We start from the raw sequence: 57,671 nt of genomic DNA, 5'->3' as shown, positions 1-57,671 counted from the left end.
TGCAAGAGGGCAAGATCCTGAGCGAGCTCGATCATCCCGGGATCGTCCAGGTCGTGGCCTACGGCGCCCTCGACTCGAGTTACACCGCCGCGCTCGGCCGCAAGTTCGACGAAGGCACGCCCTTCATCGCCATGGAGTGGCTCGAAGGCGAGGACCTGCTCACGCGCCAGCTCCGCGCCGCGCTCACGATGCGCCAGGCCCTCGACATCGCGCGTCAGGTCGCCTTCGCGCTCGCCGCCGCCCACGACGCCGGCGTCGTCCACCGCGACATCAAGCCCTCGAACATCTTCGTCCTTTCGAGCCGCTTCCCCGATCCCGACTCGCCCCCCGTCTCCACGCGCACGACGCGCAGGACCCGCGACGACGGCGAGCCCGTCCCCGAGCAGCTCACCTCGAAGCTCGTCGATTTCGGCGTCGCGACCTCGCGCGACATGCGCCTGACCGGCAACGACATCTTCGTCGGCACCCCCGCGTACATGGCCCCCGAGCAGGCCCGCGGCGACGCCATCGCAGACGCGCGCAGCGACATCTACTCGCTCGGCGCGACGCTCTTCGAGCTGCTCACGGGAAGGCCCCCGCACATCGGCTCGAACTCGATCGCCACGATCGCGCTGCTCGCCACGACGCCCGCGCCCCGCTTGAGCGAGCTGCTCCTCGACGTCCCCGAGGCCCTCGAAGAGCTCGTCGCGCGCATGCTCATGTCCGAGCGCGAGCATCGCCCGACGTCGTCGCGCGAGGTCGCGCTCGAGCTCGACGCGCTCTGCCGTGATCCATCCGTCCCCGAGGTCGCGCGCGCGCTCGCCACCTCGACCGAGCCGCCGCCCATGAACACGCGGCTCGTCACGACGCTCGTCGCGCTGCAGGTCGGCTCGCGCAAGGAGCAACGCCTGCAGCTCCTCGAACGTCTGCGCGAGCGCGGCGCCGACGCCTTGCCCCTCGGCACCGACTCGATCGTCGCGCACCTCGGCATGCGCCAGTCGCACGGCGACGAGGCCACGAACGCCCTCGATCTCGGCCGCTGGCTCGCCGAGCTCGGCGCGTGCGTGGGCGTCTCCACGGGCCGCACGCGGCTCGATCGCGTCAAATCTGCGGGCGACGTCGTTGATCGCGCGAGCGCGCTCGCGCGAAAAGCAGGCGAGGCGAACCTGCTCTGCGACGGCACCACGAAGGACCTCGACAAGGGCTTCTTCCAGTTCGACTCGGTCCCGGGCGGCCATTTCAAGGTCGGCGCGCGCGCCAAGCCCGAGGGTCGCAAAACCGAACAGTTCATCGGCCGCGAAGCCGAACTCATCAACGCGCTCGCGCAGTACGAGCGCTGCGTCGACGATGGCACGCCGATCATCGTCACGATCTCGGGCCCGCCTGGCATCGGCAAGAGCCGCCTCGGTCGCGAGTTCGTCAACCGCATCACGACACGCGACGAACCCCCGCTGCTCGTCCGCGTGCGATGTGAGTCCTTCGGCCGCGCCCAGGCCCTCGGCGTCGCCACCGACGCGCTCCGCGCCATGCTCGGTCTTCCGAAAGGCGCGAGCCTCGAACAGGTCGAGCAGGCCCTGCGCGTGCGCAAGCTCCGGAGCGGCGACAGCACCTTGCTCTCGCGCCTGCTCGCGAACCAGCCCTTCGACGAAGGCCTCGATCCGCGCGGCGCCCGCGACTCGCTCTACCTCTCGATGACCGAGCTCGCCCTCGGCGCCGCCTCCAGCGGCACCTGCGTCCTGCTCTTCGAGGACGCGCAGTGGTCCGACCCCGAGAGCATCTCCTGGATCGAGCACCTGCTCGGCCGCGCCACGAACCTGCCCCTGTTCGTGATGATGGTCATGCGACCAGGCTTCTGGCGTGATCAAGGCCAACGCTTCGTCGGCCGGGATCACGTGCGGATCGATCTGCGCCCGATGTCGAAGAAGGCCACACGCGAGATCGCCCGCGCCATCATCGGCGAGGGCGCGGACGAGGCCGTGCTGAACCGCGTCGCGGAGCAAGCCGCGGGCTCGCCGCTCTTCGCCGAGGAGCTCGCGCGTGTCATCGCCGCGGGCAAGGACGTCACCACGGCCGCCACGATCGAGGCCGCGATCCAGGTCAGCCTCGACGCGCTCGACGACGCGACGCGCGAAGCTGTCGTGCGCATGAGCGTCCTCGGCCTGAGCGTGTGGGACTCGGGCATCAGCGCCGTCGGCGTAGCCGACGCGGACGGCGCCTTGAAAAAACTCATCGCCGCCGAGCTGCTCGTCGAGCACGGCGCGAGCCGCTTCGCCGGCACGCGCGAGTTCCTCTTCAAGCACGCCCTCGTCCGCGACGTCGCCTACGCCTCGGCGAACGAGGAGCTCCGCAAGCAGATCCACGCCGCCGCAGCCGCGTGGCTCGCCAACATGGGCGAGGACGCCGCGACCGTCGCGCAGCACTTCGATCTCGGCGCGCAGCAAGAGAAAGCCGCCGTCTACTGGGAGACCGCCGCGCGGCGCGCCCTCGCTACGAACTCGCTCGGCGAGGCCGTGAAGATGGCCGAACGATCGCTCATGTTCGCGACGGACAAACCAACCGCATTCGGCCGCGCGGTGCTGCTCGACGAGGCCCACAGCCGCCTCGACGCGAAGTCCTCCGAGCGCAAGGAGGCCATCGACGCGATGGCCGAAAACGTGTTCGACGAGGAGAGCGAGATCCGCTCCCTCGGCGCGCGCGTCCGGTACGACTACGTGCTCGGCGCCGGCTTCGACGTCGAAGCGCGTCTCATCCAGTGCCGCGATCGCGCGGCGACGCTCGGCCTCGTCGAGGAAGAGGCGCGCTGCTCGGCATCGCTCGCAAACCTCTACGCCTATGCAGGCCAGCTCGACCTCGCCGAGCGCGAGACGCGCGTCCTGCTCGACCTCACCGAGCGCCGATCGATCGACTGGGCCGCCGTCGACGCCTGGCAAGCCCTCGCCGTCGTGCGGCAGACGCAAGGTCAGCTCGGCGCAGCGCTCGACGCCCGGCGCAACGCGGCCCGCGCCGCGAAGAGCGCAGGCCTGCAAGAGCGCGAGGCCATGCTCATCACGAACGTCGGCTTCGCCCTGACCACCATCGGCGCGCGCCACGAGGCCCTGCACCAGCTCGAAGCGGGCCTCGCGAAGGCCTCGGCGATCGGCAGCCCTGGCACGGTGCGCAACGCGCAGATGAACCTGCTCTGCTGGGCCGCGACGTTCGGCCCCGACAGCCGCCTCGACGGGGCCCTCACCGAGCCCCGCACGAGCGCCGACGAAGCGACCGTCGCCTGGTTCCACAAGGATCGCGTGACGCTCGGCACGCTCTTTTACCGCGGCTGCGAGCTCCTGCGCACGGACGGCGCGGGCAACATCCCGCGCGCGCGCTCGCTGCTCAAGACGGCGACCGAGGCCTACCGCGCCTCGCAGAACCGCGACGTCCTGCCCGTCGCGCTCGGCTTCTGGGCCGAGGCCGAGCGTCGCTTCGGCAACTCCGACCAGGCGATCGAGCTCGCCTGCGAGGCCGCGCGCCTCGTCGAATCCGGCGCGCCGAGCCTGCTCAACGAGGCCTCGATCTACCTGACGCTGCACGACGCGTACGTCGACATCGGCGACCTGAAGAGCGCCCGCGACGCGATCCAGCGCGCCGTCCCGCACCTCGAGCGCCGCCTGAAGGGCCTCGAAGGCACGCCCTACGCGCGCGCCTTCCTGGTGAACCTCCCGCACAACGCAGGCCTGCTCGCCGCCGCCGAAGCCTACGGCTGCGTGACGAAGCCCATCGAGCAGGTCCTCGCCCTCCCCCTGTCCGAAAGCTAGGGGGACTTCACGGCGTGGCGCCGGGGTTTCACCCCGGACCCGTCTGGTCAACGATGGGGCTACGCTCGGCAAGCCGAGCTACGCCCCGAACCCCGGAGTTGTCCACCCCTCGACCCGGACCAGGGCCAGCCCTGGACCCTTGGTGCACCAACCGCGATGCGGTCGATGCCAACGGGAGGGGCCTGCCAGCACCTCTCCGTGCAGCCATTGGTGCACAAAACGAAACCGCCCTCCCCTTCCGAGGAGGGCGGCTCGCTTTTGTCTGCGCCGAGAGCGGTTACTCGCCGCCGATCGCGATGCCGAGCTGCTGCCGCAGCGCGAAGTACTGATCCGACACCGAGAACAGGAGCAGCTCCTTCAGCTTCTCCTGCGGCGGCAGATCACCCGGCTGCTGCGGCTCGGCCGCGATGATCTTCTTCGCGATCTCGAGGTCGCCGCAGAGCAGGTATCCAGCGCGGTTCGCCGTGATGTCCACGCACTGCGACCACCGCTTGAGGTTCGCCTTCGCCCCGTCCGCCACGAACTTCTTCACGACCATCCGCAGACCTTCGATCTGCATCGGCTGCATGAACTGGCGGATCGTCTGCGCCGTCGCCAGCACCTGCTTGTCGATGTCCGCCGGCGAAGGCGCGTCCGGCTGGACGAGCTTGATCGCCGCGAAGAGGAGCACCGTCAGCTCGGTGACCGTCGGGAACAGCGTCTTGATGTAGTGCTCGCCGCGATACATCGCGAGGTGCTTGCCGATGATGAACGTCAGCTCCTGCGGCGAGAACCCGGTCAAGACCGTTTGACCTGCAACCGACGAGGGCGGCTCGGCCGGAACGGCGACGAGAGCCCCCGGCACGTCGCTGCGCACGTACAACGCCGGGCACGGGATCCCGAGCACCTGTGAGGCCCAGCCGAACGTACGGGCGAACGTGACGGTCGACGTGGCCGGATCCTGGCGGAACCGCGGATCGAGGACCGGCTTCTCCTTCTTCGCCTCCAGCGTCGCGATCTTCGCCTTGAGCGCCGCGGAGGCGATCATCTCGAAGATCTTGCCGATGTAGAGGTTCTCTTCCTCGTGGAAGAGGTTCCGGAGCCACTGCTCGTTGTCGAGCCGGTTCTTGACCTGCAGCATCCCCTGCGGACGGTAGTCCTCGAAGAAGCGCTGCTCGTCCTCGTCGGCCTTGCGGATGAACGCGAGCGCCGCCGCCGTGCACCACGCCGGATCATACGCCTTCTGCTCCACGTAGAGCCGGTAGAGCTCGTGGTAGGAGTCGGCGTTCGTCGCGTCGATCTTCACGAGTGACTGGTACTCGGAGATCGCTTCCTCCGTGTTCCCGAGGCCCGTGTAGAGCTGCGCCAGGATCTGGTGCTCCTGCTGGTCCTCCGGCTTGAGGCGCGCGGCGATCTTGAACGTCTCGACCGCCGCGTTCACGTCCTCGAGGCGATCGCGGTAGATGAGGCCGAGCGCGTGCCAGAGGGTGAACTCGAGGTCGATGTTCCCCTTGCCCGCCACGCGGTGCAGCATCTTCCGGTACGCGCGCTCGAGCTGCTTCCAGTCCCTCTGCGACGTAAGGATCTTGTTGATGCGCTCGAACGCGTCGAGGAACGCCGGATCGAGATCCAGCGCGTCGTTGAACAGGTCCACCGCGCGCGGGAGATCCTCGAGCTTGTCGCGGTAGATCTGCGCCATCGTGAAGAAGTAGCGCGACTTGCGACCGGGCTGCGTCTCGAGGTCCGCGATGCGCTGGAGCGTGTCCACCATCTGCTCCCACTGACTGACCTTCTGGTACAGCGTGAGCATCCGGTGCAGCAAAACGTGGTTCTGCGGCTCCAGATCGAGCGCCTCTTCGAGCGCCTCGACGGACTTCGTCGGGTTCTGATCCTTCTCCCACGTATCGGCGATCTCGCCGAGGAGCTTGAAGCGCTCGGCGCCGTCGATGATGTTGTCGAGGATCTGGCGCTTGTAGTGCGCGACCTGCTTCCAGTCCTTCAACCCGTCGTAGACGCCGACGAGCGCGTCGAGCGTCGGCCGGTGAGCCGGCTCCACGCCGAGGGCCTTCTCGAAGTTGTTGATCGCCTGCTTCGCCTGGCCCTGGTTCTGCTTGATGAGGCCAAGCTTGTAGTAGACGTTCGCGCGCGCCTCGGTCTCGGCCTCGTCCGTCGTCCCGAGGACCTTCTGGTAGTTCGTCAGCGCGCCGGCCCAGTCACCCAAGCGGAAGCAGACGTCGGCGAGGCCCTCGATGGTCTCGCGGTTCGTCATGTCGATCGCGTAGGCAGCCTGGTACGCCTTGAGCGCCTGCTCGTTCTTCCCGATCGCGACGAGCACCTTGCCGAACGTGTTCTGCAGTCGGTGCTGCTCGGACTTCTCGCGCTTGCCCGATTTCCGGACGAGCATCTCGCCGAGCGGCTCCGCCTTCGTCCACTTCTCGTTGCTCACGTACTCCGCGAGCAAGGGCATCGCCGCGTCCTCGTTGTCGCCGTCGCTCTGGAGCGCGAGCTCGTACGCCTGCACCGCGAGATCGTGCTCGCCGAGCCGATCGTCGCGCAGCCTGCCGAGCTCCACGAGGAGCTTGGCGCGCTGGCGCGGCGCCTCGGTGTTCATCTGCTCCTGATCGAGGTACCGCGCGGCGGTGTCCCAATCCTCGGAGTCGATCGCGATGACGCGCAACGCGGCCAGGGTCTGCAGGTGCGCCGGATCCAGATCGAGAGCCATCTCGAACCGATCCCGCGCCGCGATCCGATCCCCGATCTTCTCGTCGAGCTGCTTACCGATCCGGTAATACATCTCGACGCGCTGCTTGCCGTCCGGAGTCAGGTCGGCGACGCGCGTCATGTAGTCGATGGCGCGCGACGTATCCTCCTGCTTCTCGTAGAGCTTCGCGAGCGCCTCGAGCGCCGGGATGTGCTTGTCGTCGAGGTCCGTGATGTTCAGCCACGCGTCGATCGCGCGGTCGAAGTCCTGGACCTCCTCGGCGTACACCTTCGCCGTCGCCGACCAGAGATCGATCTTCTTCTGCCGATCGATCGTCGCGTTGATGTGGCGATCGTAGGTGTTGATGAGGTCGTGCCATTGCCGCAGCCGGCGGTAGCAACGCTCGAGCGAGTCGAGCGCCGCCTCGTGGTGCGGATCGATGTCCACGACCTGCTCGAGCCTCGCGGCCGCGAGATCCGGCTTGAGGAACTGCTCCTCCTGGATCTTCGCGATCTTGAGCAGCACGTCGATGCGCTCGCGCTCCGTCGTGACCACGTCGAGCTGCATCTCGAGGACGCCCACGAGATCCGGCCACTGGTGCGTCTGGTTGTAGACGCGCTCCAGGCCGCGCATCGCGAGCAGGTTGGCCGCGTCCACCTCGAGCACCTCGCGGTAGACCTGACCCGCCTTCTCGATCTGGCCGAGGTCCTTTTCGTAGAGGCCCGCGCAACGCAGCTTCGTGGCCGCGATCTGCGAGGCTTCCGTCTGCGCCTTGCCCTTGCGGGTCAGGATGTCGACCAGTTCGGGGAGCAGGCCGCGATCCGTGTAGATGCGGTCGAGCGCCTCGAGCGCCGCCAGGTGGTACGCGTCCACGTCGAGCGCGCGCTTGTAGAACGAGAGGCCCTGCTCCACGTCGCCCGCGTTCTTCTCGAGCACCTCGCCGAGCTCCGTCAGGATCTCCTTGCGATCGGTGTCCTTGACGGCGATCTCGAGGGCCCGCGTGAGCATCTGGCCCTGCTGCTGCCACTGGCCGCCCTTCTTGTGGAAGTTCGCCATCTGGCGCAGCACGTCGACGTTGTTCGGGTCGATCTGCAGCACCTTGCCGTAGTACGGCTGCGAGTACTCGGGGTGCCCGAGGTCCTCCGCGTACCACTTCGCGAGGTGCAGGCAGAGCCGGATCGTGCGGAGCGGATCCCGGTCCGGGTTCAGCGCCTGCAGCCAGCCGTTGACCGTCTGCACAAGCTCCGGCCAGCGGTTCGTCGCCTGCGCCATGCGCTCGAGGTAACGAACCGTCTCCATGTTGTCGAAGTCGAGCTCGAACGCCGTGAGCAGCGCGTCGAACGCCTGCATCCGGTCTTCGAGCTCGGTCTCGAACACGCGCGCGACCTTGCGGAGGATGTCCGTCTTCTCGTCGGTGTCCTCGCGCGAGTCGAGGCGCGCGAGGTACAGCTCGATGAGCGGCTCGGCGCGATGCGCGGCCGAGTGCAGTTCTTCGAGCGCGAGGTACGCGCGATCGTGCGTCGGCTCGATCTCGAGAACCTTCTCGTACGCCGGCGTGCCCTTGTCCTTGTCCTGGACCTGGTGCTCCCAGATGTCGGCGACCTCGAGGTACTCGCGGATCTTCTCCGCGCCGTCCTCGTACGCCGCCGCGCGGCCCATCTTGACGTCGATCACCTCGACCCAGCGCTCTTCGGCGCGGAGCAGGTTCTCGAGCGCCGCCATGGCCTCGAAGTCGCGCGGATCGACCGCGAGCAGCTTCCGCCACGCGTCGATCGCGTCGTACGCCTGGACGAGCACGTTCTGGTACGTCGTCCCGAGCTCGCGGTAGAGGGCCACCACGTTCTCGGCCGGTAGCACCGAACCTGCGCGATCCACCGTCTGGTGGAGAATGCTCACGAGCTCGTTCGGATCGTTGCGCTTCCGCCAGATGTCCGCGATCGCGTAGAGCGCCTCGACGTTCGCGTACTCGATGTCGAGCGCGCGGTTGTAGTCGTCGAGCGCGAGGTCGTCGCGCGTCAGCTTGTCGTTGTAGAGCTTCGCGCGACGGAGGAGCACGGCCACGCGTGCCTCGTCGGTCGGCTCAACGTCGAACTGCCGCTCGAGGGCCTCGCAGAGCTCCGCCCACCGCTGCTCGCGCTCGTACAGGTTCGCGAGCGCAAAGAGCGCCTCCGTGTCCTCGCCCTTGATGTCGAGGACCTGCTTCCACATGTCGATCGCGGCCGGGATGTTGTTGAGCATCTCCGGCTCGGAGAGCAGGCGCGCCATCTTCGCGCGCACGTCGCCCTCGTTCGCCGTGATCTGGAGCTCGCGCTCGTAGACGCCCATCAGCTCGGTCCACGAACCCTTGCTGCCGTACAGGCGCTCGAGTGCGTAGATCGCGGCCTCGTTGTTCGGGTCGAGTTCGTCGAAGAGCCGACGGAAGGCGCGGATCGCGTCGTCCACCTGCCCGAGCTGCTCCTCGTACACCTGGCCGAGGCGGCCGTAGAGCTCGATGTGCTCGTACGGCTCCATCGGCACCTTGACCCGCTGCTCGAGGATCCCCGCGAGGTCGGCGTACTGCTCGAGCCCCGTGTAGATCCGATCGAGCTCGGCGAGCGCCTTCGGATCGAGCGGATCGACGCCGAGAACGTAGCGGTACGTCTGCTCCGCCTTCTCGATGTCGCGCAGTTCCTCCTCGAACACGCGCGCGAGCCGCGTGCCGATGTTCGTCTGCACCGCCTTGTCGCCGTGCAGGCCGAGCACGTCGGCATACGCGTCGCCGAGGGTGTTCCAGCCGCCGTCCGTCGAACCGCCGAGCCGCTCGACCTCTTCGAGCGTCTTCTCGTCCGCCGGGTACTCCTTGAGCGCGCGGACGTACACGCCGAGCGCGCCGTCGAGCGCCACGAGCCGCTCCTCGTGGATCTCCGCCATGCGGTAGTACATGGCGAGCCGATCCGCGGGCTCCGTGAGGTGCGCGAGCTGCGCTTCGAGGACGCCCGCGAGCTTCTCCCAGTCACCGGACGACTGGTAGAGCGGCTCCAGGATCTCGCCGATCTCGAGCTGCTTCACGCCCGCCGCGAAGAGCCCTTCGAGAGCCTCCAGCGTTGCCGTGTGATCGGGCGCCGCGTTCAGGATCTCGCGGTAGACGCCGATCGCCGCCGCCAGATCGTTCAAGCGGAGCTGGTGGACCTGGCCGAGGCGGTACTTGAACTCGAGCGCGTCCTCCGGGTTCGGCGACGACTCGGCCTCACGCGCGAGCACGGGCACGAGATCGGTCCAGCGCTCGGTCATCGTGAAGAGCCGGTCGAGCGAGGAGATCGCCGTCCAGTTCTCCGCGTCGACCTCGAGCACGCGCCGGTAACGCGCCACCGCGCTGTCGACGTCCTCGAGCTGCGTCTCGAAAATCCCCGCGAGACGAAGACCGAGCTCGACGAACTGATCCGGCTGCTCACCGAGCTTGCCGAGTTCCTGATCGTAGAGCGCCGCGACGTCCTTCCACCGCGTCACGTACATCGCGAGCCGCTCGATGTTGCCGAGCGAATCCTGGTTCGCGATGTCGAACGTCACCGCCCGCGCGTACGTGTCGAAGGCCGCCTGGTGGTTGCCGAGCATCTCCTCGTGCAGGCGCGCGATGCGGTGGAGCAGCTCCACCTTGGCGTACGGATCGTCCGCCTTCGCGACCTGGACCTCGAGGACGCTGATCAGCTTGTCCCACTGCTGCGCGGTGTCGTAGATGGGCTCGAGCACGAGGGCTGCTTCGAGCGCCGCCGTCGCGCCGCTGCTCTTGATGCCTTCGAGGGCCACCAGCGTGGGCTCGTGATCGGGCATCACCTGCAGGAGATCGCGATAAAGCTCGATCGCGCGCTGCACGTCGCCGAGGTGCTTCTCGTAGAGCTCGGCGATTCGGTAGTTGTAGCTGATCTGCTCCGCCGGATCGGCCGAGATGCGCGAGAGGTGCTCGAGCACGCCGAGCAACTCGTGCCAGTTCTGGGCCTGCTGGTAGAGCACGTCGAGCCGACCGAGCGCCTGCTGATCGTCCGGATCGAGCTCGAGCACGCGCTGGTACGTGTCGATCGACGCCGGCACGTCCTTGAGCTCGCTCTCGTAGACCGCGCCCATCTGGTAGTAGATGCTCTTCTTCTCCTCGGGATCACCGACGAGATCGACCTTCTTCGTGTACACCGCGAGAAGGTCGGCCCACCGCGACAAACCGAGGTAGAGCTTGATGAGCTGATCGATCGCGCCGAGATCTTCCGGATCGAGCTCCAGGATCTTGCCGTACACCGCGATCGCCGCGTCGTGCCGCTGGAGGATCTCCTCCTCGATCGACGCTGCTTGGAAGAGCGCGCCCTTCTTCTCGCCGAGCTCGTCGAGAATGTCGGCCTTCTGCTGCAGGATCTGGGAGAGCTCCTCGAAGCGATCCGCGGCCCTGAAGAGGTTCTCCAGCGCCTCGGCCGCGCCGAGGTTGCGCGCGTCGATCGTGAGCACCTTGCGGTAGTGCTTGATCGCGCTCTCGATGTCGCCGATGTCCGACTCATAGACGCGCGCGCTCATCGTGTAGAGCTGGCTCGAAAGCTCCGGCTCCTGCTGCTGCGCCGCGAGCTCCTCCAGCACGCGCGCGAGGTCGGCGAACCGCCCCGTTGCGCGCGCCAGTCGATCCAGGCCCTGCTGCGTCGTATCGAGCGCCGGGTCGTGCCCGAGCGCGCGCGCGTACGTGTCGAAGGCCGAGTTCAGATCACCGCCGGCGTCCTCGTAGAGCGTCGCGATCTGATGGAGCAGCTCCACCTTGCGGCTCACATCGTCGCTCCGTCGGACCTGCACCTCGTGCACGCCGATGAGCTTCATGTAATCGCCCGAGGCCCTGTAGAGCGGCTCGAGGATCTCGGCGATCGCCACCTCGTGCTCGGGCAGCTTGCCGAGCCGTTCGAGCGCGCCGAGCGCCTCCGCATTCGCGGGCTCACGCTCGAGGACCTGGCGGTAGCCCTCGATCGCGGTCTCGAGCAGGTTCATCTTCGACTCGCGCAGCGCCGCGAGGCGGAGCATGAGCCGGATCTGCTGCTCGTCCTCGGTGGCGTACCGGAGCTGCTGCTCCAGGTTGTCCGCGAGGTCCTCCCACATGCTCTGCCGCGAGAAGAGCCCGTCGAGGGCGGCGAGCGCCACGTTGCTCGTCGGATCCTCGCGCAGCACCTCCTGGTAGGCCGCGATCGCGTCGCCGGGCTGCGAGAGCTTCTCCTCGTAGACCTCGGCCATCTGCGCGAAGAGCGCCTCGCGATCCGTGAACTCCGGCGCGAGCGCGATGCGACGACGGAAAACCTCGATGAGGTCCTGCCACCGCTCGGTGCGGCGATAGAGCGCGTCCATCGCGGCGAGCGCCTCGCCGTCCGCCGGATCGATCTCAAGCACGCGCTTGTAGCCGTTCGCCGCGTCCTCGATCTTGCCGAGCTTCTCCGAGATGCCCGCGAGCCGCATCCAGTACTCGCGCGCCAGTCGCTCGTCGCTCAGGCCCCCCGCGATCTCACTGAAGACCGCGAAGAGTTTGTCCCACGAACCGGCCTGCGCCGCGAGCTGCTCGAGCTCGCCGCGGGTCTCGCCGTTCGACGGATCGTCCTTCAGGGCGCGGCTCTGCGCCTCGAACGCCCGCGCGAGATCCGTCAGGTGCTCGGCCGCCGTGCGGGCGACCTTGCGCAGGAGGTTCACGCGCGTCCCGACGTCCGCCTCCGCGGCCGCCAGGATCTCGAGGGACTGGATGAGCTTCTCCCAGTCGCCGCGCGTCTCGTAGATCTCCTGCAGGATCCCGGCCGCCTCGGCGCGGAGCTCCTCGTTCTCGAGCAGCTTCTCGAGCGCAATGCGCGCGCCGTCGTTCGCCGGATCGAGGACCAGGATCTCCCGGTAATTCTCGAGCGCGCCGTGCGCATCACCGAGCTTCTCGAGCGTCGAGCCGAGCCGGTACTTGAGGTCGACCGTGATCGCGTCGCCGAGGTTCAGTTCGATGCGCCGACGAAGCACGTCGACGTAGCTCTCCCACTGCTCCTGCTCGCGGTAGAGCGTATCGAGCGCTTCGAGCGCCGGCGCGTCGGCCGGATCGTCCTGGAGCACCTCGTTGTACGTCGTGATCGCGCTCGCCGGATCCTTGATCTCGTTCACGTAGAGCTGCGCGATCGCGTAGCGAATGCTCTTCGTCTCCTCGGTGTCCTGCGCCAGCTCGAGCTTGCGCTTGTAGATCTCGAGGAGCTCCGTGAACCGACCCGTGTCGCGGTAAAGGCGCTCGAGCGCCGAGATCGCCGCCGCGTTCTCGCTGTCCGTGTCGTACACGGCGCGGAACTGCGCGAGCGCGTCGTCCACGCGCTTGACCTCGTCGACGAGCACACGACCGAGCCGGAGCCGCAGCGCGATCCCGAGATCCCGATCCAGATCCTCATCCGCGCGCGCGATCGTCTTGCCGTACGACGCGATGAGGCTGTCCCAGCTCCCCGTCGTGCGCGCGACGCGCTCCACATCCTCGACGCACTGCTCGTCGCCGGGTGCGAGCTCGAACGCGGATAGGAACCGCTCGAACGCCTTCTGCGGCTCCTTGAGCTTCGCCTCGTAGAGGCCCGCGACCTCACGGTAGAGCGCGAGCTTCGTGTCGGCGTCCTGATCGTTCGCGAGCTTGACCTCGATCGCGACCGCGAGCCCCTTCGCGTTGTTGGCCTGCGTGTAGAGCGGGATGAGCGCCTCGGCCGCTGGTAGGTACCCGGCGTCGATCGTCCACACCTTCTCGTAGGCCTTCATCGCCCGATCGGACTTGCCCTTCTGGTCGAGCCAGAGCTGGGCCGTCTTCATGAGCAGGCTGATCTTGTTCTTGTCCTCGGTCTCCTTCGCCTCCTGCGACTCGAGAACGCGGATGAACTCGTCCCACTTGCCCTGCTCTTCGTAGAACCGCTGCAGGTCCTCCCAGCGAGCGACCTTCAGGTAGAGCTTCTTCAGCGCCTCCTGGGCCTTGCGCTCGTTCGGGTTCAGCGTGAGGAGCTGCTCCCACGCTTCGATCGCAGCGTCGTCGTTGTTCAGGCGCTCGCCGTAGAGGGCGCCGAGCTTGCCGAGCAGCGCCTCCTTCGCCTTGAAGTCAGCCGTGATCTCGACCTGCTTCTGCAGCACAACGGCGAGTTTGTCCCAGTCCTTCGAGCGCTCGTGGAGGCCCGACAGCGCATTCAGCGCCTCGACGTTCTCCGGATCGTCGGCGAGGACCTCATCCCAAAGCTCGACGCAGACCTCGGGCTTCTTGACGCGCTCGGTGGCGAGCTTCGCGATCTCGAGGAACTTCTCGGCACGCGACGGCCCCGGCGGCATCATCTGCGCCTTGCGCCGGTTCAGCCCGATGAGCTTCTCCCAGTCGCGACGCTTCTCGTAGCTCTGCTGCAGGTACTCGATCGCTTGCGCGTTCTCGCCGTCGATGACGAGGATCGCCTCGAAGCACTTCACGGCCTCGGCCGCGTTCGAGAACTTGCCCGTGTAGAGCTCCGCGGCCTGCAGGTAGTACGAGATCTTGTCCGCCGCGTCGGGCACCGCCTCCGCGAGCTCGACGAGCGTCTTGACGTACTCGTTGAAGCGCTTGGCCTGCTCCTGCTTCTGCGCCTTCGACTTGAGCTCTTCGATCTTCGCCCAGTCGACGGCGTCCTCCTCCTCGACGACCTCCGTGGACACCTCGGTCTCCACCTCGGGCGCAGCGGCGGACGGCGCAGGCTCGGACACGGCAGGCACCGAAGCCGCAGGCACCGAAGCCGCGGGCACCGAGGTCGCCGCGCCGAGGCGCTCGCCGATCTGCGTCTCGAACGCGAGCAGCGTCGGGTGCTGCGGCGCGACCTGCGAGAGCCTCTCGAACCAGGGCCGCGCGCGCATCACGTTGCCGAGCTTTTGCCAGATGATCCCGCCGGCCTGCGCGAGCATGAACGGCGAGCCGTTGCCGCCGTCCGAAGCGATCTTCTCGGCGAGCGCCGCGACGCGCTCCCAATCGCCTTCCTTGGCACCCCAACCATCACGCAGGTACGTGAACGCGCCCTCGGCCTCGGGATCGTGCGCGAGCGCCTCTTCGAGCAGCTTCGAGCCGAGCTCCGGGTTCTGATGGCGCGTCGCCCAGCGCGTGCCGAACCGAAGCGCTGCCTCGGCGCGACCACGGCCGCTCATCGCATCGAGCACGCGGCGCTGCGCGTCGACGAGCGTCTGCGAGCGCTCCTCCTCCACGAGGATCCCCTCGTAGAGGGCTGCCACTTGCCGATCGAGCGGGTTTGCCTCGTATGCCTTCGCGAGAAGGTCATCGACCTCCGCCGGCGCGAAGCGACGCGCGAGACGCGCGGCCCGCAGGAACAGGCGCGCCCGCGAAGCCCCGTCGAGCGACGCGTCGTTCGCGCGCTGCAGGAGCTCTGCGACGTGCGCCTCCCAGCTCTCCAGCTCGACTTGCGCGTCGGCGAGGCTGGCGCGCGCCTCCTCGCTCGTGCCCCCGGACGTACCGAGCGCGCGCGCATACGTCGACACGGCTTTCTCATTGTCGCCGATGTCGCAGTACACGTCCCCGAGCTCCAGGAGCAGCTCGGTCGCTTCGGGGCCGTCTCCGAGCCCCTTCAGCTCAAGCTCGAGGAGCCTCTGGACCATGTTGATCTTGCCAAGGTCCCAGTACACGAGCCGCGCGAGGCGAAGTGCCTCGGTGAGCGTCGAATTCAGCTTGAAGGCGTCCTGCAAATGCTTGAGCGCCTTGACACCCTGGAGGAACTTCTCCTCGAGGAGCCGCCCAAGACGCAGGTGGTAACCAGCCTTCGCCGTGGCATCCGCCTCACCGGCGAGCCCCTTTTCGAGCTCTTCAGCGAGCCCCTGCCATTCACGAACCGACTCGAGATGCTTGAGACGCTGCGCAAGATCCATGGATTCCTCGGCCCCTGACCTGACCTACAAAAGGCCTTGCAAACGACGTCGACGAACCGCGCCCCCGACTAGTTGCCACCGAGCCGCGTGACCAGCGTCTGCGCGGTCTCGCACTCGGTCTTGAAGCTCGCCGCCTTCGCGCCCTTGCATGCTCGGGCGGTGAAGCCCTTGAGCATCTGGACGGCTTCCTGCGTCCTCGGCGGGGTGAGCTGCGCGTAAGTGCTGCCCAAGCTGAAGAGAATCTGCACCGACTCCGGGCCCTCGTTGCCCGCAACCGCCTTCGCCGCCTCGAGCTCCGTCACCATTTCGGGGAGCGACCCGCGATCCTGGTGAACCTGCGAGAGCAGCACGTGCACGCCGAAGAGAGTCTTGTCGCCGGGCTTCGCGAAGTTCTTCGCTTCCTTGAGCACCTGCTCGGCCTCCTTCGTGTACCCGAGGCGGATGTAGAGATCCGCGAGCGCCGTATAGTACCGGATCTCGGTCGGATTGTGCTCGACCGCCTTGGTGTAGTTCTCGAGCGCCTTCTGCTCGTCGTCGGTCCAGAGGAACACGTTGCCGAGCTGGTGGTAGCAGTCAGCGAAGTTCGGATCGTTCTCGATGCACTTCTGGTACGGCTCCTTCGACTCTTCGTACGAGATCGTCTTCTTCTTCGCCTGCATCTCGAGCGCGTACGCGCGCTCGAACCAGTAGTTCGCGAACTTCGGCGCGAGCTGCGTGGCGCGGCTCAAGGTCGACGCGGTCTTGTCCCACTCCTCCTTTTTCTTGTAGGCCATCGAGAGCTTGTAAAAGATCCGATGGTTCGTGGGATCGAGCTTGGTCGCCTGCTCGTACTTCGTGGCAGCGCCATCCGGGTTCAGCGTGACCTCTTTGTCCGCCTGGTTTGCGAGGATTACGGCTTCCTGCCGGTTCCGGCTGCAGCCCAGCCCGAGCATGCTCGAGACCACGAGACAGGACGCCATCACCATTGCGCCAAGCTTCATTGCTTCGCTCACCTTTCTCTCGGAGCCGGCTCCGCCGCTCCTCGCGTCACCCGCGCGCGTAGAGGGCCACGGCAGCCCCAACCGCACCAAGCACGCACATAAGTCCTCGAACTTGCAGCCAAATTGCCGCCCAGGCACAGGACGAGACGTTCTCTTGCGCGCCGAGAATAGGCGGATGGCGCGCCGAAAGTCCAGTTGGATTGTGCCCATCTCCCAAAGCAACGGGCCAAGCGTCCGGCCGCACTCGGGAGGCCCCGACGCTCCCCCGCGCGCCGATGGTCGTCGACAAAAACACGATGCCCCACGGGCTTCTGACCCGCGGGGCATCACTCCACGATCCCAATCGAACGTCAGCCGCCGGGGCTGAACATGATCGGGTACACGACCGTCACGATACCGCCTTCCGGCTGCGGGAAGGACAGACCGTAGAACGCGCGGACCACGCACGACACCACGCCGCCATCCGGCATGTCCGAACCGCCGTTGCCCACGTTCGAGACTGCGCCGTCACGACCGATGACGAAACGCACCCCGACGCGGCCCTGGAGGTTCGGGTTGTTCCGCAGGCCGTTCTCGTAGCAGAGGCGGAAACGACCGAAGTTCTGACGCACGATACGCTGGATGACCTCGGGCGGGAGACGACCGCTCACGCTCGTGGCGCCCATGCGCACCTGCGGCGGCTTCGTGCGGTGCGACCCCGACAATCGGCCGTGACCGGAGCCGAAGCCCTGGCCCGTGCCCGTGCCCGCGCCGTGCCCGATCGTTCCGATCGAGCCGAGACCGATGCCCTCGCCGCGGCCACCGCCGCCCTCGCCGATACCGGACAAACCGAGGCCGCCCGCGCCGAACGAGTCGCCGATGTTGTCGCCCCACATGTTGCCGCGGGCCGACAGCGCATCGTTGCCGAGCGAATCGTCGCGACCCCAGGGCGCCGTCGGCGCGTTCGGATCACCACCGGCGCCCGAGTTGAGCAGACCGATCATGCCGAACTCGGCCGCGTCACGCAGCGCGGCCTGCCGCGCGATATGCGGATCGGCGTTGTCCGCCGGGCCCTGCACGCCGTACCGGTTGCCCGACGACTTGGTGTTCGGGTTACCCATGGAACCCTCTTCACCCTTCGCGCGCGTGCCCGTGCCGCCTTCCTTGTTGTCGGCGGCGTTGTCGGCGACCTGCTCGGTCTCCTTCTCCTCCATCTCCTTTTCGGCGGCCGCGTTGAGGAACTGCTGGATCATGAACTTTTGATCGTCCGAGACCCCGTCCTCGTCCGTGGCACCGAGCGGCGGCATGAAGAACGCCATCGCCGCGAGGAGCCCGAGGTGAACGGCCATCGACAGGCCGTGGTAGAGGTAGTTCTGCGTGTCGAACTGCACGTGCCCAGCGACCACGCGGCCCGCGTTCACCGTCGACACCTGGAAGATCAGGCCGTCCACGTCGATGCGCGCCTTCGAGCCCGGCGGCAGCGCGATCTGGAACGCGCCCGAGAGCTCCGAGCAGGGCTGCGTCTTGCCGCTGTCGATCGCCTGCTGCACCGTCATCTTCGGCTGGCCCGCGAGCTCGATCGTGCCCTTCGCGCGAGGCAGGAGCACCACCGAGACCGACCCGCCGCGATCCGCGAGCACCACGGGCGCGCGCGTCGTGCCGATCTTCTCTTGGGGCACGAAGTAATCGCACTTGAAGTTCTTGCTCTCCTCCTCGCCCACGTAGAAGGAGCGCGGCGGCGTCAGGTGCGAGACATGCAGGACCATCTGATCCCACAAGACCATCACCTCAACGGACGCGGAGGGCGTCTCGACTTCCTCGTTCGGGACGTCCGGGCCGCTCTTGACGAGCTGATACGTGTACGAGCCCTCGGGCGCATCGTGCGGCACATCATCGTGCGAGGGCGGCTTCGGCTGCGCGAAGGGGTTGTTCATGCCGAACGGGTCGCCGCCGCCGCCGAACGGGCTCGGCGCCGCCGCGGGAGCGGCCGCGAACGGGTTGCCGCCCGCCGCCGCGAACGGGTTCGCCGCCGGAGCCGCGCCAAACGGGTTCGCCGCCGGAGCCGCGCCAAACGGGTTGCCGGGCGCCTTCGCCGCGCCACCCGCGACCGCGACCGGCTCGGCCTTCTCGAGCACGATCTTCGTGCCGCCGATCTGCAGTTGATCGTTGGCCTTGATCTTGACTTTGTTCACCCGGGCGCCGTTCACGAGCGTCCCCGGCTCGTTGCCGAGGTCGATCAGCGTGATGTCCTCGGGCGACGCCACCTCGATGACGGCGTGCATGCGCGAGGCCAGCTCGTCGTCGACGCGCAGATGGCTCTTCGGGTCCTTTCCAACCTTGACGATGTCCTGCGTCACCGTCTCTCGACGCACGAGCGCTTCATTCTGGTAGAGCGCAAACGTGAGCGCGACCTTCTGCTTGCCTTCCATCGTGAGCCAGCCTTCCCTGCCTTTTGCGTCTCGTCGTCGCCCGAGGCGACCAGAAACCCCGCGTTCGGGGCATCGAATATTACTCAGGGACTCGTGTGCCTTCCCAAAAAGGCGATGGAGCCCTTGGATTCATCGCTGCGGCCCTGCGATCGCGTTCCCCGCGTCCGCTTGAAACCGCAGCCCGAACCCCCCGCACGAGTCCCCGAGTCTCCTCAGAGATTCTCGACCGACTTCAGCATCTCCGGCACGAACGACGTGCGCGGACGGATCAGGGTCGTGCGAACCGGGCCGGGACGAACGCGGATCGTCGCGTCGGTCGGCCCGAAACCACCGGCGTTGAGGGGATCGTCCGTGAACTCGTATCCGTACCCCTCGTCCTTCTTCCCACCGGCGCCGGCTTTGCCCTGGGCAAACGCAAACGACGACACGAGAAGAACGCCGACACCAGCGACCAGCGCAGCACCCAAACGCGTTGACCTCTTCATCTTCAAGCCTCCTCGCCAGTCTTCGCCGTATTTTCAGTCACATCGTATCGTCCCCGAAGGGGCGCGGTCAACGGGATCCGAGCCAGGTTTCGTTCGAGACTCTCTCGACCTGGCCTGAAAAGACATCCCGAACGACCCAAGGTTCCCGGAGGATCAAAAAAAGCCCGCGGTGTCATCCTGGACACCGCGGGCCATTCCCTTACTGAGGCGGCGGCGCACCACCCTCGGGCGGCTTCGCCTCGCCGCCCTCTTCGGTGCCCTTGGCTTCCGCCTCGGCGGCGCGGTTCTTCGCCTCCGCCTCGGCCGCCTTGCGCTCTGCCTCGGTCTGCTTGTTGAAGTCGATGATCTGCTGGATCTCTTCCATGCGCTCCTTCGAGCGCTTCACCGCATCCGCATACTCGGGCGCGGTCCCAGCCTTGGCGATGAACTCGCCGAAGAGCTGCTTCGCCGCGAGGAGCATCGGTTCGGCGTCCTTGCCACCGGACTTCGCCTTGTACTCCTGCGTGAGGATCGCGTCGTTGTAGTACGTCTCCGCTCGTTCCGGCGCGAGCTTCTTCGCCTCTGCCAGCTCGGCGGCGGCCGCTGCGACCATCTTGTCGAAGTTCGTATCGTCGATCTGACCACGAAGCGCGAGGGCGAGCCCGAGGTGCGCGTCGTAATCGCTCGGCCGCATCTTCAGCGCGGCGCGATACGCCTCCTCCGCTTGCGCGAACCCGCGGAAGCTCAGGTTCACGGCGGCGAAGTTCATCTGCGCCTCGTAGAAGGTCGGGTCGAGCTTGCGCGCCGTATTGAACGCGCTCACGGCGCCGTTCAGGTTGCTGAGCTCGACCTGGATCATGCCGGCCGTGTTGTGGATCGGCGCGTAGTTCGGGTTCTTGCGGATGGCCTGCGAGCAGACCAGAGCCGCGAGATCCAACGCCTGCGTGTCGATCTTCTTCTCCTTGCTGACGTTCGTCGCGACGCCCTTCTTGGAGGAACGACCCGCCTTCACCTTCGCCGACTCCATGTAGATCAGCGCGAGCAGATTGAACGCCGGCAGATACCCGTCATCGACGGCCAGCGCGCTCTGCGCGTAGCGCTTCGCGTTCTGCAGGTCCGTGCGACCGTCCTTGTCCGCCTGCGTGTTGTTGCGCTTCATGTGCAACATGCCGAGCTGGACGAGGCCCTCGACGTTCTGGAACCGCGCGTCGACGACCGCCGCCTGGTAAAGCTCGTTGATCGCCTGATCGATCGCCTTCTCCTGCGACTCGGCGAAGGAGTAGATCGCGAGCTGCACCCGCGCGCGGTGGAACTTGGGATCCGCGTCGAGTGCCTTCTTGAAATACTCCTTCGCTTTCGCGTCCTGCTTGCAGCGCTGGTGCGAAACGCCCGCGTTGTAGATCGCCTCGACCAGGGTCTTGCCGCTCTGCTCGTCGGCGGCGTCGAGGAAGATCGCCGCCGCCTCCTGGCAAGTGGCCTCGGTCCAATCACGGGCCTTGTCGTGCTTGTTGAAGGCCTCGAGACCGTCCTTGTACTTGTTCGCCGCAGCAACGGAGACCGCGTTGCCCTTGCTGTCGACGATCGCCGCGCCGGTCTTGGGATCCACCGCGGGCTTGCCGCCCGTTCCCCCTCCCCCACCGCCGCAACCAACCGCGGCCGTGAGGGCAGCCGTCGCCACAAGAATCGAAAACCTCTTCATGGCTCGCTCCCTTAGTTCTTCTTGGTGGTGGCGCCCTCGATGGCGGCCTTCTCGGGTGACGTGCCGGGCTTCGCGTCGGCGGGCTTGTCGCCCGTCGCCGGCGCCGCCGCAGGCTTGCTCTCCGCCGCCGGCGGTGCATCGCTCGCAGGCGCGAACGCCGTACCGTCGAGGTTCACCGGCTGCGCGCGATCGCTGAGGCCCGAGTTCACCCGCGACGGCGAACCACGGAACTCGTCGATGAGGTGGTACTCGGCGCCGTAGTTCTTCGACAACCACACCTCGCAGGTACGCGAGTACTCATCGAAGAACTGATACTTGACCGAGTAGTCGAGGCACTTCTTGAAGGCCGCCTTCGCAGCCAGCTTCTGCGGCTCGCTCGCTTCGTCGAGCTTCGCGTAGTACTCGCCGCGGAGCTCGGCGTAGCTGAGGTCCGTACCCGGGACCATTCCGTTGCCCTTCCACTCCTTCGGGATCGGCGCGGCACGGAACTCGGCGACGAACTTGCTCCACATCTGACCGACGCGCGAACCGGCGGCGATGACCCAGCGAGGCGGAGGCAGCGGCTCGAGGTTGACGATCTTCACGTACTCGTTCGAGGCTTCCTCGATGGCCGGCCGCTTCTTCTTGATCCAGTCCATGACCTTGGTCTGGATGTGCTTCATCACGTCGTCGCGCTGACCAGATCCCTTGTATTCGGGGAACTTGATCTTATCGACTTCCTTCCGCTTCAGCTCCGCGAAGAAGAAGAGCGCCTCGCCAACGGCCGTGAGCGACTTGCCGAGACGACGGATCTTCTCTTCGTCGCCCCCGCCGATCGAATCGAGCTTCTTCAGCGCAGCCTGCGGATCCTTCCAGTAACCGCGGACCTTGTTGTACTCGGGCGTCGCGCTCGACGGATTGTTGATCTTCGTGAAGACCCGCCCGAGCAACGCGTGCGCCTGGATCTGGACGTCGAACGTCGCGTTGCGATCGATCTGACCCATCGCCGAGCTGAGCCGCCGTCGCGCGCCGTCCCAGTCTTCCTTGTCGATGTAGTGAGACCCGATGGCGAACGCGATCTTCGCGGCCTCGGTCGGCTTCTGCGACCCGTAGTTCTTGTTGAAGAGGTCCGCGTCCTTGATCGCCTGATCCTCTTGGCCGAGACCGAGACGGAGCACGACGGCGTCCTGAAGCGCCTCGGCCGCCTTGTCCATCTTCGGGTTCTCGCGCGAGAACCGCTCGTACCAGTTCGCCGCCTCGTCGTAGACCGCGATCGCCTGATAGTTACCGCCGATCTCGTAGATCGACTTCTTCGCGAGCTCGGTCTTGTCGAGGTTGTACTTCGGGTTCAGCAGGATCTGACGCGCCGTGATCGACTTCGCGATGAGGCGCGCAGCCTGGAACGCGCGAGCCGCGTTGTAGAGGATCTCCTCGCTCTTCTCGCAGGAGGCTTCCTTCTTCTCGCACGCCGCTTCGCCGTACTTCTTCCACAGGTCCATGTAGGCCTGCGCGCCGCGCTCGTACATCTTGATCGTGTCGACGCCCTGGCCACCGGCGTCCGCCGACTCGATGAGCTTCTGCGCGCGCAGACGCTCGATGTCGCGCTGGATGCGCGTGAGGAGCCCGCACTGCTCGGCGTTCTCCTTTTCCTTGCCGCCCTTGCAGTACAGGTCGATGAACTTGGGCACGTCCTCGGCCATGTTGTCGTAGCAGGAGGGCCGCGCCGGCTCGGAGTTCGTGCCAAGGATGTTGAGCGACTCGAGGTAGAGCTGCGTCGCGTAGATGCCCACGTCCTTGTCGGAGTGGTTCACCGCGACGTCGCGGAACGCGTGCGCCGCCTCCTCCCAGTGCTGCGCCTCGAAGTACGTGCGGGCGCGCGCGTACTTGACCTCGACGTAGTTCTCCTGGGCTTCCTTGTCGTTCTCCGGCGGCTTGATGTAGCAGATGTACCGGTTGAACGCGGTCAGCATGCCCTTCTGGTTGTCGGTCAAATCCTTCGGGGCCCACTTGGCCTTGTCGGCCTTCTTGTCGCCCTTCTTGCCACCGTCCGCAGCGCTCGGGAGTTGGCCGGTGCCCTTCTTCTCCGAGCCATCCTTGTGCATCTCGGTGTAGATGTTCTGGTAGCAGAGCACCGCGGCAAACGCGGCCTCCGGCGCGAGCGGGCCGCTCGGATCCTCCGCGACGACGGAGTCGAAGGCCGGGCCGCACTTCGCCCAGTCCTTGTTGAAGTACGCGAGGTCGGCCATCGCGTACTTGATCTTGAAGACGTTCGGCCAGTCTTCCTTCACGATGCGCGGGAACTCGAAGCGCGCGAACTGCTCCTGCTTGAAGTTCTGCACGACACGCTCGTAGAGCAGCGTCGCGAGCGTCATCGTCTTCTTGTCACCCGTGCCGCGCACGCCGCCCGATCCGACGGCCTCGAGGTGCCACGCCATCGCGGTCTCGGTGAGAAGACCCGCGGTCGCGTTCGAGCACTTCAGCTTCATGTCATCGGGGTGCCCCTCGCTGATGAACTTGTTGTGCACCTCGAGCATCTGGTCGAGCTCGGCCTTGATCGAGTCCTTGTTGCCGGACTTCATGGCCAGCGTGGCCTCGGTGACGTGGCCCTGGTACTTGCAGAACTTCGGGCCACGATCGCGGACCATGAGGTCCTTGTAGAGCTCGATGCCCTCCTTGTAGTGGCCGGTGTCCAGGTAGTTCTGGCCGAGATCATCGAGCATCTTGAGCGTCTTCTCGTTGTTGACGCCCGTGTCGCCCGAGAGCGGCTTGAAGAAGTCGTGCGCGGCCTTCGGAGCCGCCGCGAGCGCGTACACCGGGATGATGTCGCGCCGCGCGGAGTTCGCGAGTTCCTTCGCGTTCGGCAGCTGCTGGTACTGCATGCCGTACTCGATGGTCTTCTTGAACTCGGTGAGCGCCTTCGGGAACTCGCCCTGGTTCCAGGCCACGTAGCCGAGCTTGTAGTGCGCGTAGCCCCAGACTTTGTTGTCCGGCGGCGGGTACTTCACGACCTCCTGGTACGACTGCTCCGCGAGCTGCCACTTGGAGGGATCGCCCTGCGCCTCGTTGAAGAAGAGCTCGCCGAACGCGAGGTACGCGTTCGGGATGAACTTCGACTGCGGCCAGTTCTGGATCAGCTCGAAGTACACCTTGCGCGCTTGATCGAGCTGGTTGGCCTGCTCGTACTCGTACGCGAGGTAGTAAAGCACCTCGTCCGTGCAGCCCGTGCTCTTCGTCGGATCCTGCGCGTTCGAGCTCTGGCACCACTTCGGGTAGCCGTTCTTCAGCAGCGAGTAGTACTTGATCGCCTGCTGCCGCGCGGCGACGAGGATCTTGTCGGCCTTCGCCGCCTCGTCACGGAACCCCTTCTCCGCCTTGGGGTTCTTGCGCTTCGCCTCGTCGGCGTTGATGCTCTGCTCGGTCTTGTCGCGGAACGCAGCCGACTCGAGCTCGACGTACCCCTCGGCCAGGCGCCGCATCAGCTTCGGACGATCGGGCGCGTTCTTCGGGGTGTTCGAGAAGAGGCTCTCGAGGCCCTGGATCTCGGTGATGAGCAGCTGGCGCGAGCGCGCTGCCAGCCGGTTGCGACGCTCGTCGCGCTGCGCGGCGTTCATCGACGCCGTCGGGTTCGTCGGCTTGAGCTGGTCGTCCCGCTTCTTCAGCTGAACGCCCTGCGGCGCCGACTTGAAGCTCATCGCCGGCTTCTTGCCAGCGCTCTGCTTTAGCGACCCGCCGGGGCACTGCGCCAGCGAGTCCTTGGCTTGTTGCGTGATGCATTCATCGGCGGCCGACGCCGGGCCCGTCGCGACGGCGGCGGTGAAAAGTGCTGCTGCGCCCGTCACGAAACGGAGCCGTCGCAGCGCACTCACGTTGGACTGCTTCATCGTCGTCATCTCCTCAACTGATAACTCGCAACCCGGAGGCGGCTTTGCCGCAATCCCCCCGGGGCGGCGCGATACGTCGCCGCCCCCTCGGGCCTCCCGCTACTTGCCGCACTTCGACGTGACGACCTGCCGGTAGAACCCGAGCTCGTCGCGCCAGTACTCGCCGTTGAACGGCCACAGAACGTGCTCGTCGTCCGGCTTGACGACGCCGAACACGAGCGCTTCTTCCTTCGTGAGCTGGCCGCTCACGACCTCTTGATCGAGCTTGTTTCGCTCGGCAGCCGTGATGTCGATGAGGATCTTCGAGGCGTCGCGGAGGTGCTCGTTGAGCTCGTCGAGGTAACGCTGGTAGCGCTCCCGCGCGAGGGTGCCGGCGTTGCGCACAGCGAGATCACGCGCGAGCGAGAGCGCGTCCGTCACGTCGCCACCGACGGGCGAGTTGCGGAACGCAGCCGGCGCCTTCTTGTACCGAGCGTCCTCCTCGTCGAGGACGCGCACGTACTCGAGGTTGCGGAGTAGCTGGCGATCCGAGAGCGCGTTCTCGACGATCGGCTTGACCGTCGGCGAAAGCGCCGCCTTGCCCGCGCGCACGTCCTTCAAGAAATCGAAGAACTTCGTCTCCGCGTCCTCACCCTTGAAGCGGTTGAGGATCGCCTCGAGCTCCTTCTTGATCGGCTCGTAGCGCTTCCGCATGCGCGCCACGATCGTCGTCGCGTCCTGGTACTGGCAGATCGTGAACGAAATGACCGCCTTCAGGATGTCCGCCTCCGGATAGAAGGCGTTCGGGAAGTACGGCGACTCGATCGTGTGCATGTTGCCGAGCGCGTGCGGGTAATCGCCGGCCATGAAGTACGCCCACGACTGCTCGAAGAGCGCGTCGAGCCAGTACTCGCTGCCCACGTCGACGCGGTTCCAGTACTTGACGGCCGCGCTGAGCTTGTTGCCGTCGATCTTCGGAACGCTGTTGTCGTCGAGGCGGACCGACGCCGAGTAGTACGTGCGGGCCATCGAGAGGAACGCGAGATCGCGCATGCGGCTCTCGTCCTCGACGCCCTCCACGCCCTCGTCGAGCGCCTGCACGATGCGCTGGAACGACTTCACCGCGGGCACCGACTTGCGGAGCTGCACGTTCGAGATGCCCGTGAAGAACTGGGCCTGAACGTAGTACTTGCTCTTCGCGTCGACCTTCTCGAAGAGGCTGATGGCCTCCTCGTAGTTGCGGTTGCGGTACTTGTACCGGCCGAGCAGGTAGTTGAGCTGCCAGTAGAGATCACGCTGCTGCGGGTTGTTGAACCGCGCGACCTGCTCGCTCTTGTACTTGCCGACGCGCTCGATGATGTCCGCAGGCTCGGGGAGCTGCGTGGCGAGCTTCGACAACCAGAGCAGCGTCTCGTTGAACTTGAGGTGATTCGTCTTGTCCGCGATCTCGGAGAAGATCGCGTAGCTCGCTTGGTAGAACTGAAGGCGATAGAGCGCGATCGCGAGGTGATACTGCGCGATCTGCTTGTTGCCCTCGTCGTCACCCGTCTCGCCGTCGACGACACGCTTCAGGAGGAGCGCGGACTCGCTCCATCGCTCCGCGTCGAACAGCCGCTTCGCTTGCGCCGCTTCCTCGGTCATCTGGCCCGCGGTCACGGGGCCGTCGGCCTCGTCCTCGAGCTCGATCTCCTTCGGAGCGGCCTTCTTGTCATTCTTCTTGGCGTCGCCAGCCTTGGCTGCCGGAGCCGCCGGAGCCTTGCCTTGCTGGGCGAAAGCCGTCGGCGCCGCGAGCATGGCAGAAGCAAGAAGACAGAGAGTAGCCAGCCCTTTCCGCATTCGTCGTTCCTCGTCGTTCGGAGGTGGAGGTCGATGAAGGCGACCCGAACCGGCCCAGGTACCGTTCGTCAGCGGCTAGATCCGCAGTGGACGGGGCCCTTCGCAGTCGCAGCTCCCCGTTTACGGGACCGGGAGCGATGACCAAAAACTTCAATGAGAATCAGCGGATACTTGCGTCTGGCCGCGGATGGTAAAATTATGACGGTTGGCTTGTCAAGCGGCGGTTTCCGGGCGCGGCGCAGGCCACGTGCCGCTTCCGACACCTCTCCAGGGAGTGCCTTGGGGCACGCCAAGGATGCGACGGTGTCGCGGGGCGATCCCGCGTCATCCCCGGACCGACACCCCCATGGACGAAAACCGGCGGCAGTCCGTCGAGTTGTGCATCGAGAGGTTGACGGTCCATCGCACCTTCGATTAGCGTCCTCGCTGCTGGCGTCGTTCGCTGTCCTTGGCGTGGACGGGCGGCGCGTGGCGCTCGCGCGCCCCTCATGGAGCAGGGGCGCCCCGGCCCAAGGAGCACGATCTGATGACCCGTTCGATCCTGTCCGGCATGCTTGGTCTGATCAGCGTACTCGCCCTGGGCGGCCTCCCGGTCGCCTGTCAAAGCGGCGGCGTCGGGGATCCCTGCGTCCCCGAAGACGAGTACAAAACCGACTTCGCCGGCTTCAAAGTGACCGAGGAGAACATCGAGTCGCGCTCCTTCCAGTGCCAGACCCGTATCTGCCTCGTGAACCACTTCCAAGGCCGCGTGAGCTGCCCCTACGGGCAGACGAAGCCCGCGACCGGCGGCGCCGCCACGAACGGCTGCCAGACGGCCGGTTCGACGGCGGACGACGCGAACAAGGCCTGCTGCATTCCCGGCACCGACACGGTGATCGAGGCGGAGGTCTGCGGCCAGTGCGCGCCCGACTCGCAGCGTGACGCGGCGCAAGCCGTGTACTGCTCCTGCCGGTGCGGCGTGGCCGATGGCGAGCCGCCGGATCCGAACTTCAACTTCTGCGAGTGCCCGACCGGCTACTCGTGCGAGCAGATCCGGCCCAACGTGGGTCTCGGCGATCCGCTGCTCACGGGCAAGTACTGCATCAAGCAGGACACGAAGTTCGTCACCGAAGGCACCTGCGGCACGGTCAAGGGTCACTACAACGCGACCCAGTGCAAGGGCGTCGGCTTCACGACCGATAGCTGAAACGAGCTGCGACGCGCACGCCCGTGACGCGTCCTCCTCGTCCCCCGCCTGCCTCTCCCGAAGTATCTCCTTCTGCTGATGTCCGAGTCATGTCGCCGCGCGATGCGCGTCATCGCGCAGGTGCGCGCGCCGAAGACGCAGCCGCGGATCACTTCGTTCGCGCGGGATGCACGATCCTCGGCCGCAACGTGCGCGTGGGGCGTGCCGAGATCGATCTGCTCGTGCGCGACGGTGTCGTGATCGTGGTCGTCGAGGTCCGCACGCGCGGGCCACGAAGTTACCAGCGCGCGCTCGACAGCATCGACGCACGGAAACGCGCGCGCCTGCGTGCTGCTGGACAGCGACTGTGGACTGCGAAGTTTGCGCGCGACGAGAGGATCGAGCGCATGCGCTTCGACGCCGTCGCCGTCGCGTTCACGCCCGAAGGCGAGCCGCTCGTCGAGCACATCAAAGCAGCGTTCTGATCGGAGTGCGTGAGGCGCGGCGTCGCGTGATCCACAGGGATCCCATCGACGCCGCGAATCGTGACGACATCAGTTGTCGATCTGCGACTGCATCTCGGCGCGCAGCTTCTTCAACATCGCCACGCCGTCGCCCGAGGCGTCCGCCTCCACACGCGCGATCGCGGCGTCGATCTGCTCGATCTCGCGCGTCTTCTGCGCGCGGAGATTGCCGAGCATCTGATCGAACGACTCGAAGAAGTCTTGCATCTCGTCGCCCTTGCGCAGGCGCTCGCGCAGACCGAGGTGGCCCTCGCCGACGCGACCGAACATGCGCTTCATCTTGAAGACGGGCCCCGCGATCTTGTGCGTGACGACGATCCCCGCGCTCCAGATGCACGCGACGAGGAAGCCGAGCGCAAGCACGAGACCGAGGATCAAGTTGCGCTGCTGCTCCTCCACCGCGGCGGCCTGGCGCTCGAGCTCGGCAGCTTGCTGCTTCAACGAGTCCGCGTCCCTTTCGAGGCTCGCTTGCTCTTCCTTGAGCTTCGCAGCGTCGTTCTCCGCGTCCTTGTTGAACTGCTTCGCGAGCTCGGGCGCATCCTCGTACGCCTTCGCGATGTTCATCTTGACGAGCTCGTCGTTCTTCTTTCGCTCGGCGAGCGCGAGCTGACCGCGCTTGACGGTCTCTTGTCCTTGGGTGACGAGCGCCTTCTGCTGCACGACGGCCTGGCGGCTCTGATCGATCAGCTTGTTGCTCGTCCACCAGAGGACCGCGCCGAGGAGGAGGGAGACGACAAGCGCGATTGCCGCGAGAAAACCCGCGTATTTGAGCTGGAAGCGCTTGTCGAGCAGGAAGTTGCGGATGCGGCGCTGCTGGCGGCCGCTCGTGGCGGCGGGCGGGGTGACAGAAGCCTCGCTCATCGGGGACCTTGCGCGTCTCTTGCCACGGCGCGTGGTGTTTGCCCGAGTGGGTCGCGGCGCGCCGGATCCGCTCCCCCTCGCTGCGATATCACATCGACGCGACGATCTTCGCGAAGCTGTCGATGGCGTTCTCCACGCACATCTTCATGAGCACGTTTTCGCTCTGTACGTCGGTCTTCGGCGTGTCGGATTGCGTGAGCTTCGGCGAGAACTCGCCCTGCAACGCTTTGCCCGGGTAAGTCCACATGCTCACGCGCACGATCTGCGTGAGGTTTCCATTCTCGTACACCGGCGGCTCGACGCTGGCGATCAGATAGAAGCCCTTCAGCTTTTTGGAGTTGACGACCTTGCCGCCTTGTGCAGCCGTCTCGCCCTTGGGCGCGACGGCATACCCCGCCTTGCCGAGGAGCTTCGTCTGCATCGCCGCGCGCACGATCGCGTCGACCTCGGCCGCAGGTCGCTTCGTCTTGTTCGAGATCTCGATCGCCACGTAGTACTTCGCGTCGGGGCCGGGCGGAGGAGGCGCAGCCACGCCGCCGCTCTTCAGCGTGTCGATCGATTTCTGCATCTGCGTCTTCGTGGAGGCGCCCTTCTCGTTCTTGATCGCAGCCTGCAGACACGGCAGGCCCGCGGGCTTGCCGAGCTTGCCGAGCGCGGCCGCCGAGGCGACCTTCACCGACTCGTTGCCATCCGTGAGCGCATCGCAGAGAGGTTTGACCGCAGCATCGTCGCCCGACGCGCCGAGCGCGAGCGCGGCCTGCGTTCGCACGCGGAAGTCTTCACTCGTCTTGAGCTGCTGGACGAGATAACCGGTGCGAGGATCCGCTCGCACGACCTCGGGGGTCAGCACGAACAACGAGAGGGCCGCGACGACGGGGACGCTCTTTCGCATTCGAGGTCCGAAGATACACGAGGTCCGCGTGTGAATGGAGCGAGCTCGCGCCAGCTCGGAGGTCGTGGAGTTCTCGAACACGCGATCACCCGTCTTCTTCATCCTGCACCTCACCCGTACCTCGACGCAGAGCGGCACGACTCGTTCTGCTCCGCCCAGAGAGACCCATGGCGACCTCGGTCATCCGAGATCCGCCGCGGCTGTCACGCGCGGAGGAGCCGTGAGGACTTGGACGTGCCTCGCCCGAGCTCGCTTCAACGCGCGGCCAGACCATGACATCGGCAGAAGCGCTGGTCGCGCGGGGCGTTCCCGCATATAGGAAAGGGATGTCCCGCAGCCGAGGTGCCCAGGCGAGAGCCTCGTCGCGCCCGCTGTGCACGCTCGTCGCCTTGCTCGTCCTGCTCCTCTCGGCGCCCGTCACGGCGCAGACACGAGGATCCGGAGGCGCGATTCGCATCCAGGTGCGAGGCGGCGCGCAGATCAGCGCAGCCGCGACCATCGAGCCGTCCGGCACGATCGTCCGAGGCGAGCTCCTCGACGACGCAGGCGCCGCCGTGGCCAGCGCGACGATCACCCTCCGCGCGATCGCGGAGGGCGGCGCCGCCGTCAATCTGCCGACGCCCTCGACGTGTGACGCGACCGCACGACGGTCGCGACGCTCGGTTCGCCTGGTCGGCACGGACGCGTACGAGGTGCAGACCGACGATCGCGGAGCGTTCTGCGTGCGCGCCGGTGCGCCGATCGGGCAGGCGTCGATCAAGCTCCGCTTCGAAGGCGACGAGCTACGAGACCCTGCCGAGAGCGTGGTCCGACTCGATGCGGCCGACGCACCGCTCGCGCGAACGATCCTCCGATTCGAACCTGCGCCTGACGTGATCGATCTGGATCGCGAGACCGTCCTGCTCACGGGATCGCTGCGCGTCGATCGCACCGGCTCGTCCCGCTCCAACACAGCGCGGCGCGAGGGGCTCGCGATCCGGGTCGAGGACGAGCGTGGCGAGCGTATCGCCGAAGGGCAAACAGGCGGCGACGGGCGCGTGCGCTTCGAGATCCCGAGCGCGTCGTTTCCCGGTCCTGGATTGGGCGAGCTGCGTCTGCGCTTCGAGGGCACGGCGACGCTCGCGAAGGCGACGACCACACAGCCGATCGTGAGGCGCGCCGAGGTGCGTCTGGCGCTCGCGCATCCTGTCGACGCGGGGGATCCCGAGGACGGCGTCGGCATCGACGTGGACGTCACGACGTCGCGAGGACCAGTGACGGGCGGCGTGGTCGAGGCGCTGCGCGGAAGCGAGAGCGTGGGCGCAGGCACGGTGCAAGGCGGGAAGGCGCACGTCATCGCGTCGTTCGCGCTCGAGCGCGCCGGCGTCGTACCCTTGACGCTTCGGTACGTGCCCGCCGCGCCCTTCTACAAATCCGGGGCGAACCTCCAGGTCGACGTGAACGTCAAGGGGCCCGGCGTCGCGCGGCAGATTTTGATCGCCATCGTGGTGCTCGCGGTGACCGCGTGGATCGTCTTCGGTTGGCGGCGCGCGCCCATGCCGCCGAAGAAAGACGAAGACGACGAAGCGCATCCCGTGCCCTCGGGCCGCGCCGGTGTCGAGGTCGTGCGAGCGTCGACCGGACAGGGTGGTTATCGTGGCGCGGTGCTCGATGCGCACGATGGAACCCCGATCGCCGGCGCGCGTCTCGTCGTGGTGGCGCCCGCGTTCCAAGGCGACGGTGTCGTCGCGCGCGCGACCGCCGACGAACGTGGAAGCTTCGTGCTGGATGTGCCCTACCGCAGCGATGCGCGTCTCGTGATCGAAGCGGAGGAGCACAGCAGGTACGAGCAGGCGCTCCCTCCGCCGGGGGTGCTGCGCGTTGCCCTGATCACCCGCCGCCGCACGCTGCTCGAGCGGCTCGTGAAGTGGGCGCGCCGCACCGGAGCGCCCTTCGACATGCAACCCGAGCCGACCCCCGGGCACGTACGGCGGGCGGCTTTCCGCGCGAACAACGCGGAAATCGAGTCCTGGGCGCGAGCCCTCGAGCAAGCCGCCTACGGCTCCTCCGTCGTCGACGAGGGGGTCGAGGCGTCGCTCCTCAACGACGAACCCAGGGGCGGCCGAAAGCCGGCGGCATGACATGAACCGCCCCCGAATCTTCACCCGTGCGCTGCCTTTGCCCTCGCGCGCAGAGCACACACGTTGACGTACGGGTACCGTCCCATATAGTCGCGAACCAGTTCGCGGACCGCTGGAGAACGCACATCGTGGACCCCCTCTACATCGTCATCGGTCTCGTGGTCGTGGCGCTGGCCGTCTACTTCCTGTTCATCAGGAAGCCGGAAGCGCCCAAGAAGCTCGAGACGCCGCCGGAGCCGAAGAAGCTCCCGGAGAAAAAGGCGCCCGAGCGTGAAGAGCCGGCCAAGGCCGCGGGGAAACCCGCGAAGGAGGAGCCGAAGCAGGCTGCTCCTGCGAAGGCCAAGCCGGCCGAAGAGGCCAAGGAGGCCAAGAAGAAGGAGGAGAAGCCGGCTGCCGAGCCTGCACCGGCCGTCGTGGAGAAGCAGCCCGAGCCTGCGCCCGTCGCGAAGGAGCCCGAGGCCAAGCAGCCCGAGCCCGCGCCCGTGCAAGCTCCCACGCCGGTGGCCGAGCCCGCGCCGAAGCCCGCGGAGGCAGGCGGGATCAAGCCCGTGTCGATCGCGGCGCGCGAGCCGCCTGCGCCTTCGGCTCCGCGCAAGAAGGACGTCGAGGGGCTGCGCCGTGGCCTCACGAAGGCGCGCGAGACCGAGGGCTTCTTCGGTCGCCTGAAGGCGCTCTTCGTTGGTCGCAGCGAGATCGATCCCGGGCTCGTCGATCAGATCGAGGAGGTGCTTCTCACCTCCGACGTCGGCGTGAAGACGACCGAAGCGCTGCTCGAAGAGATCCGCGCGGGCATCAAGGAGAAGAAGCTCGTCAAGGACGAGCAGGTTTGGGATGCCTTGCGTCGTCGCGCGCGTGAGCTGCTCGGCGGGAGTGGCGGCGGCATCAAGTACCCTGCGCGTCCCACGGTCGTGATGTTCGTGGGCGTCAACGGCGCAGGCAAGACGACGTCGATCGGCAAGCTCGCGACCAAGCTCAAGGCCGAAGGCAGGACCGTCGTGCTCGCCGCGGGCGACACGTTCCGCGCCGCGGCGGTGCAGCAGCTCGTCGTGTGGGGCAAGCGCGTCGGCTGCGAGGTCGTGAGCGGCAAGGATGGCGCGAACCCGGGCGCGGTCATCTACGACGCGATCCAGAAGGCTGCGGAGATCGGCGCGGATGTCGTGCTCGCCGACACGGCGGGTCGGTTGCACACGAAGACGAACCTGATGGACGAGCTCAAGAAGGTCGCGCGCACGATCGACAAGGCGCTGCCGGGAGCTCCGCACGAGACGCTCCTCGTGCTCGATGCGACGAACGGGCAGAACGCGCTGCAACAGGCGGCGATGTTCAAGGAGGCGCTGCCGCTCTCGGGCATCGTGCTGACGAAGCTCGATGGTACGGCGAAGGGCGGCGTGGTCCTCGGCATCTGCGCGGAGCACGCGCTCCCGGTGCGTTACATCGGCATCGGCGAGCGTCCCGACGAGCTGCGTGACTTCAACGCAGACGAGTTTGTCGAAGCGCTGCTCGGTCAAGCGGACGAGTCTACGGACGCGGCGGCGTGAACCACGGCGCCGGCGAGCACGAAGTGGGCGCGACGGGGCTCCGACCGGGATCGGTGACGGGGCCGTGTCGCGCACGTTTCGGACGGACGGCGCAAAAAACGTGGATTTCGTTTGATTTTCTTGCTCGCTCGCGAGCGTCTCGCGGTGGAATGGGCGTGGATCGTGTCGCTGCGCGAGCAGTCGGGACGGTCCTGCCCGGTCCAGATCCGAGAGAGAAACCGATTTGGTTGTTGATTCCCAGATTTTACGCGTGATATAGTCCGTCCCGCTTGTCGGTAGACCGTTTTTTTGAATGAAGTCGCGCAGTTAGACTTGTACGGACGGACCGGACCGATCGATGCTCACGTCGCACGGACTGCGGAAGGGATGGCGATGAACCAGGTTCGCGTGGGGCTCCTCGTGGCGGCTGCGCTGCTGGCCATGCCGTTGACGGCGGCAGCGCAACCGAAGAAGGATCAACCGAAGGAGATCAACCTCGACGAGGAGGGAGCCGAGAAGCCTGCTGAAGCCCCCACCGAGGGCGAGGGCGCCGGCGCCGAAGGCGAGGGCGAGACTCCTGGCGGCGAAGGCGAAGGTCTCGGGGACATCTGTAAGATCGACCCGTCGGCCTGCCCGAGCATCAACATGGATGAGGCCGCGAAGCGGGACATCAACGCAGAGATGTACGCGGTGCAGCAGATTTACGCGCTGCGCCGGTTCCGCTTCGAGATCACGCCCTACTTCGGGATCACGATGAACGACCAGTTCGTCGCGCACCCCGCGCCCGGGCTCGGTCTCAACTTCTACATCACGAACGTGCTCGCGGTCGGGGTCAACGGCAACTTCTACGCCGGACTGAACTCGCCCTCGAACTTCAACTTCCAGACGAGCCGCGCGGCGCGCGTCGGTATTCCGATCACGGAGTACGCCTGGAACGCGAACGCGAACTTCTCGTACGTGCCTGCGTACGGCAAGTTCGCCGGGTTCGGCGACTTCATCTTCCACTACGACTTCTACGTGCTCGGCGGCGTGGGTGCGATCGCGACGCGTCCGATCGCCGTCGTCGATCCCGACAACCGCACGTTCGAGTACAAGCCTCGGCTGTCGTTCCACGTCGGCGGTGGGCTCCGCATCTTCTTCAACCGCTGGTTTGCGGTCGTGGCGGAGCTCAGCGACTACATCTTCTTCGACGAGCTCGAGAACCCGGGCATCCCGATCGGCAACGACGCCAACGGCAATCCGAAGGCGCAGGATCCGACGACCTGGACCGCGCCCGAGACGAGCTTCACCAACAACGTCCAGGCGCAGGTCGGCTTTTCGGTCTTCCTGCCGTTTAGCTGGGAATACCGGCTGCCCAAGTGAGCCGAGGGGCAGCGTGGCGTGCAAGGAACATCCGGGACGATTCAGCCAAGTACGGGGACATGCATGATGCGTCGATTCGTGAATAGCCTTTGCGCGTCTCGCCTGCTCCGCAGGGGCATGCTCGCGGCGCTCACAGGATGTGCAGCGCTTGCCATGAGCGCGGGCGCCGAAGCGCAGGAGATTCAGCTCACGGGTCCCCTCGCGGGGGCCCCGGCCGTGCGGAAGTTGCGCCTGCATCGCGCGGGTCGCATCGAGATTACGCCGAGCGCGTCCTTCACCCTGCTCGACGAGTACCAGCGCACGATCATGCCCGGTCTGCGCGTGATGTACCACCCGACCGACTGGCTCGGGTTCGGCGTCTGGGGCGGCTACGGCATCCAGACGACGACGTCGCTCACCGACGAGCTGCAGGTGAAGGCGATCGACGAACGGAACTGCCCCACGGACTCGAACACGGCGACCGACACAGCCTGCAAGCTGACGGCCGTCAACCTGACCCGCGGCAACCTCGCCCAGGATCAGCTCGGCCGCATGCAGTGGGTCGCGGCCCCGCAGGTCACGGTTGTTCCGTTCCGCGGGAAGCTGGCGTTGTTCGCTACGCTCTTCGTCGACACCGACATCAGCTTCTTCGTCGGTCCGGCGGTCATCGGCGTGCAGGAGCGTGCGCCCTGCGGCAAGGACAACGACGGCAACGCACTCACCGACCGCCCCTGCGCGGCCCAGAGCTCGTTCCAGCTCGAGAGCCGCATCGCCATCGCGCCCACGTTCGGCGTCGGCTGGAACTTCTACCCGACGTCGTTCTTCGGCTTCGGCGCGGAGTGGAGGGCGCTGCCCTTCGCGTGGAACACGTCCGGCTTCGACAACGCTGGCTCGGGCAACGACGAGGCCTTCCCCGACACCGCGGTCAACAACCAGGACCGTCAGTTCCGCTTCAACAGCATGGTCTCCGTCAACCTGATGTTCTCCCTTCCGATGAAGGTGAAGAGCAGCGACTGACGAAGACGAAGCCGGCTGCACCCAAGCCGATGACACGCCCCGGGATGCGGGCGGGCGAGACGGAGACCAAGAGCTCCGCGACGCCCCAGGCATCACGGGGCGTGGCGCTTTCGAAGCCCCGCTGGCAGGGGCAGCGCGCTCGTCAACGGGGCCTTGCACTTGCTTTGTCCCTGGCGAGGGCCTATGCGAAGCCTGCTCCAGCCCCACCCCTGCCGGGCCGGAGCGCGAGGTAGAGGTGGGCATTTTCGACTTCCTCCGTAGCAAAGGCGCGAAGAGCGCGCCTCCGTCGGGCAACACGCCCGCCGTCGACAAGAAGATCGCCGGGCCGGCCAAGGTCGTCGCGGACAAACGCGCCCAGACCTACGACCGCCTGGAGGCCATCCAGGCCCTCGTCGACATGAAGACGCCGGAGGCGGCCGCCGCTCTCCTCAAGCGCTTCAACTTCACGATCGATCCGTCGATCACGGACGCAGAAGAGAAAGACCTCGCGTTCCGGGGCATCGTCGCTGCCGGCAAGGACGTCGTCCCCGCGGTCATCGAGTTCTGCACGAGGGCCGAGGCGCTGACGTGGCCGCTCAAGGTTCTCGACGCCGTGCTCGACGAGGACGGGTATCGCGAGGAGCTGCTCGATCTGCTCGAGGGCTTCGACACCGAGTACGCGCGCAACGTCGAGCCGAAGATCCAGATCATTCAGGCGCTCGAAGAGGTCGTCCACGAGGACGTACGCGCGGCGGTGGAGCGCTTCTTCGAAGATGTCAACGAGACCGTGCGGTTCCACGCGGTGCAAACGACGTTCGCCCAGGCGATGTCCGAGAGCGTCAAGCCAATGATCGACTTGCTCGTGAACGAGGAGTCGGTCCGCGTGAAGAACAAGGTCGCCGAAGGCCTGCTCGTTCGCGGGTGGACGATCCCCGAGGATCGAAGGGATGCCGTCGCCGACGCGCTCGGCGATACCGGCGGCTACACGGTCGGCGAAGGTGGCAAGATCGTGAAGCGTTCGCTCCGGTTCGGCTGATCGAAACGCGTAGCGGATTGCGCGCCGCCCTGGCGCGTTGTGAGCAGCAAGCTCTCCCCTCGTCCGTGTTGACAGCGCGGGCCACGCTGAAAGAGGATCCCTCCTGCCTCGACTTGTTTGAGGTGTGTCGACTGCCCCGCGGCAGCCGCGCGTGATCCGCGCACGCTCCCCGGCACCACTCGACGGAAAGCGAGCATCCCAGGCGTGAGGGGACATCGATCGACGCGCCTTCCGCGCGTGGTTGCTTCCGGGCTCGCCGCTCTTGCCACGGCGATCACCGCGCATCCGCGTGACGCGCGCGCCCTCGACTTCGAGGTGCAGAGCGACACGGCAGCACAGGCGTACCAAGTCGCGAGCCCGTGGGGCGACACGATCCTCGATCGGCGTCGCCTCATGCAGACGTTGTCGCTCGGCGTGTACAACCTGCAGGGCGATCACGTCCCGGGGCGCGCCGACTTCGCGGTCGTCTTGCGCGTTCGCCTCGACGCCGACTTCGGGATCAACGGCCACCTCGGCGACGCCGATCGCGGCGGCGAGACGAGCTACCTGACGGAGGCGGGGCCCGGCGTGCGCTTCGTACCGGGCCTGCAGCAGGCGCCGGTCGATCTGATGTACGCGTACGTCGAGGGCCGCAACCTCTTGAACGGCTGGCTCGGCTTCCGCGCGGGCCGGCAGTACGTGGTCGACTCGCTCGGCTGGTGGTCGTTCGACGGCGCGCTCGCGCGCGTGACGACGCCGTACTTCGTGCAGGCCGAACTCTACGGCGGGCTCGAGCAACGCGGGGGGCTGCCGCTCTCGACGTCGCGGTACGAGCGACCAGGCGTTTGGCGTGGCAACCACGCGGGCTTCGGCACCGCGGGCGATCAGCCGAGCGTGACGGATTTCCCTTCGTACCAGTACACGCAGCCCGCGCCCGCGTTCGGCGTCTCGCTCGAGAGCAACGGCCCGAGCTGGATCCACGGGCGGCTCTCGTATCGACGCGTCTACAACACGGGCACGTCGGTGACGCAGCAGTTCCCCGATCCGACGGGCGGCTATCGCACGGCGAAGGGGCTGCGCGTGTCGCAGGATCGGCTCGGGTATGCGCTCGATCTGAACAAGTCGGACCTCGGCGCGATCAAGGGCGGCGTCACGTACGACTTCTACAACCAGATCGTCGGCTCGTATTACGGCGGCGTCGAGGCGTACCTGGGCAAACGCGCGACCGTCGGCGCGGACATCGACTACTTCGTGCCGACCTTCGACGCGGACTCGATCTTCAACTGGTTCACGAAGAGCCCCATCACGACGGCGACGGCGCGCGTCTGGGTCGCGCCGACGCAACGCCTCGATCTCTCGGCGTACGGCGGCGTGCGGATCTGGATGGCCGACGGCGATCCCGAGACGTTCGGCACGGAGCAGTGCAGGGCCTCGGGCCTCTGCAGCGGCGACCAGGAGATCGATCCGTCGAACTCGAAGACGTTCACCCGCGATCCTGACAACCGCGAGATCTCCACGACGATCGACGCGCTCGCGAACGTGTCGGGTCGGTATCGCTTCGGCACGGGCGAGGTGGGGCTGCGCGGCATGATGCAGGCCGGCGCGCGTGGGCACACCGGCGGCGCGGATCTCTCGGGCGAGAAGCGCTTCGACGGCGGGCGCTACCGCGTCGGCGGGCGCGTCTCGGTCTACGACTGGAACGACCCGCTGCGGCCCGATCGCGGCGCGACGTCGTTCGGCTACGTCCTCGGCGCGGGCGTCCGGCCCGTGCAACAGGCCGACCTGCGGATCGAGTGGGAGCACGACATGAACCGGCTCGTGGGGCAGCGCTTCCGCATCGTGGCGCTCCTCAACTTGAGGCTCGGCGGATGATGATGAACGCCTCCAAGCGAAGCTCCGTGAGCGCACGCAAGACGCGCAGGCCGAGCGGCCGACCGCTGCCGGGATGGCTCGCCTTCGTGGCATGCCTGTCCGCCCTCGTGCTCGGCCTCGTGGGCCCCGACGCCTCCGCGCAGGCCGCCGACGACGCGCCGCCCGCGGAGTCCGCCGCGCCGCCGCCCGCGCCGCCTCCGGGTGGCTACAAGAGCGGCCTCTACCCGATGCCGAACGACGCGGAGACGCCGCTCGCGTTCATGCCTCCGGGCAGCGCGGCGACCCCCGTGCCGAGCGAAGAGATCTACCCGCCGCAGACGATCACCATCCGCTTCAACCACAAGAAGCACACGAAGGATCTCAAGCAGACCTGCAAGTCGTGCCACGCGGCCGCGTTCACGAGCGACAAGGTCGCCGATCGGCTCATGCCGAAGGCCGAGCAGTGCGACGCCTGTCACGACATCGATCACTCGGACCTGCGCGACGTGAAGGCAGGCACGGACGCGAACGGGCAGTGCGTCTTCTGTCACATCGGCGACAAGGCGGGCGAGAAGGGCTCCGTCGCGCCGATGGTGCTGCCGAACGCGAACCTCGTGTTCACGCACAAGAAGCACCTCGATCGGAACATCCAGTGCGGGCAGTGCCACGGGCAGGTGGGTGAGCTCGAGCTCGCGACGCGGGATCAGCTCCCGCGCATGGCTGGCTGCTTCTCGTGCCACAACATGAGCGGCGCGGCGCAGGGGCAGGCGAAGGGCGCGTGCACGACGTGCCACACGGCGCGGAACGACGGCCGCATGATCACGAGCTTCACGACGGGCAACCTCGTGCCGCCGCAGTGGATGCACAACGCGGCGCATACGCCCGACTTCATCGAGCGGCACAAGAGCGTCGCGGCGAACGACAGCGCCTTCTGCGGGAGCTGCCACACGACGAACGAGTGCACGGATTGCCACGACGGCCGCGTCCGTCCCCGCAAGGTCCACCCGAACGACTGGCTCTCGATCCACGCGCAGTCCGCGCGGCAGGACAACCCGCGTTGCGCGAGCTGCCATCAGGCCCAGACGTTCTGCGGCGACTGCCACCGCCGCGTCGGCGTCGCGCGCGACACCGGCAGCGGCAACCGCCTCACGGGCCGCCGCTTCCATCCGCCCGCCGCGGAGTTCACGACGGCGCCGCGCGGACCGAACCATCACGCGTGGGAGGCGATGCGGAACCTGAACGCCTGCGTGTCCTGTCACACGGAGCGTGACTGCGCGACGTGCCACGCGACGAAGGGCCTCTCCGGCGGGCACGGCGTGAACCCGCACCCGATCGGCTTCCGGGACAAGTGCGGCGCGGCCTTCGCGAGAAACCCGCGTCCGTGCCTCGTCTGTCACCAGTCGAACGACCCGTTCGTGAGGGCGTGCCAATGAGATCCCAGCATCGGTGCCGACCCACGCTCGGGGCCTCTGCGCAGGCGGACGGAGCAGCGCTCCCGAAACATCCTACATATTCCTTGCACACCCCTTCTGGCGACGGGTATAGCGAAGAGCGACGGGGCGCTTCCTCTCCCGCGGTGGTCGCGCGCGTCGTCAAGGAGAACGGGTGTGAAGGAGCTGATCAAGTACCTGCTCGACAATCTTTACCTCGACTTCCAGGGCGAAATCACGCTGGAGACCGTGCGGGGCTTCCTCCGAGAGGACGACGGCCGGGAAGCGCGGCAATTGCTCGCGAAGCTCATCGAGGAGAAGGGGGTCGAGGACCTGCTCATCACCCTGGCCGATTGTTTGAAAGAGCACATCCAGACCGGCATCAACGAGAAGGTCGTCCGCGAACAGCTCTCGACCTACGCCGAGAGCTGATCGGCCCGAGAGGCCTTTCTTTCGCCCCGCGCGCCCTCCGCGCCGCTCTGCTCGCCGCCTCCCTGCCCCTCGTCGGTTGTGACGTGGGCAGCCCCGAGCGCGAGGCCATCGACGCCCCCCCTGTCCACCTGGTCGAAGTCGAGCTGTCCGGGCTCGACGCCGGCGGTCAACCGACGACGCTGAAGCTGACGCCGAGCGCGCCCGCGCCCACCGATGGGAGCGTCGCGCTCTCGACGACGAGCGTGCGCGTCACGTTCGATCGGTTCCTCCTGCCCGGCGAGGCGGTCCGGCAAGCGATCTGCCTGCAGCCGAGCTCCGATCCCGTGCCGACGCTGCAGCAGTGCAGGCTTCAGGTGTTCATGGAGCCCAGCTACGATCCGGTGCATCGGCGCATCACGTACCGGCTGCCGGCGATGACGGCGCTCGCGCCCGACACGAAGTACTGGCTGACGGTGCTCGCGCCGACGGAGGCGTCTCCGTTCGGCGTGCGCGCGTTCGACGGCGCGCCGTTCGAGGCGAACGTGGTCCTGCAGTTCACGACGGCCGCGATGGATCCGGCCGGCGGGCCCATGGATCCGGCGCTCGACGAGGCGGCGCGGCGCGCGGCATCCGAGGAGCTGTTCTGCACGGCGAGCGCGTGCGTGGCATCGTGTGCCGTGAATGATCAGCTCTGCATCGACAAGTGCCCCGTCTCGAAGAGCCTGATCGTCGGCTGCGGCGGCTGCCATGGGCCGCTCGAGATCAGCGCCGCCGCGATGGGGCTCGATCTCTCGGGCGTGGAGCGGATCCCGGCGATGATCGGGCGCGTCGCGAACCAGACGCAGACGGGCGAGCAAGCCGACGAGCCGGATCTCAAGCCGCGCCGCTTCGGGCGGGCGATGCCGCACGTCGATCCGGGCAACGCGGGCAACAGCTACCTGCTCTACAAGATGCTGGCGGGCCCGATCTACACGCGCATGGATGCCGCGAAGGGGCTCGCGCCGGGCGAGATCGACAGGCTCCGCGCGTCGGTCGTGGTGGGCTTGCCGATGCCCCCGTATGACCTCTACGCCGCCCCCGAGGCGAGCCTGGAGGCGCTCAGCGCGTGGATCACCACGGGCGCCGAGACGCCGGCCTGCCCCTGAGAGACCACCTTCGGCGTGGTAGGTTCACGCCATGTCTTCCGAGTTCTTTTCGCGTGACGCGCTGACTTGCGCGCTGGTCCTGGTGTCGCTTGGTGTCGCGGGGTGCGGCGAAGACGCGCAGCCGGTGGGGCCCACGGGCCCGGCGCAAACCGAGGTGCTGACGCCCGACGCGCCTCCGCTGCCCGGGGAGACGGCGTGCCGCGTGGTGAAGACGACGAACATCCCCGTCTCGTCGGCGAGCCACGTCGAGCTCTGCACGGACGTCTCGTACGAGACGAACCCGCCGAGTGGAGGGAATCACTGGGGCCAGTGGGCGGCGTTCAAAAAGTACACGACGCCCGTGCCGCGCGAGATGTACGTCCACGACCTGGAGCACGGCGCGGTCGTGCTTGCGTATCGCTGCGACGGGGCGTGCCCGGAGGTCGTGGAGGCGCTCGAGGAGGTGTTCGACGAGGCCGCGGCGGATCCGCTGTGCCTGTCGGCAGGCGCGGGGCCGAAGGCGCGGCTCGTGCTCACGCCCGACGCGGATCTCGACACGCCGATCGCGGCGGCCGCGTGGGGCGCGACATACACGGCGACGTGCATCGACAAGGCGTCGCTCGCGGCGTTCGTGGCGGAGGTGTACGGCAAAGGGCCCGAGGACATCTGTTACGCCGGCGTCGACATCGAGGCTGCCCCGCCGAATTGCGGGGGGAGCTGAGCTTCCGTTCGTGGTCCCCGGCCTCCCCTCCCCTGCCCCTGCGGCCCTTCGATGAAGCGCCCGTGCCACCAGCGTTGACACCTGAGGGCAGAGGTCGAAGACTCGATTCCCGATGAACGAGCACGGATCGTCATCGGAGTTGACGGAGCGAAGCTTCGAGTTCCTCGCCCCGGCCGGGAGCGGCGGCGCAGGCGAGGTGTGGAGGGCGCGCGCGCGGCGCGATGGAACCCTCGTGGCGCTGAAGGTCGCGCGCGACGCGGCAGCGCGGGAGGCGATCGCGCGGGAAGCGAGGCACGCGATCTTCGCGCTCTCGCCACGTTTGCCCGAGCTCGTCGACGTCGGGTGGTTCGTACGGGAAGGCGACGTCGCGCGCGCGATCGAGGCGGACGACGAGGGAATCGGCGAGCGCTTCGCGTTCGTGGCGCTGCGCTGGGTCGAAGGCGCGACGCTGCGGGAGCGGGCGCGCGAGGCAGGCGTGGATCGAACGACGCTCGCGCTCGCCGTGGCGCGCGACGCGGGCGAGGCGCTCTCGGATCTGCACGAGGTCGGGCTCGCGCACGGCGACATCAAGCCGGAGAACGTGCTGCTCGGGTGGGGCGGGCGCGCGCACGTGATTGATCTCGGGCTCGCGTGCCCGGTGTTCACGGCGCGCATCGAAGGAGGGACGCCGCGTTATCTGGCGCGCGGAGACTCCGACTTGGGCGACGCGCGCGCGCGGGATCTGGTGGCGCTCGGCGCGCTGCTCGCGGAGCTCGTGGACGACGCGGTGGCAGCCGCCGAGCATCCGATCGAGGCCGCGCGGGCGGCGCGTCTCCCCGAGCCGATCGCGCTGCTGTGCGCGGCGCTGCTCTCGCCGAGCCCGGGCGCGCGTCCGCCGGCATCGTGGGTCGCGGAGACGGCGCGGGCCGCGCTCGCCGCGCGCGATGCGGGGTCGGGCCGCGAGCGGGAAGAGCGTGGAGAGCGCGACGCGCGGCGCGTGCGTGCGGCGTATCTGTCTGCGCGCCGCGATGAGCTCGCGACGCGCGCCTCGGCAGGCGCGGCGACGGCGCCATGGCTCGGCGACGCGCTCGCGTGGGCGCGACGCGCGCGATCGCTCGTCGACGAGGAGACGTCGTCCTCCGCGAACACGGGCGCAGGCGAGATCGGTCCGCTCGGCCCGGAGGGGATCGCGCGGTGGATGACGTCGCTCGTCGGGAGCCCGGCCGCGGCATGGCCGACGGGTCCGCTCGGAAAGATCGGAGAAGCGTCGCTCGCCGCGGCGCTCGTGGATCTCGCGCGGAAGCTTCCGCCCGCGGCATGGACGTTCGCAGACGTGGAGGGCGCTGCGCTCGGACGAACACCCACGGCGACGACGCCCGAGCGTCCGACGTCGGCGCCGTTCGACATCGAGGAGGTGGCGCGGCTGTCGATCGCGATCGCCGCCGTGCCGCCGGATCCGATGGCGATCGAGCGCGTGGAGCGAGGGGAAAACGTGCCCGCGTCGCTGCTCGTGGCGGCCGCGGACGCGCTGCGCCTGTCGGGCGAGCTCGGCCGCGCGAGGAGCCTCGCGCTCCGCGCGCGGGAACGCCGCGCGAAGGGATCGGATGCGCTGGCGGCGGAGATTTTGCGGCGCGCAGGAGAGCTCGGCGCAGCGCGGGAGATCGCGGCGGATGCGGATCGACGCGGCGAGGATCCCGACGGGAAAGCGCGCGCGATCCTGGCGCGGATCGCGTTCGACGAGCGGCGCTACGAGGAGGCCGATACGCTCGTGCAAGGCGCGACGATCGTGCCCGCGTACGAGGTCGCGGCGCTCGTCGCGGCCACGAAGGGCGACACGGAGCGCGCGCTCGCTGCGATCACGCGCGGCGAGGCAATCGCACGTCGCGCCGAGGAGCACGCGCGGATCGCGGCGCTCCGGGGCTACGTGGAGCACGGGGGGGATCCGGCGCGCACGCGGAGCGCGTTCGCCGCGGCGGTCGAGCACGCGACGCGGGCAGGGGCCGTCGTCGAGGAGGCGACGTACCGGACGGGCGAGGCGGCGGCTGCGGTGGATCTCGGCGATCTCGGCGGCGCGATCGCGACGGCGCGGCGCGCGGCGCTCTTGTGGGAGCACCTCGGCAGGCCGGCGCTCGCAGCCCGCGCGCTGCTCGCGCGCGCCGCGGCCCACGCGACGGCGGGCGTGGCGCACGAGGCAGAACGAATCGCGCGGGAGGCGATCGCGCGGGCGCGGGAAGGTCGTGACACGCGGGCGGAGGCGTACGCGCTCTGGGCCATCGCGGACGTGTCGACGCGCGGCGCGGCCGAAGGGAAGCGCGCCGCCGAGCAAGCCCGAGCGCTGCTCGCAGACGCGGGTGGTGACGACAAGTTGCGCGCCTCCGCGCGGCTGCTGCGGCATGCGGAAGGGGCGATCGATCTGGAGACGTGCGTCGATCTCGATCGGCTCGCGGACACGCCGAGCCTCACCGCGGGCGCGCGTCTCGACTGGTGGCGCGCGCGCGCCGAGGTGCTGCTCGTGGCGTCGGGCGAGCTCGAAACGCGCACCGCCGAGCACGTGCTCAGCGCGATCGTGGCGCTCTCGGATGCACGCGCGCCCGTCTCGGCGCGAGGACCCTCGATCGCGGCGGGATATGCGCTCGCGGCGCGCCTCGGCCGGGGCGATGTCGCCGTCCGGCTCCTCTCGTCCCTCGGAGACGCGGCGCGTGATCTGCTCGCGCGCGCCTCCCCCGAGCTCGCGCCGTCGATCCGCGCGCTCCCGTGGGTCGCGCAGGCCGCCGCCGCGCCGCAGGAAGGCATGCGCGCGGAGCAGGCGCGGGAGCTCGAGCAGCTCATCGTCTCGCTGAGCGATCGCGAGCGGCTCCGCTCGCTGCTCGATCGCGTGGTCGACGCGCTCGTCCTGTGGACGGGCGTCGAGCGAGGCTTGCTCCTCTTGCGCGCGCCGGACGGGCGACTCGTGGCACGCGCGGCGCGCAACCTCGCGCGGGCCGATCTCCGCGACGAGCAGCTCTCGCTCTCGCAGACGCTCGCACGGCGCGCGCTCGCGGCGCTCGAGCCCGTCGTCGCCGTGGACGCAGCGGGCGAGATGCCCGCGGTGCACGTCAGCGTGCATGCGCTCAAGCTGCGAAGCGTGCTCGTTGTGCCGCTCGTCGCGCGCGGCGAGGCGCTCGGGGTCGTCTACCTCGATGATCGCGTGCGGCGTGGCGCGTTTGGTCCGCGCGAGCTCGCGTGGACACGCACGGTGGCGACGCTCGCGGCGCTGGCGATCGCGGACGCGCGGGATCAGACGCTCCTCCGGCGCGCCGCGCGCAAAGCGAAACGGGCGAGCGCGGCGCTCGAGGAGACGCTGGCGAAACGAGAGGCCGCGCTCGACGTGGCGGAGCGCGAGCTCAACCGCACCCGCGGCACGCGCGAGACCCGCTTCGAGTACGACTCCATCATCGGCGACAGCGAGCCCGTCCGCGCGATGCTGCGGCTCGTGGATCGCGTCACGATCGCCGACGTCCCCGTCCTCGTCCACGGCGAGTCGGGCAGCGGCAAGGAGCTCGTCGCGCGCGCGATCCACGACAACGGCCCCCGCGCGGGGCGCCCGTTCGTGGGCGAGAACTGCGGCGCGATCCCGGAGGGCCTGCTCGAATCGACGCTCTTCGGCCACGTGCGCGGCGCGTTCACGGGCGCCGATCGACCGCGCTCCGGCCTCTTCGAAGCGGCCGATCGCGGCACGTTGTTCCTCGACGAGATCGGCGAGATGAGCCTCGGCATGCAGGCCAAGCTCCTGCGTGTCCTCCAGGACGGCATGGTGCGACCGCTCGGCACCGAGCGCGCGCGCAAGGTCGACGTGCGCATCGTCGCCGCGACCCACCGCGACCTCGACGCCATGGTCCGCGCGCGCACGTTCCGCGAGGACCTCTACTACCGCCTCAACATCATCACGATCCGGATCCCGCCGCTCCGCGAACGCGCGAGCGACGTCCCGCTCCTCGTGAAGCACATGCTCGCCAAGTACAGCCGTCCCGAGGTCCGCGTCACGCGCGCGGCGATGGATCGGCTCATGGCGTTCCCCTGGCCCGGCAACATCCGCCAGCTCGAAAACGAGGTCCGCCGCGCGCTCCTGCTCTGCGACGGCGTCATCGAGCGCGAGCACCTCTCGCCGGACATCGCGAACGTCACGCCGCCGGTCCCTGCGGATCTCGGCTTGCGCGTGCGCCCGCGCGTCGACGCCCTCGAAGCGCAGCTCGTGCGCGAGGCGCTCGAACGCACGAAGGGCAACCAGACCCAGGCCGCGAAGCTCCTCGGCCTCTCGCGTTTCGGCCTGCAGAAGATGATGAAGCGGCTCGCGGTCTCGACTTGATTCAGCGGTCCAAGACGAGCCGCGCGTCCCGCACGATCGCCTCGATCCCCGCGTCGTCTGCGTCGTAAAAGCCGCGGATCTTGCCTTCGCCGTCGACGAGCACGAGGCGCTCGCCGTGGAAGATCTCGAGGATGCCCTCGGGCGTCTCCTTCTTGCCCATCGCGATCTTGAAGCCGCGCAGCACCACGGTCTCCACCTCGCCGAGCGGGCCCGTGAGGAACGTCCAGCGCGTGTCGTCCGCGCCGTACTTGCGCCCGTACGCGGCCAGCACCTCGGGCGTGTCGGTCTCCGGATCGACCGAGAACGTCACGAGGTGAAGCTTCTCGCCGAGATCCGCCGTGCGCTTCTGCACCTCGACCATCCGCTTCGTGAGGCGCGGGCAAACGCTCGGGCAGCTCGTGAACACGAAGTCCGCGATGTACGGCTTGCCGCGCAGATCGGCCGCGCCGAACGGCTTTCCGTGATGATCGGTGAGCGTGTACGCCGGCAGATCCAGCACTGGCTTCGGCGCCGTCGGGCGCGGCGTGATCACGATCCGCGTGATCAGCACCAGGGCGAACACGATCCCGAAGACGAGCCACGGGAACCGCTTCGCACGCTGCGGGGGCGGCGCAGGTCGAGCTTCTTGCGGGGGAGCGGCCCCCGCGTCCGTTCCGCCCTCGTCTCGGTTCTCCACGCGCGACGTCACGACGAGCGTGGTGTAGGCGCCGCTCCGCGCAGGGTCAAGGCGCGTGCGCCGCGCCCGCGAGCATCGGCGCGAGGTGGTAGAGCATGAGATACACGACGATGCCCGTGACCGAGACGTACGCCCAGATCGGGAACGTAATCTTCGCGAGCTTGCGGTGCGCCTCGAAGCGCCCCTGACGACCGAGCCGGAGCGTCACGATCACGAGCGGCAGCGCCACCATCGCGAGCAGCGTGTGGGTCGAGAGGACCACCAGGTAGATCGTCCGCGCGATCCCCACATCCGGGAACCGATGCGTCCCCGTGAGCGCGAAGCGCGCCACGTAGCTCACGAGGAAGACGCCCGACGCGATGAACGCGCCCTGCATCCGCCACCGGTGCGCCGCGATGTTGCGCTGCTTGATCGCGACGAAGCCGGCGAAGAGCAGCGTCGCGCTCGTCGCGTTGAGCAGCGCGTTCAGCGGCGCGAGCAGACGACCGATGCTTTCGGCGCTCATGGGATGTACTCAGGCGCCGATGAGCAGCGCGGCTTGCAGCAGCATCAGGTACACGATCGAGATCGCGAAGAGCCTGCGCGCCCATCGTGTCCCGAGCACCGTCGGGCGGAGCCCCCACGCGCCGAAGCCGAGGAAGCCGAGGCCGAGCAGCGCGGCCGAGGCGAGATACACCGGACCCGCGACGCCGAGCGGGACGAGCAGGAGCGAGACCAGCACGAGCGCCACGAGGTAACCGACGATGTGGTGCCGCGTGTGGCGATCCCCGCGCTCGATCGGGAGCACCTTGAGGCCCGCGCGCTGGTAGTCGCGGCTGCGGAACATGGAGATCGCCAGGAAATGCGGCACCTGCCAGAGGAACAGGATGCCGAAGAGCGCCGCGCCGGGGCCGTCGATGCGATCGGTCACCGTCGTCCAGCCGAGCAGCGGCGGGATCGCCCCGGGCACCGAGCCGATGAGCAACGCCAGCGTCGTCTTCCGCTTCAGCGGCGTGTAGATGAGCACGTACGAGAACAAGGCGAACGCCGCGAGCAGCGTCGTCGTCATGTTCACCACGAGCCCGAACAAGACGAGCGAGAGCGCGGAGATCGCGAGGCCGAACCAGAGCGCGAGCTGCGGCGAGATCCGCCCCGCGGGCAGCGGCCGGTTCTTCGTCCGGGCCATGAACCCGTCCGTGTCGCGCTCCAGGTACATGTTCAGCGTGTTCGCGCCGCCAACGACGAGCACCGTCGCGAGGAGCGAGAGCATCACGACCGCCGGAGATACCCCGGGGCGTCCTTGCTCGTGCGCGAAGCGGTTCGCGACCCACGCCCCACCGAGCATCGTCGCGACCACGATGACCGTGACGCGAGGCTTCGTCAGCGCGACGAGATCTCGCGCGACGGCACCGAACGGAGGCTCGCGCTGCTCGTAGCCGGAATCGCGGCGGTTCACGTGCACGTCGCCGAGTGGCTCCGCGGGGATCGTCATGCGCGCACCTCGATAGCAGACACCGCACACGGGAGCACGCGCGTGGGGCCAGGAAACACGGCAGGAGCAGGAGCGACCATACAGGACGACGTCATGAAGCGGGGGGAGCCTAGCTCTGGGGCGCGGCGCGCGGGAGGAAAGCCCAGCGCGATCGTGGGGTCAACCCAGGTTCGAGACAACGGGGTCGGGCCTACCAAAGTCCCTGGAGCTCGCCCTGGTTTTCGGTGGGCTCCGGCTCGGTGCCGTCGAACGAGAAGACGACCTCGAGCGTCTGCCCGTCGGTCACCGTCACCTCCTGCGTCTTCAGGCCGTACCGGGCGTGAAACGCCTCCAGCCGAACCTTGCCGGCCAGCACGCGATCGATACGAAACGCCCCATCCGCGCCGCTCACCGCGAAGAACGGATGATCGGTGACCACGACGAAGCTCCGCATCCAGGGGTGGATGTCGCATCCGAACCGTACGATGCCGGAGGGCGGCAAGCGCTTCGCGATCGGCGGTGATCCCATCGCCGTCGCCTCGTTGAAGACCGTCTCCGCGCCGAGGTACGTGTGCACGTTGTGCAGCGTCCGGTCGCTGTTCTTCACGACGATCTCCTGCCCGCTGAGCACGCCCTGGATCCGCGGCACGTACATGCAGTCTTGCTGATCCACGGTCGCGGCCGGCGGCACCTCGTAGCGCCCCTCGAAACTCTTCGGCGCGATGCGGACGAGCACATCCTTCAGCTTGCCTCCCTGGACGATCACGGCGTCGTGGACGAGCTGTTTGTCCTTGCAGACGTCGGTCGCCTGCGCGCGCTTCGCGGGCACCTTCATCTCGGGCGGCGCGCCCGTGAAGCGCACTTCGCCGCGCAGCGTCGCGCTGCCGAGCTTGCCCGCCGGGGCCGCGCTCGCCGTCGCGGACGCCGCGGGCGATGACGAGCTCCCCGTCTCCTTCTGACATCCCGCCGCGAAGGCGAGCAGAGCCACGACCGAAGGGACGATCCAGGCTGTTCGATGGGTGGTCATGTTCGCCGTGTGCGCCGCGGGAGGGGCCGAGCGAGCGCTCCCCGCGTCCTAGTGAACGCCTCGCGGCACGTCAACGGCAGGGCGCGGGTTCGTCCCGCTGGTTTCGCAAGAAAAGCGAAGACCTCAGCTCGGCCGCGCGCCCTTCGCCTCCCCGCTCGCCCCGGGGCCTTCCTCCGGCGTCGACTCCGCGCGTGTGATCGCTGCCCAAAGCCCCCGATGATCCCGCGACGCGAGCACCGTCGCGAGCGACGCGAGCACGAGCGCGAGCGCGCAAAGCGGCACGTCCGGCGCGCCCCGCGCCACGAGCAGGAGCGCGATCGCCCCCGAGAGCGCCGGCGTCAGCGTGCGCGTCGCGAGCGCCGCGACCGCGAGCGCAGGCGCCGCGAAGGCCACGAACGTCGCGACCACGGGCGAAGCCAACGGCTCGGGCCGCAACACCAGGTTCTTCGCGGCGCGCGCGAGCAGCACACTCACCGCAGCCGCCTCGTCGGACGTCCCCGCCAGCGCTTGCCGCGTCGCGAAGAGCGCGACCGCGAGCGCGGCGAGCGTGGCCGGACTCGTGAGCTTCTTCCCGCGCGACGCGACGAACCCCACGGCCACGGCCATCGCCGCGCCGTCGAGCAAGAGCCCCACCGTCGAGACCCCGCGCGCGATCCGCGCGAGCGACTCCGGCGCCGCGCCGCCCCGCATCACGAGGAGCACCGACGCGACCCGCGCGAGCCCGCCGAGCCCGAGCAGCCCCAGCATCACGGCCGTCGCCCGCGCGAACGGCGTCCGCATCGTGTCCCAGGCCGCGAGGAGCGCGAGCGCGCACGCGACGCCCCCGACGAGCACGAGCGACGCCTCCGGCACGCGCGACGCCGACGCCGAGAGCGTCACGAGCACGACGAGCCCGCTCGCGAAGACGGCGCCGAAACGCACCACCGCCGGCAGCCCTGCGCGCAGCGCGGAGAGGCCGAGCGCCATGGCGCCCACGGTCGCGAGGATCAGGAAAAACTGCGACATCGCCGCGCCCGCGAGCTCGAGGTAGTCGCCCGCCTTGCCGAGCCCGACGGCCAGGCCTCGTACCGAGGGGCCGAACGCACGTCCGAGCAGCATCGCGAGCACCCCGAACGCTGCGAGCGGCCGGACGAACGCGAGCACGCCCAAGCTCGCCTTCGGCTCGGGACGCGCAGGCGGGGCGACTCGGGGCGCTTCGGGGGCTTCGGTGCTTTCGCCTTCCGTGCTCATCGAGGTCGGGCTCGCCGCGAGCGGCTCCCTGCAAGATGCAGGCTCACGCGTCGCTCCAGTCGCGTGGGTGGACCGTGTCGTCGAAGAACTCCGACGCCGCGGAGGCGTCGATCAGGTCCTGCATGCGATGCCCGCCGAACTCCTCGAAGATCCGGTCGTCGTACTCGTCGGCGATGACCGACATGTCGCGCAGCGCGGCGAGGATTTCGTCCGGATCGAGCGTCTCGCCGCCGAGCAGCGTGTGCACGAGGACCACGCACGCGCCCTGCGCGACGTAGCCGAAGGCCCCGAACCGGAGGCGCGCGTTCATGCGCAGGAGCTTCATCGCGAGGTCGGGCGTCATCTCGACCCCCCGGACGAGCTGCGCCACGAACCGCACGACGGCGCGGTCGGGCTCCCACGGGAGGATCTGGATGTAGATGTACGCCGTCCCCTGCCGGACCACGTAGAACCGCGGCTCGACACGGACGAAAGCCGGCGAGTCCGCGAGCGTTTGCTCTATCCGCGCGATGCTCACGCGAGCGGCGGATGCAGCGTCCTTGGACATCGGGGGCGATGCTACCAGCTTCGGGGCGGGCCGTCTCGCGTTGTCCTAGACAAACCAGTCATCGCTTGGGGCTACGCTCGGCAAGCCCCCTTGCCACCCCGCGTGCTCAGAGGGTGTTCCACAGGCGTCGCGAGCGGCTCGAGGCTAGGGAGGCCGAGCGAGGCGTACTCTGTACGTCGAGCGAGGCCGACCGACGCATCGAGCCGCGCAGCAGCCTGGGGAACACCCTCTCAGCGAGTCGGGACAGGAAGGAGCGGCGGTGGGCCGCGTCGCTCATCCGAGGGCGTCAGCGTCGGCGCGCGCGGCGGACCGACCGGGGAGACGCTGCCGCCGCCCTTCGGGTTGGGCAGGATGTACGGGAACGCATTGCGCGTGCTGCATGCGTCCACCGGATCGCGGTGGAACTCCCAGTGCAGATACACCCTACCGTCGTGCGAGACGATCGCCTCGGGCGCCTTCCCGAACGGCGACGAGCGGTTCATCGAGTTCAGCGCGACGATGTCGAAGGCCGTCATCCCGCTCGCCTTCGTCACGCCCATCTTCACGATCTTCCCCTCGTCCTTGCTCAGCACGATCTCGAGGTGCGTGACGAGGTTCTTGTTCAGCGCGTGCTCCTGCGGGAGGTTGTCGAGCGACGCGAGGAACTCCTCGGCGAAGATCGGGTGCAGGCGGTTGTGGATCGTGTTCAGGTACGTCGCGAACGCGGACTGCGCGGCGTTCAGCGCCGTCTGGTTGCCGACCTTCACCGTCGGCTCGTAGTTCTCGATCGCCGCCTTGTACTTGCCGAAGTTGTTCTTCTCCCACTTGCCGCGGTGCGCGCTGCGCCGCGCCGCACCGTCGGCCGCGCGCTCGGCTTCGAGTTTTTCCCGACCGACCGAGGCCTCGAAGCCCGCGTGCGAGAGGTTCAGGTTCGGCCCGCCCGCGATCCCGGGCGCGCCGAGGCCCACGGAGCCGACCTTCACCGGAGCCTGGTAAGGCGCCGGTTGCCGCTTCTTTCCGGCCCTTCGGCTCTTGCCGTCGCCGCCGGGGTTCGCCGGATCCATCGTGAAGCCGCCGGGGCCCGCGCCTGCGACGACCTCGGGTGACGCGGGGCCCGCGCCGCCGGGGCTCGGGGGCGGACCTGCGGGTGCCTTCGGCGTGTTCGCACCTCCGCCGCCGGTCGTTCCGCCGGGCGCCATGGGCGGCGGCGACGTCCGCGCGATCGCCGCGGGCGGCGCCGGCCTCGCCGTGTGGTGATGCTCGGCGCTCTCGCTGTGATCCCTCGACTCGCCCGGCGCCTTGTTCGAGCCGGCCTTCTGCTCGCTGTCGGCGACCTTCTCGTGGTCGTCGTTCCCCTCGCCGGAGGCCGCGGGCTTCTTCATCGCGCCCGCGTTCGGATTCGCATGATCCTGATCATGCGACCGGAGACGCGCGACCGTCTCCTCCTTCACGGTATTCGCCTGATCCGCGATGCGGCTCGCGTCGGGGTTGTCCTTCTGGTTCGGATCGACGTGCTGGCGCACGGCAATCCGACGATCCGGCTCGATCGGCTTCGGCGGCTCCTGCTTCGCGACCTCTTCGGTCGGCGGCGGAGGCGGAGGCGGCGGAGGTGGCGGTGGAGGCGGCGGCGCCACGAGCGGAGGCGGCGGCGGGACCACCTTCGGCTCCTCCTTCGGAGGTTCGACCTTGGGCGGTTCGACCTTGGGCGGCTCGACCTTCTTCTCCGGCGGAGGTGGCTTGATCTTGGGCGGCTTCGGCGGCTCCGGCACAGCGTCCGGATCCGGCTTCTCTTCGTCCTTGGTGTCGTCGGCCTTGTCCTCGGGCGCCTCCGCTTCCTGCGGCGACGGCGTCGCGGGCGTATCCACGAGGATCTCGAACTGCGTGTCCTGGGGACGAAGCCCTGTGCGGACCGCATCGACGAGCGAACGGATCTGCGCGCGATCCTCGACGACCTGCGCCACCTCCACCGCGCCATTGCCGCCTGCCCAGTGGACGACGATGGCCGCAGAGATCCAGAGCAGCAGGGGGATGTGGGCTTCGCGCGACATGCCGGTTCGTGAGGCTCCCGGGGCGGAAGGGGCAGATCGTGGGGACGAACCCAGCACCCACCCATTCGACGTGGCCGGGACACTTCCCCCGGCAAAACGACGAGTTACCCAGCGACGAAGTCCTGAGCGAAAGCCCACGACGACGGCCGCCGAACATCGAAACTAGCATTCGTGTCCGAGCCCAGCAACGGCCGGGATGGTCGAAACGGGCTGTTCCGGGCGGGATTTGGCCGAAGAACGGGCGGCGTTCGTGAGCCTCGGCGCAGAGCACGGGCGGAAACCAGCGAGGAACGTCGGCCGCCCGCCCGTCTTCAGACCTTCGTGATCGCCTCCCAGTGATCGGCGATCTCCTGGGCCGTCCACGCGGCGCCCTCGTCTTTGAACTTTCCCGCGCTTTGCACGACCTTGTAGGCAAAGACCTGCGAGCCCGTCACGGCGAGGACGTGCCCCGTCCGATCCGCACAAAGGTCCGAGCCCAAAAAGAGCGCCGCGGGCGCGATGTGCTCCGGCGTGAGCGACTCCATGCCGGCCTGGAACATCGGGAGATCCTCGGTCATGCGCGTCTTCGCCACCGGCGCGAGCGCGTTCACCGTGATGCGGTGCTTCTGCAGCTCGATCGCCGCGGTCCGCGTGAAGCCGTAAATGCCGGCCTTCGCGGCCGCGTAGTTCGACTGCCCGAAGTTGCCGACCATGCCCGACACGCTCGTCGTGTTGACGACACGCCCGCCGCCGCCCTGCGCGATCATCTGCTTCACCACCGCCTGCGTGACGAGGAACGTGCCCCGGAGGTGCACGGCGATGACGCTGTCCCACTGCTCCTCGTCGAGCTTGAGCAGCGTCTTGTCCCGCAGGATGCCCGCGTTGTTGACGAGGACGTCGATGCGGCCGAACGCGTCGAGCGCGGTCTTCACGATGCCCGCCGCGCCCGCGGCCGTCGCCACCGTGTCGAAGTTCGCGACCGCGACGCCGCCCGCGGCCGTGATCTCCTCCACGACCTTGCGCGCCATGGCGTCACTTCCGCCGGTTCCGTCGCGCGCGCCGCCGACGTCGTTGACGACCACCTTCGCGCCTTCCTGGGCGAAGAGAAGCGCCTCAGCGCGGCCGATCCCGCCGCCTGCGCCCGTGATGATTGCCACCTTGCCGTCGAGCAGACCCATCCTCGTTCCTCCTTATCGACGCGCGAACAATACCGCTTCTTGCCCTTCCCCCTAGGCCCGTGTAACGACGAGCCCGCGTGAGCTCGCTGCAGACGAGAACCGAGCGCCCCCCCGAGGGCCTCGCCCGTGGAGTCGTGGTCGCGCCCAAGTGGGCCGTCGCCGCGCTCGGCGCCGCCGTCGTGCTCGGCGCGATCATCTACCTCGTCGTGCGCGTCCGCCGCGCGCGGAAAAGCCTGAGATCGCCTTGATCGGAGCGGAGACTTGAACAAGCTGGTCCGCCGCGTCGTGGCGGTGATGCTGCTCGGCGTCGTCCTCTACGGCGGCCTCGTCCTCTACCGTGACGCGAACCTCATCGCCGCGCGCCTCTCGACCTACGCCTGGTCCACGTTCGCCCTCGCCTGCGCGCTCGCCCTCGGCAACTACCTCCTGCGTTACCTCAAGTGGGAGTACTACCTCGCGCGGCTCGACATCCGCGGCGTACCCAAGCTCGAGAGCTTGCTCGTCTACCTCTCGGGCTTCGTCCTGACGGTCACGCCGGGCAAGGTCGGCGAGGTCTTCAAGTCGCTGATCCTGTTCCAGCTCCGCAAGGTGCCGATCGAGCGCACCGCGCCCATCGTCATCGCCGAGCGCGTGACCGATCTCATCGGCGTGATCGCGATCATCGCGATCGGCAGCGCGAGCTTCCCCGGCGGCGCGCTCTGGGCCGGCCTCGGCGCGGCGACCGTCGTCGTGCTCCTCGTCTTCGTCTCGGTCCCCGCCGTGAGCGGGGCCGTCATGCGCCTCCTGCCCAAGCTCCCCGGGCCGCTCGGGCGCGTGGGCGGCAAGGTCGCGCCGAAGATCAACGAGGCGCTCCACGGCCTGCGCACGATCGTCTCGCCCGCGCAGCTCGTGTGGCCGACGCTCCTCTCGATCGTCGCGTGGTCGCTCGAAGGCGTGGCGCTTTGGGTGATCCTGCGCGGCTTCGGCGAGCAGGCGTCCATGTCGCTCGCGATGTTCTTCTACTCGACGGCGACGCTCGCGGGCGCGCTCGTGCCGGTCCCGGGCGGGCTCGGCGTGACGGAAAAGCTGCTCGAAGAGCAGATGGCGCGGCTCGGCGGCGTGGAGGCGGCGACGGCGACGGCGGCGATGATCCTCGTGCGCTTTGCCACCTTGTGGTTTGCCGTCGCGGTCGGTTTCGCCGCGCTCGGGCTGCTCCGGGCCAAACACGGCGCGGCCGTGCTCGGCGGCGAACCCGCGCCCGAAGACCCGGAAGCACAACGGAAACTCTTGACAGAACGCACGCCTTGACGGTCGGCTACGCGGAGACATGGCGACCATCGAACGAGGCATCGGGCTTGTCCAGCGCGTCATCGCGGAGCTTTCGAAGCACCCGGAGGGGGCAGACGTGGTCGGCGCGAGCGCGGCTGCGCTCGACGCGCTCGAGTCCAAGTTGATGGTGGAGCTGCCGCCCTCCTTGCGGACGTTCCTCGCCTACGACTTCACCTTCGCGAGCTTCGGCAAGCGCTTCAAAGGCCGGCACCGCTTCGGCGAGGACCCGCGCGTGCCGCAGCCGAAGATCACCTCGGTCCGCAAGCTCGCGGAGTCGATGGTCGAACTCGGATGGACCGACTCGCGCATCCGCGGCAAGGTCGTGCGCCTGCCGAACAAGCCGGGCCAGCCCTGGAACGCGCTCTACCTCGGCGAGGCGCGGCGCGACGGCGAGCTCGTCATCCTGGGCCTGGATCACGACGAGACGAACGTGCGCGTCTTCCCGCGGTACACGGCCTTCGACCTCTACCTCGGGCACCAGCTCGGCTTGCTCAAGCTCCGCCAGAGCATGATGCTCGACGATCTCGACTCGCACCTCGCGCACAACCCCGAGCTCGTGTCGCGCGACGAGGACGAGGACGAGAGCACGGACTACTGATTCGCTCTCGTGATGCGACGCGCGCCCGAGCCCCTCGTCACCTCGTCGTTCGAAGCGAGCGCGACCGATCCGCGCGACCGGCTGGACAAGCTCGTCGTACGCCTGCTGGAAAAATCAGGCACGGCCGCGTCCCGTGCCGCGGTGCAGCGCTGGATCGAACACGGGCGTGTGCTCGTCGACGGAAAGCCCGGCCGCGCGTCGATGGCCGTCGCCGCGGGCGCGCGGATCGACGTGACGCCGGAGCCGCCGGAGCCTTCCCGCGCGGAGCCGGACGCGTCGATCCCGCTCGCCGTGGTGTACGAGGATGCGCACCTCGTCGTGATCGACAAGCCCGCGGGGCTCGTGGTGCATCCGGCGAAGGGGCACGCGAGCGGGACGCTGGTCAACGCGCTGCTCGGCCGCGGCGGCTTCGAACGCGCGGGCGCCGATCCGCTCGATCCCGCGGGGCATTTGCGGCCCGGGATCGTGCATCGCCTCGACAAGGACACGAGCGGGCTGCTCGTCGTGGCGAAGGACGCGGAGACACGCGAGGCGCTGAAGGCGCGCTTCGCGAAACACGACATCGAGCGCGAGTACGTGGCCGTCGTCGTGGGCGAGGCGAAGGAGGCGACGTTCGAGACGCTGCACGGCCGTCACCCGACGGATCGGCTGCGCTTCACGACGCACGTGCAGGAGGGCAAGCGCGCGGTGACACGCGTGCACGTGCTCGAACGGCTCGGGTTGGCGACACTCGTCGCGTGCCGTCTGGAGACAGGGCGTACGCACCAGATCCGCGTGCACCTCGCGGAGCGGGGGAAGACGCCGATCCTCGG

Annotated in this window: 35 protein-coding genes (2 of these 35 cut by a window edge); 18 read left to right on the top strand and 17 right to left on the bottom strand. The window is 68.1% G+C overall.

Annotation, left to right across the window (positions count from 1 at the left end):
• Positions 1 to 3,770 carry the 3' portion of a serine/threonine-protein kinase gene (locus QHF89_RS13495; protein ID WP_136969645.1) on the top strand. It extends 169 nt beyond the left edge of the window, so 3,770 of the gene's 3,939 nt are visible here — the last part of the coding sequence; its start codon lies beyond the left edge, outside the window; the stop codon is at positions 3,768 to 3,770.
• 277 nt (positions 3,771 to 4,047) lie between these two features.
• Here the strand turns inward: QHF89_RS13495 and QHF89_RS13490 are convergent, their stop codons facing one another.
• The 7 genes from QHF89_RS13490 to QHF89_RS13460 form a co-directional block, all read right to left on the bottom strand.
• Complete coding sequence (locus QHF89_RS13490; protein ID WP_284720443.1) at positions 4,048 to 15,321, bottom strand: tetratricopeptide repeat protein; 11,274 nt, start codon at positions 15,319 to 15,321, stop codon at positions 4,048 to 4,050.
• Between the two features lie 68 nt (positions 15,322 to 15,389).
• A complete protein-coding gene (locus QHF89_RS13485; protein WP_232379709.1) occupies positions 15,390 to 16,301 on the bottom strand; it encodes a tetratricopeptide repeat protein in 912 nt (303 codons plus the stop codon).
• A 350-nt stretch (positions 16,302 to 16,651) separates the two neighbouring features.
• Positions 16,652 to 18,709 (bottom strand): AgmX/PglI C-terminal domain-containing protein, encoded by a 2,058-nt coding sequence (locus tag QHF89_RS13480; RefSeq protein WP_136969644.1) that lies wholly within the window; start codon positions 18,707 to 18,709, stop codon positions 16,652 to 16,654.
• Between the two features lie 212 nt (positions 18,710 to 18,921).
• Complete coding sequence (locus tag QHF89_RS13475) at positions 18,922 to 19,194, bottom strand: hypothetical protein (protein WP_136931315.1); 273 nt, start codon at positions 19,192 to 19,194, stop codon at positions 18,922 to 18,924.
• 199 nt (positions 19,195 to 19,393) lie between these two features.
• A complete protein-coding gene (locus QHF89_RS13470; RefSeq protein ID WP_136931316.1) occupies positions 19,394 to 20,872 on the bottom strand; it encodes a tetratricopeptide repeat protein in 1,479 nt (492 codons plus the stop codon).
• An 11-nt stretch (positions 20,873 to 20,883) separates the two neighbouring features.
• Positions 20,884 to 24,732, bottom strand: a complete 3,849-nt coding sequence (locus tag QHF89_RS13465) for a tetratricopeptide repeat protein (protein ID WP_232379710.1) — start codon at positions 24,730 to 24,732, stop codon at positions 20,884 to 20,886.
• Between the two features lie 99 nt (positions 24,733 to 24,831).
• Positions 24,832 to 26,505, bottom strand: coding sequence for a hypothetical protein (locus QHF89_RS13460; protein ID WP_232379711.1), 1,674 nt, complete (start codon positions 26,503 to 26,505; stop codon positions 24,832 to 24,834).
• 568 nt (positions 26,506 to 27,073) lie between these two features.
• Between QHF89_RS13460 and QHF89_RS13455 the strand changes: the two genes are divergently transcribed.
• Both QHF89_RS13455 and QHF89_RS13450 read left to right on the top strand, forming a co-directional pair.
• Entirely contained in the window at positions 27,074 to 27,733 is a 660-nt protein-coding gene (locus tag QHF89_RS13455) for a hypothetical protein (protein ID WP_136931318.1), read from the top strand.
• An 89-nt stretch (positions 27,734 to 27,822) separates the two neighbouring features.
• Positions 27,823 to 28,197: a YraN family protein gene (locus QHF89_RS13450; protein WP_136969643.1), complete on the top strand. Its 375-nt coding sequence runs from the start codon at positions 27,823 to 27,825 to the stop codon at positions 28,195 to 28,197.
• Positions 28,198 to 28,266: 69 nt separating this feature from the next.
• Here the strand turns inward: QHF89_RS13450 and QHF89_RS13445 are convergent, their stop codons facing one another.
• Both QHF89_RS13445 and QHF89_RS13440 read right to left on the bottom strand, forming a co-directional pair.
• The gene (locus tag QHF89_RS13445; RefSeq protein WP_136969642.1) at positions 28,267 to 29,097 is read right to left on the bottom strand and encodes a methyl-accepting chemotaxis protein; all 831 of its coding nucleotides are present in this window, start codon (positions 29,095 to 29,097) and stop codon (positions 28,267 to 28,269) included.
• 88 nt (positions 29,098 to 29,185) lie between these two features.
• Complete coding sequence (locus tag QHF89_RS13440) at positions 29,186 to 29,989, bottom strand: HEAT repeat domain-containing protein (protein WP_232379713.1); 804 nt, start codon at positions 29,987 to 29,989, stop codon at positions 29,186 to 29,188.
• A gap of 326 nt (positions 29,990 to 30,315) precedes the next feature.
• Between QHF89_RS13440 and QHF89_RS13435 the strand changes: the two genes are divergently transcribed.
• The 11 genes from QHF89_RS13435 (at position 30,316) to QHF89_RS13385 (ending at position 46,839) form a co-directional block, all read left to right on the top strand.
• Positions 30,316 to 32,109, top strand: a complete 1,794-nt coding sequence (locus QHF89_RS13435) for a carboxypeptidase regulatory-like domain-containing protein (protein WP_136969641.1) — start codon at positions 30,316 to 30,318, stop codon at positions 32,107 to 32,109.
• A gap of 128 nt (positions 32,110 to 32,237) precedes the next feature.
• Positions 32,238 to 33,647: a signal recognition particle-docking protein FtsY gene (gene ftsY, locus QHF89_RS13430; RefSeq protein WP_136969640.1), complete on the top strand. Its 1,410-nt coding sequence runs from the start codon at positions 32,238 to 32,240 to the stop codon at positions 33,645 to 33,647.
• A 372-nt stretch (positions 33,648 to 34,019) separates the two neighbouring features.
• Positions 34,020 to 34,988 carry an outer membrane beta-barrel domain-containing protein gene (locus QHF89_RS13425; protein ID WP_136931324.1) on the top strand — a complete coding sequence of 323 codons (969 nt, stop codon included), beginning with the start codon at positions 34,020 to 34,022 and terminating at the stop codon, positions 34,986 to 34,988.
• 63 nt (positions 34,989 to 35,051) lie between these two features.
• The gene (locus QHF89_RS13420) at positions 35,052 to 35,984 is read left to right on the top strand and encodes a porin family protein (RefSeq protein WP_136931325.1); all 933 of its coding nucleotides are present in this window, start codon (positions 35,052 to 35,054) and stop codon (positions 35,982 to 35,984) included.
• A 235-nt stretch (positions 35,985 to 36,219) separates the two neighbouring features.
• Entirely contained in the window at positions 36,220 to 36,999 is a 780-nt protein-coding gene (locus tag QHF89_RS13415) for a HEAT repeat domain-containing protein (protein ID WP_136969639.1), read from the top strand.
• A 204-nt stretch (positions 37,000 to 37,203) separates the two neighbouring features.
• The gene (locus tag QHF89_RS13410; RefSeq protein ID WP_232379714.1) at positions 37,204 to 38,850 is read left to right on the top strand and encodes a hypothetical protein; all 1,647 of its coding nucleotides are present in this window, start codon (positions 37,204 to 37,206) and stop codon (positions 38,848 to 38,850) included.
• Between the two features lie 26 nt (positions 38,851 to 38,876).
• Entirely contained in the window at positions 38,877 to 40,262 is a 1,386-nt protein-coding gene (locus QHF89_RS13405) for a cytochrome c3 family protein (protein ID WP_284720442.1), read from the top strand.
• A gap of 174 nt (positions 40,263 to 40,436) precedes the next feature.
• On the top strand, positions 40,437 to 40,691 hold the full coding sequence (locus tag QHF89_RS13400; protein WP_136931327.1) for a hypothetical protein: 255 nt from the start codon (positions 40,437 to 40,439) through the stop codon (positions 40,689 to 40,691).
• Positions 40,692 to 40,774: 83 nt separating this feature from the next.
• A complete protein-coding gene (locus QHF89_RS13395; protein ID WP_136969638.1) occupies positions 40,775 to 41,815 on the top strand; it encodes a hypothetical protein in 1,041 nt (346 codons plus the stop codon).
• Positions 41,816 to 41,846: 31 nt separating this feature from the next.
• The gene (locus tag QHF89_RS13390; protein WP_136969637.1) at positions 41,847 to 42,515 is read left to right on the top strand and encodes a thioredoxin-like domain-containing protein; all 669 of its coding nucleotides are present in this window, start codon (positions 41,847 to 41,849) and stop codon (positions 42,513 to 42,515) included.
• Between the two features lie 112 nt (positions 42,516 to 42,627).
• Entirely contained in the window at positions 42,628 to 46,839 is a 4,212-nt protein-coding gene (locus QHF89_RS13385) for a sigma 54-interacting transcriptional regulator (protein ID WP_136969636.1), read from the top strand.
• Position 46,840: 1 nt separating this feature from the next.
• Here QHF89_RS13385 and QHF89_RS13380 read toward each other — a convergent pair whose 3' ends face one another.
• The 8 genes from QHF89_RS13380 to QHF89_RS13345 all read right to left on the bottom strand — a co-directional run bounded on the left by QHF89_RS13380 (position 46,841) and on the right by QHF89_RS13345 (position 54,953).
• On the bottom strand, positions 46,841 to 47,527 hold the full coding sequence (locus QHF89_RS13380) for an SCO family protein (RefSeq protein ID WP_136931331.1): 687 nt from the start codon (positions 47,525 to 47,527) through the stop codon (positions 46,841 to 46,843).
• 34 nt (positions 47,528 to 47,561) lie between these two features.
• Complete coding sequence (locus QHF89_RS13375; RefSeq protein WP_136969635.1) at positions 47,562 to 48,020, bottom strand: DUF420 domain-containing protein; 459 nt, start codon at positions 48,018 to 48,020, stop codon at positions 47,562 to 47,564.
• A gap of 9 nt (positions 48,021 to 48,029) precedes the next feature.
• A complete protein-coding gene (cyoE, locus tag QHF89_RS13370; RefSeq protein WP_136931333.1) occupies positions 48,030 to 48,986 on the bottom strand; it encodes a heme o synthase in 957 nt (318 codons plus the stop codon).
• A 190-nt stretch (positions 48,987 to 49,176) separates the two neighbouring features.
• Positions 49,177 to 49,992, bottom strand: coding sequence for a carboxypeptidase regulatory-like domain-containing protein (locus QHF89_RS13365; RefSeq protein WP_136969634.1), 816 nt, complete (start codon positions 49,990 to 49,992; stop codon positions 49,177 to 49,179).
• A gap of 123 nt (positions 49,993 to 50,115) precedes the next feature.
• Positions 50,116 to 51,222 (bottom strand): hypothetical protein, encoded by a 1,107-nt coding sequence (locus tag QHF89_RS13360; RefSeq protein WP_136969633.1) that lies wholly within the window; start codon positions 51,220 to 51,222, stop codon positions 50,116 to 50,118.
• A 43-nt stretch (positions 51,223 to 51,265) separates the two neighbouring features.
• The gene (locus QHF89_RS13355; RefSeq protein ID WP_136931336.1) at positions 51,266 to 51,769 is read right to left on the bottom strand and encodes a T3SS (YopN, CesT) and YbjN peptide-binding chaperone 1; all 504 of its coding nucleotides are present in this window, start codon (positions 51,767 to 51,769) and stop codon (positions 51,266 to 51,268) included.
• Positions 51,770 to 51,999: 230 nt separating this feature from the next.
• Entirely contained in the window at positions 52,000 to 53,796 is a 1,797-nt protein-coding gene (locus QHF89_RS13350; protein ID WP_136969632.1) for a hypothetical protein, read from the bottom strand.
• Positions 53,797 to 54,107: 311 nt separating this feature from the next.
• Positions 54,108 to 54,953 (bottom strand): SDR family NAD(P)-dependent oxidoreductase, encoded by an 846-nt coding sequence (locus QHF89_RS13345; RefSeq protein WP_136931338.1) that lies wholly within the window; start codon positions 54,951 to 54,953, stop codon positions 54,108 to 54,110.
• Between the two features lie 77 nt (positions 54,954 to 55,030).
• Here QHF89_RS13345 and QHF89_RS13340 point away from each other — a divergent pair, with 77 nt between their 5' ends.
• The 4 genes in view from QHF89_RS13340 to QHF89_RS13325 are tightly spaced (at most 19 nt apart) and all read left to right on the top strand, a layout consistent with a single transcriptional unit that may run on beyond the window.
• Positions 55,031 to 55,201 carry a hypothetical protein gene (locus QHF89_RS13340; RefSeq protein ID WP_170229319.1) on the top strand — a complete coding sequence of 57 codons (171 nt, stop codon included), beginning with the start codon at positions 55,031 to 55,033 and terminating at the stop codon, positions 55,199 to 55,201.
• A 13-nt stretch (positions 55,202 to 55,214) separates the two neighbouring features.
• Positions 55,215 to 56,240 carry a lysylphosphatidylglycerol synthase transmembrane domain-containing protein gene (locus QHF89_RS13335; protein WP_136931339.1) on the top strand — a complete coding sequence of 342 codons (1,026 nt, stop codon included), beginning with the start codon at positions 55,215 to 55,217 and terminating at the stop codon, positions 56,238 to 56,240.
• A gap of 19 nt (positions 56,241 to 56,259) precedes the next feature.
• Positions 56,260 to 56,859: an SMI1/KNR4 family protein gene (locus QHF89_RS13330; RefSeq protein WP_136969631.1), complete on the top strand. Its 600-nt coding sequence runs from the start codon at positions 56,260 to 56,262 to the stop codon at positions 56,857 to 56,859.
• A 12-nt stretch (positions 56,860 to 56,871) separates the two neighbouring features.
• Positions 56,872 to 57,671, top strand: the 5' portion of a protein-coding gene (locus QHF89_RS13325; protein WP_136969630.1) for an RluA family pseudouridine synthase. The gene runs 187 nt beyond the window's last position; only the first 800 of its 987 coding nucleotides appear in the window; the start codon lies at positions 56,872 to 56,874; its stop codon lies off the right edge, out of view.

Source organism: Polyangium sorediatum (assembly GCF_029946465.1).
Classification (GTDB): domain Bacteria; phylum Myxococcota_A; class Polyangia; order Polyangiales; family Polyangiaceae; genus Polyangium; species Polyangium fumosum.
Note: the sequence above shows the minus strand (reverse complement) of the source record. Positions and strands in the feature narration are given on the sequence as shown.

Bases quoted from the DNA above. Each gene is read 5' to 3' on its own strand.
- QHF89_RS13420 (WP_136931325.1), top strand. From the start codon at position 35,052: ATGATGCGTCGATTCGTGAATAGCCTTTGCGCGTCTCGCCTGCTCCGC.
- QHF89_RS13435 (WP_136969641.1), top strand. From the start codon at position 30,316: ATGTCCCGCAGCCGAGGTGCCCAGGCGAGAGCCTCGTCGCGCCCGCTG.
- QHF89_RS13350 (WP_136969632.1), bottom strand. From the start codon at position 53,796: ATGTCGCGCGAAGCCCACATCCCCCTGCTGCTCTGGATCTCTGCGGCC.
- QHF89_RS13330 (WP_136969631.1), top strand. From the start codon at position 56,260: ATGGCGACCATCGAACGAGGCATCGGGCTTGTCCAGCGCGTCATCGCG.
- QHF89_RS13385 (WP_136969636.1), top strand. From the start codon at position 42,628: ATGAACGAGCACGGATCGTCATCGGAGTTGACGGAGCGAAGCTTCGAG.
- QHF89_RS13465 (WP_232379710.1), bottom strand. From the start codon at position 24,732: ATGAAGCAGTCCAACGTGAGTGCGCTGCGACGGCTCCGTTTCGTGACG.
- QHF89_RS13480 (WP_136969644.1), bottom strand. From the start codon at position 18,709: ATGGAAGGCAAGCAGAAGGTCGCGCTCACGTTTGCGCTCTACCAGAAT.
- cyoE (WP_136931333.1), bottom strand. From the start codon at position 48,986: ATGACGATCCCCGCGGAGCCACTCGGCGACGTGCACGTGAACCGCCGC.
- QHF89_RS13445 (WP_136969642.1), bottom strand. From the start codon at position 29,097: ATGAGCGAGGCTTCTGTCACCCCGCCCGCCGCCACGAGCGGCCGCCAG.
- QHF89_RS13485 (WP_232379709.1), bottom strand. From the start codon at position 16,301: ATGAAGCTTGGCGCAATGGTGATGGCGTCCTGTCTCGTGGTCTCGAGC.
- QHF89_RS13425 (WP_136931324.1), top strand. From the start codon at position 34,020: ATGAACCAGGTTCGCGTGGGGCTCCTCGTGGCGGCTGCGCTGCTGGCC.
- QHF89_RS13375 (WP_136969635.1), bottom strand. From the start codon at position 48,020: ATGAGCGCCGAAAGCATCGGTCGTCTGCTCGCGCCGCTGAACGCGCTG.
- QHF89_RS13345 (WP_136931338.1), bottom strand. From the start codon at position 54,953: ATGGGTCTGCTCGACGGCAAGGTGGCAATCATCACGGGCGCAGGCGGC.
- QHF89_RS13360 (WP_136969633.1), bottom strand. From the start codon at position 51,222: ATGAGCACGGAAGGCGAAAGCACCGAAGCCCCCGAAGCGCCCCGAGTC.
- QHF89_RS13355 (WP_136931336.1), bottom strand. From the start codon at position 51,769: ATGTCCAAGGACGCTGCATCCGCCGCTCGCGTGAGCATCGCGCGGATA.
- QHF89_RS13490 (WP_284720443.1), bottom strand. From the start codon at position 15,321: ATGGATCTTGCGCAGCGTCTCAAGCATCTCGAGTCGGTTCGTGAATGG.
- QHF89_RS13475 (WP_136931315.1), bottom strand. From the start codon at position 19,194: ATGAAGAGGTCAACGCGTTTGGGTGCTGCGCTGGTCGCTGGTGTCGGC.
- QHF89_RS13470 (WP_136931316.1), bottom strand. From the start codon at position 20,872: ATGAAGAGGTTTTCGATTCTTGTGGCGACGGCTGCCCTCACGGCCGCG.
- QHF89_RS13365 (WP_136969634.1), bottom strand. From the start codon at position 49,992: ATGACCACCCATCGAACAGCCTGGATCGTCCCTTCGGTCGTGGCTCTG.
- QHF89_RS13460 (WP_232379711.1), bottom strand. From the start codon at position 26,505: ATGCTCGCGGCGCCGACGGCTTTCGCCCAGCAAGGCAAGGCTCCGGCG.
- QHF89_RS13455 (WP_136931318.1), top strand. From the start codon at position 27,074: ATGACCCGTTCGATCCTGTCCGGCATGCTTGGTCTGATCAGCGTACTC.
- QHF89_RS13440 (WP_232379713.1), bottom strand. From the start codon at position 29,989: ATGCGAAAGAGCGTCCCCGTCGTCGCGGCCCTCTCGTTGTTCGTGCTG.
- QHF89_RS13390 (WP_136969637.1), top strand. From the start codon at position 41,847: ATGTCTTCCGAGTTCTTTTCGCGTGACGCGCTGACTTGCGCGCTGGTC.
- QHF89_RS13450 (WP_136969643.1), top strand. From the start codon at position 27,823: ATGTCGCCGCGCGATGCGCGTCATCGCGCAGGTGCGCGCGCCGAAGAC.